The organism is Microbacterium sp. FW305-3-2-15-F-LB2, assembly GCF_058787255.1.
On the sequence record NZ_JBYSZO010000001.1, the window covers coordinates 2,641,759 to 2,697,961 of the forward strand.

Below are 56,203 nucleotides of genomic sequence, written 5' to 3' on the forward strand. Positions count from 1 at the left end.
TCGGCTCCGCCCAGAGCCGGGTCCGACAGCTTCCAGAGGAGGGCGTCGGCCACGAGCCCGCCGAGCGCGGACGGCTTGGAGCGGTCATCCCGCTTCCCGCCGGCGTACACACCGTCGACGTATCCACCCTCCTGGAAGGCGGTGGTGATGTCGGCCGTGACCGACCCGACGGGCACCCGGCCGACGACATCCGCTTCCGCGCGCGCCGCGGTGACGATGTCGTTGACCTCCTTCACCCGGGGGTAGGTCGCGATCAGGCGCGCGTCGAGTTCGGCGCTCGTCTCGGGCTTGACCGCGGCCAGGCGCGGCACGTTGCGAACCGTGTAGTCGACGACGTCACCGGCCTCGTCCACCTTCAGCACGATCTGCCCGATGTTCTCGCCGTAGCTGCCCGTCTGCAGGATCGGGCGCGTACGCTCCGCACCCGGGACAGGGGCTTCCCACGCGTACTTCGCATGCGTGTGCCCGGTGAAGATGGCATCCACCGCCGGATCGGTGTCGTTCACGATCCTCGCGAACACCCCGCCGTCGGCGACGGCCTGCTCGAGCGTCGCGTTCGCGTCGCCCAGCTCGGTGCCCTCGTGGTACTGCGCCACGATCACGTCGACCTGGTCGTCGATCTCGGCCACGACGCGGTTCACCTCGGCGACGGGGTCACGGAACTCGATGCCGACGATCCCGCTCTGCGTCACCAGGGTGGGGGTCTGCTGGGTGACGGCACCCACGACACCCACGCGGACGCCGTCGACCTCGAAGATCGCGTAGCCCGGCAGGATCGGCTGACCGTCCTTGAAGACGTTCGCGGCGAGGTAGGGGAAGTCCGCAAGGTCGGAGACCCGACCGGTGAGGTCGTCAGCACCCTTGTCGAACTCGTGGTTGCCGGTGCCCGACGCGGCCAGGCCGAGCGCGTTCAACACGTCGATGGTCGGCTTGTCGCCGAACTCCGACGAGGCGAACACCGAGGCGCCGATGTTGTCACCGTTGGAGAGGAAGAGCGAGTTGTCGTCACCGTACTCGTCGCGCAGCTGCTCGATCGTGCCGGCGAACTTCACCGTGTTGGCATCGAGGCGGCCATGGAAGTCGTTGATGCCGAGAAGGTTGATGTCGGTCGTCGACGACAGGTCCAGACCCACGATCACCGGGTCGTGGTCACTGGAGCGGTAGGGCGAGGTGTCGTAGAAGTTCAGCGCGTTGTAGTTGTAGCGGCTGTACTCCAGGGCGAGCGCCTCGACGGCGTTGATGTTCCAGATGTCGGTTCCGGTGACCAGCTCGCGCGCCGAGGGCGACGCCAGGATGTGGTCGAGCGAGCCGGATTGCCCGTCGTACGAGTACGAGTACTTGCCGGTCCCCGCCTCGAGCGGCTCGAAGCCGAACGAGCGGAGCTTCTCGATCGGGTCTTCCTTCGTGTAGGCGTTGAAGTCGCCGAGGAGGAACACGTCGTCCGTACCGACCGCGGCCGACCGCTCCTTCGCGAAGTTGCCGAGGGCGTCCGCCTGGCGAACGCGATCGCCGTTGAAGGCGCCTTGCATTCCGTCATCGGCGTTGTCACCGGTCGCGTCGTCGCTCGACCCCTTCGACTTGAAGTGGTTCACGATCGCGAGGATCTTGGCATCCGGGTCGCCGACCGGGGCGAACGCCTGCGCGAGCGGCTGACGCGCGTTGGCGAACGCGGGGTCGTCCAGGATGACGCTGTCGCCGACCGGTGCCACCACCGCCTTCTTGTAGATGAAGGCGGTGCGGATGACGTCCTCGGACGCGGGCCGGGCTGCGGGCGAAGGCACGAAGGCCCACTGCTCCGCACCGAGAGCCGCGTTGAGCGCACCGACGAGGGTCGACAGCGCCGCGTCGCGGTCCTTGCCGAACTGCGCCGAGTTCTCGATCTCTTCGAGCGAGACGACGTCGGCGCCGAGGCCGTTGATGGCCGCGACGATCTTCGCCTGCTGCCGCTGGAGGTTCTCGTCGTTCGCCGCGCCTCGCGGACCGTTGTTCGGGCACGTGTCCGCGGTGATCGGGTTGCCCGCGCGGTCTTCGTAGGTCGAGGTGCAGCCGACGCTCTCGGCGGTCGTGGTGAAGTAATTCAGCACGTTGAAGCTCGAGATCTTGACGTTGCCGCCGACAGCCTCGGGCGCGCTCGTCCGCGTGTTCTCGAACGATGCGGGCTGGACGGTACCGGCGTTGGCGACGGTGAGCTGCTCGGTGGGCTGGAACGTCCACACTTTGTTGCGGAACTCCAGGATCACCGGGGTTTGGAACGTCACGGCCGCGCCGACGCGCACCGGATTCTCGAGCGACACGTACGGCAGCGGGTCGTTCTTACCCGTGGTGAGGTAGTTCACGGAGGCGCCATCGTCGAGGATCACGCCACGGGCCGCGTTCTCGGCTACCGCGGTGTCGTACTCCTCCGTCCCCGGGCGCGCGACGTCCGTCGGGGTCCGCAGCGGCGTCGTACCAGCGGCGAGCCCCAGGATGGCGAACCGGTTGGTGTCGTAGTTGTCCGTGACGGTGAAGTCGCCCGTCGGAGCGAGGAGCATGCCCTCGAACTTCTCGCGCTCGTCTTCGGTGGCGGGCCAGGCGATCGCGGCGGGCTGGACGGCCTCAACGAGCTCGTCGAGCACACGCACTCCGTCCGCCGCCGCGGAGATCTCGGTCAGGGAGTTGTACTCGGACACCTTGCCCGTGACCTCGACGTAGTCGCCCTTGTTCACCGTGGCCGTCGCGGCCGATCCGAAGACGAAGAGGGCGTCGGACGCGGTGTGCGTGGCCAGGTCGATGTTCCCGCCGGTCCCGGGCGTCTGGATGTAGAAGCCGTTGTATCCGCCCGTCGGGTAGGCCGCGGTGACGACGCCCCGCGTCGTGACCGTGCTGCCTGCCAGCGGTGACGACGCACCCGTGCCCTGGATGTCGCGAATCGGCACGACCGTGCCGGGGGTCGTCGGCTCGTCGGTCGGAGGATCGGTGGGCTCGGGGTCCGTCGGCTCGGGGTCCGTCGGCTCGGGCGCGGGCGTCGTGCCCGAGGCCTGCGGCGTGACCGTCGTGGCATTGGTGAAGTCGGCGGAGTTGTCGTCGGTGTCGGCGAAGCCCGTTCGCACGAGCGAGTTCGGAGTCGTGGTCGACCCGTCCACCACAGCCGGAGCCGTTTCGAAGGACACGCCGGCGCCGTATCCGAGGAAGTCCACGACGCGGGAGTCGTCCACGTCCCCCGCGGGCAGGGCGAGCGATTCGGCGACGTTGGCGAGGAACAGCTGCCCGGTCGTACCCGACGGGTTCAGTCCCGTGCTCGTGAGGTCGGGGGTGGGCAGCTCGGCACCGTTCGTCCCGTTGCCGGGGAGCCCGATGAGGTAGTACCCGCCGGGCGCGATCGATCCGCTCAGCGGCTGCGTGTTCGCGCCGTTCGGGGCGGCGACGTTCGCTGCGGAGCGGTACTGCAGCGACCACCCGGTCAGGTCCTGGGCGGTGTCGCCGGCGTTGTAGAGCTCGACGAACTTCTTCGTGAACGGCGCGCCGGCGCTCCCGCCCTTCAGGTAGGCCTCGTTGATCACCACCCGGGGGCCGTCGGCGGCGAACGCGGGAGCAGGGACCAGAGCGGATCCGAGCAATGCGGCGCCGAGGACGGCGCTGAGGGTCGTGGTGAAACGGCGCGCGGGCGCGCGGGAGGGTGCGTGATGCATGGGTCTCCAAGGACCGACGCGCGACAGAGCGACGTCGGGTGGGGGGATCGACGGGGGGTCCCTTCGACCGTAAACGAAGACATATCGATTTCCCAGACTCGGATGTTTCGAGTCGGTGAACATCGGCCTCGCCGTCGCCCCCGGAGACGAACGAAGGCCCGGATGCCAGTGGCATCCGGGCCTTCGTCTCCGCGAAGTGCGGGGAATTACTTGAGGGTCACCGTGGCGCCGGCAGCCTCGAGGGCTTCCTTCGCCTTGTCGGCGGTCTCCTTGTTCGCGCCCTCGAGCACGGCCTTGGGGGCACCGTCGACGACGGCCTTGGCCTCGCCGAGGCCGAGCGAGGTGAGCTCGCGGACGACCTTGATGACCTGGATCTTCTTGTCGCCGGCGGCCTCGAGGACGACGTCGAACGAGTCCTTCTCCTCGACCTCTTCGGCGGGGGCAGCGCCACCGGCGGCGGGGCCGGCCACGGCCACGGGGGCGGCGGCGGTGACGTCGAACGTCTCCTCGAACGCCTTGACGAACTCGGAGAGCTCGATGAGGGTGAGCTCCTTGAACGCGTCGAGCAGCTCTTCGGTGCTGAGCTTAGCCATTGTGTTTCTCCTTGATCGGGATTGTCATCCGGGCCGGGTCAGGCCGCGGTGTCCTGCTTCTCGCGCAACGCGTCGACCGTGCGAACGGCCTTCGACGGAAGCGCCTGGAAGACGTATGCCGCCTTGGTCATCGTCGCCTTCATCGCACCGGCGAGCTTCGCCAGCAGGACTTCACGGCTCTCGAGATCGGCGAGCTTGTTGACCTCATCCGCGGTCAGAGCGGCGCCATCGAAGTAGCCGCCCTTCACCACGAGCTGAGGGTTAGCCTTGGCGAAGGCACGCAGGCCCTTCGCGACGGCGACGGGGTCGCCGTGCACGAACGCGATGGCAGACGGGCCCTTGAGCTCGTCGTCCAGTCCCGTGACCCCCGCGTTGGCAGCGGCGATCTTGGTCAGCGTGTTCTTCACCACGGCGTACTCCGCGTCCTGACGGATGTCGTTGCGCAGCTGCTTGAGCTGGGCAACCGTCAGACCGCGGTACTCGGTCAGCAGAACGGCAGTCGAGTTCTCGAAGTGCTTCGTGAGCTCGGCGACCGATGCGTCCTTCTGCGCCATGGCCACTCCTTGTGTGTACGAGGCGCTCCGCGGAAGCGGGGCGCCGGCCAAGACACCGGGCGACGGCAAAAAAGAAGAGCTCCGGCGCAGGCGCACGGAGCTCGGAATCCCGATCGGGACGAGTTACGTATACCTGCGCAGGTCCTCTGCCTTTCGGCAGACGCTTCGATCTTCGTGCACGCACGACGATGACCGGCGGTCTTTGGCTTGCCCCCACTGTACCCGGCATCCCCGCCCCCGCCAAATCCGCCGCGCCCCGCCGCCGGCCCGCCGCGCCCCTCCGCGCCCCTCCGCGCCCCTCCGCGCCCCTCCGCGCCCCGACCCGGCGCACGCCACCCCAGATCGCCCTTGTTTCGCGAGATGGCCTACATTTCGCCCGAGTCTCGAGTCCTCTCGACAAACGGGAGTCATCTCGACGCGCGCTTGGCGCCGGTCAGCACGCCGAACGCCCCGAGGCGCTCGGCGAGCGCCTCGGGGGTTGCGACGTCGGAGAAATTGCCGCGGCACACACGCCACTGAGTCAGGCCGCGGATCCAGTCCTCTCGCCTCTTCTCGTCGATCAGGACCTGCTCGAGCGAACGACCGCCGCGCATCGACGGGTCTCGGTACTTCACCTCACCGTCGAACTCCCAGAACGTGCGGATCTCCGGCAAGCCGATGTCGACGAAGTAGTCCGCGCCCTTCGGCCCCGGCACCGGGACCTGCAGGTGGAAGTCGCGGAAGCCGAGGCGAAACAACTGCAGCCGGCTGACACTCTCCCCGGGCAACTCAGCTCTCCCGTCCGCGAACTCGATGACCCAGCGAGCCCGCCGTATGCCCCGCACCCCCGGTCTTCGCGCAGCTCTCTCGCGCAGGCGTTCACGCCACGCTTCCTGGGCTACGGCATCGAAGCGTCGCGCGACCATCGATTCGCGTCGGAGTGCCGCGTCCGCGCACGCGACCGACGTCTCCAGAGGCATCGTCCGCGCGACATCGAAGACCGTGCGGTCAAGAGTCGTGCACGGAATGCCGTCGACCGACGTGACGTCCTCCCGGTCGATGAGGTCGAGATGACGACGGAGCCCCGGTCTACTGGTCGCCCCGACCTGGGCGGCCACCGTCACTTCCACCGGCCGGTCCGCGAAACGGTACTGCGGGAGCCCGTGTAGGACGCTGGCGGACAGGTGCGAGACCACCGCGGAGCCGTCGCGCGTGCGCCGCATTGCCGCGAGGATGAGCATTCGGTGCTGGTCGGCCGACCTCAGTCCGAGGTACGCGGCGCGATCGACGTAGACACCGGACTGGAGCCGAAGCCATCGGCCTCCACCCGTGGATTGCGCGAGTTCCGCGTCGGTCACGTCCCGTGAGATCAGGTCTTGCCGCGTGAACAAGTCCAACGTTGAACTGTCCCCCACCGCGCCTCCGTGCATCCCCCGATCGTGCCGCGCGCCTCCTCTCACGGCCCCGCGTCCTCCGGCATCCGTGGAGATTCTTCGCATTCCACCACCTGTGCAGGACCACTCTCAACGGTGCCGAGATGACCTCCGTTCCCCGAGAAGACCCGCAAACCCGGTTCACCTCGGGTCCATTCGGCATACACGGGTCATCTCGCCGCCGCGCGCTCAGCCACCACCGCCGCCGCCCCCGCCCCCGGGCCGAGCCCGCGGCACGCCGAGGCACCGGGCGGGACCCCGGGCGCCGCGGGGTTAGGGTCGAACGCATGTCCCCCGAGCTCGTCGCCTCCCGCAGCGCCGACCTCGAGGCGCGGATCGTCGCGGATTCCCGTGACCGGGTCGCGTGGATCCGGGCGCGTTCGCGCGGCATCACGGCGACCGACGTCGCGACCCTCACCAGCGCCAACGCGATCGCGCGGGCGGCGGATGCCAAGCTCCTCGGGTCGAACTTCTCCGGCAACGCCTATACGGCTCACGGCCGTCGGCGCGAACCCGAGATCGCCGCGTGGGTCGCGGCCACGCACGGCATCCAGCCCTCGTCGGCGCTGTATCACGCGGTCGTGGAGAAGCGTCACCTGGCGACCCCGGACGGGGTGGTCGTGGATGCCGAGGGGCGCATCGTCCTGGCAGAGATCAAGACGACGAACAAGTCGTGGCGGTCGATCCCCCGCACGTACCTGCGGCAGGTGTGGTGGCAGCAGCACGTGCTGGGCGCGGAGCGCACTCTGGTCGCGTGGGAGCAGCACGACGGATTCGTCCCCGTCGACGACGAGCCCCGATGCCAGTGGGTCGACCGCGATGAGAAGGAGATCGCCGCGCTCGTACGGCTGGCCACCTCGCTCATCGACGAGCTGTACCGCCGCACCACGGCGGGCCGCGCACCGGCACCGCGCCCCGAACCCACGGAGAGGTATCGCGCTCTCGCACTCCTCGAGGGATAGTTGACGCAAATCAAACATCCGGCGTATAGTTGATCTTCGTCAACTAACGCGCCGACGACGTCGCGGCATCCTTCTTCCTCCCCTGGAGAGCTCCGCATGACCTCATCCGTCCCCGAGACCGCCGCGCCGCGGCGTGTGCTCCCCGCCCTCATTGGACTGCTGCTCGGCATGTTCGTGTCGATGCTGGCCTCGACCGTCGTCTCGACGTCGCTGCCGGTGATCGTCCACGACCTGTCGGGCGATCAGAACGCCTACACGTGGGTCATCACCGCGACCCTGCTGACGACCGCGATCTCCACGCCCATCTGGGGCAAGCTCGCCGACCTGTTCAACCGCAAGGTCCTCATCCAGGTCGCGATCGCGATCTTCGTCCTCGCGACCGCCGCCGCCGGCTTCTCGCAGAACACCGACATGCTCATCGCGTTCCGCGCCGTTCAGGGCCTCGGAGCGGGCGGTCTCGCCGCGCTCAGCCAAGTGATCATGGCCGACATCATCAGCCCGCGCGAGCGCGGTCGCTACATGGGCCTCTTCGGTGCCGTGATGGCCGTCGCCACCGTCGGCGGACCGCTTCTCGGCGGCGTCATCACGGATGCCTTCGGCTGGCGCTTCAACTTCTTCGTCGCCCTGCCCTTCGCGGTGGCGGCGCTGCTCATCCAGCAGCGGACCCTGCACCTCCCGGCTCGGGCCAAGCGCAAGGTCAAGATCGACTACCTCGGCATCGTCCTCCTCTCCACCGCCGTGTCGCTTCTGCTGATCTGGGTGACCAACGCGGGCCGCACGTTCGACTGGGCCAGCACCGAGACCCTGCTCATGGTCGGCGGCGCCGTACTCGCCGCGATCCTGTTCATCGTCGTCGAGTTGCGCTCGTCCGAGCCGCTCGTGCCGCTGACGCTCTTCCGCGACGCCACGTTCACTCTCGCCACGATCGCGTCGATCGCCACGGGTCTGGCGATGTTCGGCACCTCGGTGTTCCTCAGTCAGTACATGCAGATGGCGCGGGGCGCCACGCCCACGCAGGCCGGCGTCATGACGATCCCGATGATCGCGGGCCTGCTCCTGGCATCCGTCATCGTCGGTGCGCTCATCACACGCCTGGGCCACTGGAAGCCGTTCCTCATCGCCGGTGGCGCGCTGTTGATCGCGGGCACCTATCTGCTCTCCACGATCCACTACGACACGAACTTCGCCCTGGTCTCGGTGTACATGTTCCTGCTCGGGGCGGGTGTCGGCATGACGATGCAGAACCTCGTCCTCATCGTGCAGAACACCGCCGACCCGGCGCGCATGGGCGCCGCGAGCTCGGGCGTGACGTTCTTCCGCAGCCTGGGCGGCACCATCGGCGTCTCCGTCATGGGCGCGGTGCTCGCCAGCACGGCGACGACCCTGTTCACCGACCGCGCCGCCGATCTGCAGGCCGCGATCGTGGGCCTCGGCTCGGCGGGAGCGCCGGTCGCGCAGGCGCTGCAGTCCGGCACGATCCCGCAGGTGTCGAGCCTGCCCGACACGGTGCGCGTGATCGTCGAGGACATCTACGCCCAGTCCATCGCGCATTCCTTCCTCATCGCGGTGCCGGTGGCGATCGTGAGCCTCATCGCCATCCTGTTCCTGCCGAACCGCCCGCTCACGCGCATGACGACGTCCGAACGGGTCGCCGCCAGCGAAGCCGACCTTGCGACCGTGTCCGTCCCGGAGGGGATGGCCGTGCTCGCCACGACCGGAACCGTCTCGACGGCGGATGCCACTTCCCGTCGCGACACCCGTTCGAACGCCCCGATGGGGGAGGATGGGTGACGTGACCAACGAAGACGACGCCGAGCGGCAGGCGGCCGTGAACGCGCTCGAATCGTCGTTCTCGGAGCTCATGACCACGTTCCGCCGCTACGTCGCCGAGGCGGCGGAACGGGTCAGCCCGGGGATGCTCCCGGCGACCTTCAAGACGCTGTCGGTCGTGAGCCGGTTCGGACCGATCACGCTCTCGGCTCTGGCCGAACGACTCGCCACCGACAAGGGATTCCTCAGCCGTTCGATCAGCGACCTCGAGGCTGCCGGTCTGGTCACGCGCACTCTTGACCCGAACGATCGGCGTTCGCGGCTCATCGCCGTCACCGAGATCGGGCACGAGCGTCTCCGCGACGCCCGCGCCCCGCACGAGAGTCGCCTCTATGAGGCACTGGCCGATTGGTCGGTCGACGAGATCGGGAACCTGTCGACGATGCTGCATGCGCTGGCCGTGGGCGGAGTGCCCGATCGCGCGTGAGCGCCCCGGAGATGCTCGGTGCAGCGACGCGACACGGTGATCGAGCGGTAACACCGTCGAGACAATGTGACGCTTGACTGAGGGGGTCGAGGCGGAGTCGCCATCGACGTGACCCCCGAGAAGGAGCGCCCGATGAGATTCCGATCGACGCGTCCCGAGGCCAGCGTCGAGGCGCCGGGCCCCACCCATCCCGAGACCATGCGCGCCGTGGTCCTGGACGCCCCCGGCGATCCCGACGCGCTGCACGCAGCGACCGTGCCGGTCCCGACGCCCATCATGAGCGAGGTGCTCGTGCGGATCGTCGCCGCCGGCATCAACCCCATCGACGCGAAGACCCGCGCGGGTCGCGGCGCGAGTGGCGCGATCGCCGCATGGCCGGCGACACTCGGCTACGACTTCAGCGGCGTCGTGGTCGCCACCCCGTACGAATCGCATCCGTTCCCGCCCGGCACCGAGGTGTTCGGCATGACACCGACGCCGCGCACACCGGGCACCTACGCCGAATACGCGGTGGTCCCCTCGCTCTCGCTCGCCCGCAAGCCCACCTCGCTCTCGCACGTCGAGGCGGCGGGTGTGCCCCTGGCCGCTCTGACGGCGTGGGGAGTCGTCGTCGAGACGGCGCTGGCGCACGCGAACCAACGCGTCCTCATCCACGCCGGCAGCGGCGGCGTCGGCCACTTCGCGGTGCAGTTCGCCGCGTACTTCGGCGCGCACGTCATCGCCACCGGCTCACCGCGCAACCTCGAGTGGCTGCGCGAACTGGGCGCGGCGGAGGTGATCGACCACACCTCAGTGCGGTTCGAGGATGCCGTCGCCCCCGTCGATGTGGTCGTCGACCTGATCGGCAACACGATCGACGACACCGGGACGCGCTCGCTGGAGGTCCTGCGTCCCGGCGGACTCCTGATCGAGGTGCCGACGGGCGCATGGCCGGGTTTCCGCGACGCCGCCTCGGCGCGCGGCATCCGCTCCACCGGCTACAAGGTCGTCCCGGACGGCAGCGCGCTCGCCACGATCGCGCGACTGCTGGACTCGGGCGCGGTCCGCGTCTTCGTCGACCGCGTCTTCGATCTCGAGGATGCCGCCGACGCCCACCGCGAGCTGGAGGTCGGTCACACGCGCGGCAAGATCGTCCTGCGCGTCAGCGACGACTGACCCCCGCGGCAGCGAGCACACGCCGCCCCTCGGCGACGACCTCGTCGGCGACGTCGTCGAGGAGCGGAGAGGTGAGGTTCCACTGCTGCCAGTACAGGGGCACGTCGACGGGATCACCGCCCAGACGCTCGAGGGTGCCGTCGGCGAGCCCGCCAGCCGACTGGAAATCGGGCAGGAGCCCCCACCCGAGGCCCAACGACACCGCGGAGGCGAAGTCCTGCGATGCCGGCACCCGGTGACGCGGCGGCCCTCCTACGGGCACCCCGCGCGCGGCGAGCCACTGCGTCTGCAGATCGTCGCGCCGATCGAAGTCTACGACCGGCGCCGCCGCGAGGGCAGCGGTGTCGACGCCTTCGGGAAACCACCGCGCGGCGAATCCGGCCGAGGCCACCGCTTCGTAGCGCAGTACCCCGAGGCTCCGTACGCGGCAGCCGGCCACCGGCGCCTCGCGTGACGTGACCGCCGCCATGACGACCCCCGACTCGAGCAGCCCCGCCGTGAAGTCCTGATCGTCGCGGTGGAGGTCGAACACGACCGGACGACGCTCCGCGACGCGCTGCAACGGCGGCAGGAACCACGTCGCGAGCGAATCGGCGTTCACGGCGAGCGGGACGGATGCCACGGCACCGCCTTCCGCTCCGATGGCGGCCAGGGTGTCGTGCTCGAGCAGCGCGATCTGTCTCGCCAGACGGACCACGGCGTCCCCGGCCGCGGTGGTCCGCACGGGCTTCGATCGCACGAGCACGACCCGACCGAGCTGATCCTCGAGCGCGCGCAGGCGCTGGCTGACCGCCGACGGGGTGATGTGGAGTCGCCGGGCCGCGGCATCCAGGGTCCCCTCGTCGACGACGGCCGCCAGGGTGCGGGCGAGGTCCGAGGGGATCGACATGTAGCGATGCTAATGGTTCGTGAGAATCCTGAACTGTCCTTGATGCTCGGGGACCCGTAGCGTCGAACCGTGTTCTCCTCTTTCGCCGCGGGTTTCGGGCTCGGCCTCTCGCTCATCGTGGCCATCGGCGCGCAGAACCTCTTCGTGCTGCGCCAGGGTGTGCGCCGCGAGCACGTGCTCGCCGTCGTGGCGGTGTGCGCCGTGTCCGACGCCGTTCTCATCGCCCTCGGTGTCTCGGGAATCGGCGCTGTCGTGACGGCGGTGCCGTGGCTGCTGGACATCGTCCGGTGGGCCGGCGCGGCGTTCCTCGTGGGATACGGCGTCGTCGCCGCGCGGCGGGCGCTGAAGCCCTCCGGTGCCGCACTCCACGTCGACCGCACGGCGAGCGCTGCAGGTTCGTCGTCCGGCCCGACACGCACCGCGACGACCACCCGCACGTCGGTCGTGCTCACGTGCCTCGCGCTGACCTGGCTGAACCCGCACGTGTATCTCGACACGGTGTTCCTGCTCGGATCCGTTGCCGCGACGCACGGCGATGAACGCGGCGTGTTCGGGCTGGGCGCCGCAGCCGCGAGCGTGCTGTGGTTCGCGGCGCTCGGATTCGGTGCGCGCTTCCTCGGACGCTGGCTCGACTCGCCCCGCGCGTGGCGCGTGCTCGACGGAGCCATCGCGCTGGTGATGTGGGCCCTCGCCCTGTCGCTCGTCCTCCCCGTGTTCACCGACTGAGGTCACAATGGAGGCATGGCCACCGTCGAGATCACCGTCCGCGGGCATGTGCAGGGCGTCGGGTTCCGCTGGGCCCTCCGCGCCGAGGCCGAACGCGTGGGCGCGAGCGGCTGGGTGCGCAATCGCCGTGACGGCACCGTCGAGGCCCGCGTGAGCGGCACGCCCGCCGCCGTCGACGCCCTCGTGGCCTGGGCACACCACGGTCCGCCCCTCTCCCACGTCGAGCGGGTCGACGTGATCGACGTCCCGGATGCCGGGCCCGACGCAGGGTTCGAGATTCGCGCGTCCGCCTAACCGCGGTCCACGGGCAGTCCGGCGCGCAGCTCGGCGAGCACGTCTGCGGCGTCCTCGAAGCGGGCGAGGCTCGCCGCCTGACCCGCCCACAGCGACAACAGGTCACCCTCCCCCGCCGCCGCGGCTGCCGACCGGAAGACACCGGTGAGCCAGTTCTGCGCCGGGAACGGCGCGATCGCTCCCGCCGCCTCGATCTCGCGCACGGCGCGGTTCGGGATGCCACGGGCCCACCTCCCGCTCATGGCCCGTGTGAGCACGGTGTCGGTGTCGCCGGCGGCGGTGATCGCCGCGCGGTGTGCTGCCGTCGCCGCCGACTGGCGAGTGCGCAGGAAGGCCGTGCCGACCTGGACCCCCTCGGCACCGAGGGCGAAGGCGGCGGCGACACCCCGCCGGTCCGCGACACCTCCCGCAGCGATCACCGGCACCGCCACGGCGTCGACGACCTGCGGGACGAGCGCGAACGTCCCCACGAGCGACTCCGCGGGATCGCGGAGGAACGACACCCGGTGCCCCGCCGCCTCCATCCCGGTGGCCACGATGGCATCCACGCCCGCCGCCTCGAGGGCGATCGCCTCGGCGACGGAGGTGGCGGTGCCGACGACCCGGATGCCGTGCTCTTGCGCCCGCGCGACGGTCGCGGCATCCGGAACCCCGTACACGACGCTCAGCACATCGATTCCCGCGGCGAAGACGGCGTCGACCTGCTCCGCGATGTCGGGGAGGAACGCCGCGGGCGGTACTGGCCGCGGGGCTCCCGCAGCCTCGAACAGGGACGCCGTGGCATCCAGGACCGGTTCGAGATCGACGTCGCCGGGTGTGACCTCGTCGCCGCGCGGCCACCAGAGGTTGACCGCCACGGGGCGGTCGGTCGCCGCCCGGAGACCCCGGATCGTCTCGGCGATGCGGTCGGGCGTGTACCCGTAGAGGCCGAAGGAGCCGAGACCGCCTCCCGCGCTCACCGCCGAGGTCAGCTCGATCGAGGACAGACCGCCGAACGGGCCGAGGACGATCGGGACGTCGATCCCGAAGAGCTCCGTCAGCCGCGACACGATCAGTCCAGTGGCCGGAGGAGCCGGTCGAGGAAGCGGCGGGTGCGCTCCTTCTTCGGCGCGGTGAAGAGTTCGGCGGGCACGCCGCGTTCGACGATCACGCCCTCGTCGAAGAACAGCACCTCGTCGGCGACCTCGCGGGCGAAGCCGAGTTCGTGCGTGACGATGACCATCGTCCAGCCCTCGTCGGCGAGACCGCGCAACACCTTGAGCACCTCGCCCACGAGCTCCGGATCCAAGGCACTGGTCGGCTCGTCGAAGAGCAGCAGGTCGGGCTTCAGCGCCAGGACGCGGACGATCCCCACGCGCTGCTGCTGCCCGCCGGAGAGCTCGAACGGGTAGGCGTCGCGTTTCTCGGCGAGTCCGACGCGGTCGAGCAGCGCCTCGGCCCGCGCGACCGCATCGATTCTCGGGACGCCGTGGGCGTGCACCGGACCCTCGATGACGTTCTGCAGGACCGTGAGGTGAGGGAAGAGATTGTGATGCTGGAAGACCATCGCCGACCGGTCGCGCAGGGCTGACCGATCGCCCTTCGTCGGTTTCGCGGCGAAGTCGATCGTGGGGCCGCCGTCGAACTGCACGACTCCCGCTTCGGGTGTCTCCAAGCCGTTGAGGCTCCGCAGCACCGTGGTCTTGCCCGATCCGGACGGACCGATGAGCACCAGCACCTCGCCGCGGCGGACCTCGAGGTCGACACCGTCGAGCACGCGGTTGTCACCGAAGCTCTTCTGCAGCCCGCGGACCTGCAGAAGGGGCGCCGCCGGGGCACCGGCGGGCGGGGTCAGGGCGTCGTCAGCGTGCGACATGGCGATCGAGCCTCCTCTCGAGAACTCCCTGCCCCGCCGACAGCACGAGGCAGAACAGCCAGTAGATCAGGGCCGCTTCGAGGTAGATCGCCATGAACTCGTAGGAGAACGCGGCGATGTTCTGAGCCTGCCGGAACAGCTCGGTGACCAGGATGAGGGATGCCAGCGAGCTGTCCTTCACGAGCGAGATGAACGTGTTCGACAGTGGGGGCACCGACACGCGCGCCGCCTGCGGCAAAATGATGCGCGTCAGCGTCTTGCTCGGGGACAACCCGACGACGTGCGCGGCCTCCCACTGCCCGCGGGGGACGGAGAGGATCGCGGCGCGGATCACCTCGGCGGCGTATCCGCCGACGTTCAGCGAGAAGGCGATGACCGCCGCGGGGAACGGATCGATGACGATCCCGACCGCGGGCAGCCCGTAGAAGATCACGAACAGCTGGACCAGCAGCGGAGTGCCCCGGATCACCGAGATGTAGAACCGGGCGATCCCGCGCAGTAGGGCCGTGCGCGAGAGGCGCAGCAGCGCCATCCCGAGGGCGATGACGAGTCCGATGGCGAACGATGCCAGCGACAGCGGGATCGTTCCCCGCAGCCCCGCCAGCACCATGGGCCAGAACGAATCGAGCAGCAGCGTCCAGATGTCGTTCACTCGGCCTCCTTCCTGTCGCGAACGCGGCACGCCCGCCCTCTCACGCTAGGCGGGAGGTGCGGGCGTGCCCCGGGGGTTTACTTCGTGACGTCGGCGCCGAAGTACTTCTGGCTGATCTCGTTCAGGGTGCCGTCGGCGCGAAGCTCTTCGAGCGCGCCGTCGATGGCATCCACCAGGGCCTGCTTGTCTTTCGTGGTCGCGAACGCGCTCTCCGACGTGTCGTCGGTCTCGGCGGCGATCTTCAGACCGGTCGGGCTGTTGGTCTTCTCGTAGTCGAGGTAGGTCAGCTGGTCGTTGATCGTGGCATCGACACGACCCTGCTGCAGGAGGGCGACGGCCTGGGCCCAGCCCTCGACGGCCTCGACCTGCGCACCGCTCTCGGTGGCCAGCTCGTACCAGTTGCTCGTGAGCGACTGCGCGGTGGTCTTGCCCGACAGATCGGCGAAGCTCGAGATGGACGAGTCGTCATCGGTGGTCACCACGACGCCGCGCGACACGGTGTACGGCGAGCTGAAGAGGTACTTCTCCTGGCGTTCGGGGTTGATCGAGACCTGGTTGCCGATGACGTCGAAGCGGCCCGCCTCGAGGCCCGCGAAAATGGCATCCCACTGGGTCTCCTGGAAGCGGACCTTCAGACCCAGCTTCTCGGCGACGGCCTGGGCGATCTCGACGTCGTAACCGGTGAGCGTGCCCGACTCGTCGTGGAACGAGAACGGGCGGTACGTGCCCTCGGTGGCCACGGTGAGCGTGCCGCCGGAGACGAGACCGAGGTCATCGCCCTGCTCGGCCGAGCCGGACGTGGAGCCGCCGCTGCAGGCGGTGAGGGCGAGGGCGAGGGCGCCGATGGCGGCGGCGAAGACGGGGAGACGACGGGGCATAGCTGTTCCTTGCGTGTGGTGCGGAGGGATTTGCGGGGGGCTGTGGATGCCGGGAGGTCGGGGGGCGGCCGGCGGCGCCGGGGCAGGGGCCCGGGCTTACCTCCAGCTCAACACGGATCGGCGTGGCATCCTTCCGGGATGACGCCGTGTTGCACGTCCGTGCACCCGACCGGTGCGTGCGGCAGGTGCGTGCGGCAACGCGAAAGCCCCGCCGGCACGAGGCGCGACGGGGCTTTCGGCGTGGTGCGTCAGGCGAAGACGTTGACGTCCAGCGGGATGCCGGGACCGAAGGTGGTCGAGACGGCGCCCTTCTGGATGTAGCGGCCCTTCGAGCTGGACGGCTTGAGGCGGATGATCTCCTCGAGCGCGGCCTTGAGGTTCTCGTCGAGCTGCTCGGCCGAGAACGAGGCCTTGCCGACGACGAAGTGCACGTTGGCGTGCTTGTCGACGCGGAACTCGATCTTTCCGCCCTTGATCTCCTCGACGGCCTTGGCCGGGTTGGGGGTCACGGTGCCGGTCTTGGGGTTCGGCATGAGACCGCGGGGGCCCAGGACCTTACCCAGACGACCGACCTGGCCCATGAGCTCGGGCGTGGCGACCGCCGCGTCGAACGACGTGTAACCGCCGGCGACCTTCTCGATGAGCTCGGCGCCGCCGACCTCGTCGGCACCGGCGGCGAGGGCCGCCTCGGCCGCGGGACCGTTGGCGAAGACGATGACGCGAGCGGTCTTACCCGTGCCGTGGGGCAGGATGACCGTGCCGCGGACCATCTGGTCTGCCTTGCGCGGGTCGACCGAGAGCTTCAGCGCGACCTCGACGGTCGAGTCGAACTTCTTCGAGCCGGTCTCCTTCGCCAGGGCGACGGCCTCGGTGGGGGTGTAGAACGTGTCGGGCGCGACCTTCTCGGCGGCGGCCCGGTATGCCTTGGACTTGGTAGCCATGATTATCTCCCTCAGTCCTCGACCGTGATGCCCATGGAACGGGCGGTACCGGCGATGATCTTGGCCGCGGCCTCGATGTCGTTCGCGTTCAGGTCGGGCTGCTTGGTCGTCGCGATCTCGCGAACCTGCTCCTTGGTGAGCTTGCCCACCTTGGTGGTGTGCGGCGTCGGCGAGCCCTTGGCCAGGCCGGCGGCCTTCTTGATGAGCTCTGCGGCCGGGGGCGTCTTCAGGATGAACGTGAAGCTGCGGTCCTCGTAGACCGTGATCTCGACGGGGATGACGTTGCCGCGCTGGGCTTCGGTCGCCGCGTTGTAGGCCTTGCAGAACTCCATGATGTTGACGCCGTGCTGACCGAGCGCCGGACCGATCGGCGGCGCGGGGTTGGCCGCACCCGCCTTGATCTGGAGCTTGATCAGGCCGGTCACCTTCTTCTTGGGTGCCATATCCTTTTCCTTTCCCGAGCGGCTGCCTTGCGGCAACCTCTCTCCCGCATGCCCGGCCGTTCCGGGTAGCGGTTGCGCTCGCACAGACGCACGAGCAACCTCCCCATCATACGCGATGTCCCGGCATCCGCGCCGCACCCGGTCTCGCCGCCCGCCGCGCGCCGCCCGCCGCCCGCCGCCGTCGCGACAAACGCGCTCTGCACTGAGAAACGCTCGCTGCGAGCGCGTCTCGGTGCAGCAGGCGTTTATCGCGACGCATGGCGCGATCCGCGTGGGCAGCGGGCAGAGGGATGCCATCCGGCACGGCTTCTCCCCATGGCGCCGTGATCGCGAGTTGTCCCCGGATCGGCATCGCACGCCACCGGCGGCTCCGCACGACAGGCACGATCCGTGCATGCACTCGACGCCCGGCATCCGCCCCTGCCCCGCTCCCCTCGTTCACGCGCGAGATGCCCGGGAAGCGGGAATGCACCTGGATCTGCGCGACACGGCCGTCCGCGTCCGCCGCGGGGTCTACACCTCGCGGATGCGGTGGGAGTCGCTCGCCGAATGGGATCGCTATCTGGTCCGCGTGCACGCGTTCGCCCTCACCCGGCCGGAGGCGGTGTTTTCGCATGAATCGGCGGCAGCGCTCTGGGGCCTCCCGCTCTTCGGTCACCCGCGCGACATCCATATCTTCGACGCACGCCGCGCGCGGTCGCTGCGGTATGGCGATGTCGTCGCTCATACGAGCGTCGACACCCGCTCGTCCAGGATGGTCGACGGCATCCGCACGACGACGATCACCGACACGGCGCTCGACCTGATCCGGTGTCTGCCGCCCGCCTTCGCCCTCGCGGTCACCGACGCCGCTCTCCGCTCGCATCCCCACGACGTCTCCCTGGAGGCGCTGCGCTCGATCGCCGCCGACCAGAAGAACGCCCGCGGACGAGCACGCATCCCGTGGGTCTTGGATCGTGCCGATGGGCGGTCGGAGTCCGTCGGGGAATCGGTCAGCCGCGCCGTCATCGAGTGGTGCGGATTCCCCGCCCCCGAACTCCAGCAGTCTCACGTCGTGGGAGGCCGGACGTACCGGAGCGACTTCTCGTGGCCGGATGCCCAGCTGATCGGCGAATCCGACGGCTGGGCGAAGTACGGCGAGGAGGTCGGTGAGGCGACCCGCGCCATCCGCGCGGAGAAGGCGCGCGAGAATGCGCTCCGCAGGGCGGGGTGGACGCTCGTACGGTGGGACCTCGCCGCCGCGCTGCGGGGGTCGGATCTTCGGGACGCCCTGGCCGGGGCGGGCCTTCGCCCCGTCCGCCGCCCCGACACCGCCCGCCTGCATGCCATCGGCCACAACCCCCGCTCGCGCTGACCCTGAGAGATGGCGTGAGAAACGCTCGCTGCACTGGGAAACGCTCGCAGCGAGAGTTTCCCAGTGCAGGAAGCGTTTATCGCGGAAGACCGGCAACGCACCGCGCGCCCGAGCGCGCCGCACGCACCCCGACGCGCCGCACCCCGACGCGCCGCACCCCGACGCGACGCACCCCGACGCGACGCCCACCCAAACGCGGAACGCCCCGCGCGGCACAGGCCGGACGGGGCGTTCGCGCGGACGCGCAGGGCGTCAGATCATCTTGGTGACCTGGTCGAACGACAGCTCGACCGGGGTCTCGCGCTCGAAGAGCGACACCAGCACGGTGAGCTTGCCGCTCTCGGGCTTGATCTCGCTGATCGTGCCGGGCAGGCCCGCGAAGGAGCCTTCCTTGATCGTGATGGTCTCGCCGGTCTCGAAGTCGACCTCGGCGGGGATGACGCGCTGGGCCACCGGGGCGCCCTTGGCTCCACCGCCCTTGACGGGTGCGGACTCCTTCACCTCGACGAGGCTCTTGAGCATGTTGAACGCCTCGTCGAAGCGCAGCGGCGTCGGGTTGTGGGCGTTGCCCACGAAGCCCGTGACGCCGGGGGTGTGACGCACGACCGACCAGGTGTCTTCGTTGAGGTCCATGCGCACGAGCACGTAGCCCGGGATCCGCACGCGCGTGACCATCTTGCGCTGGCCGTTCTTGATCTCGACGACGTCCTCCATGGGGACCTCGACCTGGTAGATGTCGTCCTCGACCTCGAGCGTCGACTTGCGCTGCTCGATGTTGGCCTTCACCTTGCGCTCGAAGCCGGCGTACGAGTGGATGACGTACCACTTGCCCGGCAGCGAACGCAGCTCGACGCGGAACGCCTCGTACGGGTCGAGGTCTTCGTCGTCGGCGGAGTCCTCGTCGACCGGTGCCTCGGCGGCGTCGGCGGGAGAGACGGATGCCTCGGCCTCGTCGACGACGCTGGCCGCGCCCGCGACCTCGTCGACGAAGTCCTCGTCGAGCACGGGCTCGTCGGGCTCGCCGTTGATGTCGGGGCCGTCGTAGGGGGTGACCTCGTCCGCGGCCTCGGCCGCCTCTTCGGCAGCCTCCTCGGCGAGCGAATCGTTGAGGACCTCGGCCGCAGCCTCGGCCTCGCTGGCCTCGTCGATCTCGAGTGCGTCGTTCACGATGGCGTCCGCCTCCGGGTCGGTGATGTCGATGTCGCCGAGGTCATCGGCGTCGTCGTCGTTCTCGTCGTCGACGATGTGGATGGCGGTGTGCTCGGCCGCGTCGGAGGCGTGCTCCTGGGAGGCCAGGATGTCGCCCTCCTGCGCCTCGTCGTCCTCGCTGGACTGCTCGGCCGTGGGCGCCCAATCGGCGTCGTCGACATATCTTTCAGACACTGGTGATCTCTTCCGTTCTGGAGCGGCCGCTCGTGGGGCCGCGCGTCCGCCGAAGCGCCGGTCAGGCGCCGGCAGCGCCCGGGATGCCGAACACGGCGCTGGTCAGCCACACGAACAGCACGTCGAGGCCGTAGACGAGCGCCATCATCACGACGACGAACCCGAGGACCACGGCGGTGAACTTGACCAGTTCCTGCCGCGTGGGCGTAACGACCTTGCGCAGTTCCGCGATGACCTGACGGATGAAAAGAGCGATCCGCGCGAAGAAGTTGAGCTTCTTCTCGCGGGGCGCGCCGCGTTCAGCGACGATCTCGCCTCTCGCCTCGTCCTGCGTCATCGAACCACCTAGGTCGCTTCTCGTTGCCAGCGTGCGCTGTGCGCAGGGCGGACAGGAATCGAACCTGCAACCTGCGGTTTTGGAGACCGCTGCTCTGCCAATTGAGCTACCGCCCTAAGACCCGCGGGGGGTCCGGGATGGTGAAACCTACACGCTTTCGCCAGGAATCTCTCGGGGAGGGATGCCGCCTGTGCGCGGGGCACGGCGAAAGAATGCAGATTTCTCCTGCACGTCCCAGTCTATGTCATGTCCCCCGGCGTGGCGAACCGCGCCGGGGGACACGGCGATTCAGGCAGTGCGGATGAGCTTCTTGTTGACGAACTCGTCGGCAGCGAGAAGCCCCATCTCGCGAGCGGTGCCGCTGCGCTTGACTCCACCGAACGGCAGCTCGGGCGAGTCGGCGAGGACGAGGTTCACATAGACCATTCCGGCCTCGATCCGCTCCGCGATGCGCTCGGCCTGGGCGGCATCCGTGGTGAAGACATACGAGCCGAGACCGAAGCCGGTGTCGTTCGCGATGGCGACCGCCTCGTCCTCCCCCGACACGCGATACACCGTCGCGACCGGTCCGAAGAACTCTTCGCCGTAGGCATCCATGTCGCTCGTGACCCCCGTGAGGACCGTGCCGGGGTAGTACGCGCCGTCGCGCGTTCCACCGACCTCGAGCGTCGCGCCCTGAGCCACGGCGCGCTGGACCTGCTCGTCGAGGCGCTCGGCGGCGGCGAGGGACGAGAGAGGGCCGAGCACCGTGTCCTCGGCGAACGGGTCGCCGACCTTCGCTTCGCCCAGCGCCGCGCTGAACTTGGCGAGGAACGCGTCGTAGAGGTCGTCGACGACGAGGAACCGCTTCGCGCCATTGCAGGACTGGCCGTTGTTGTCCAGGCGTGCGTCGACCGCGGCCTGCACGGCGGCGTCGAGGTCGTCGGTGGAAAGCAGGATGAACGGGTCGGAGCCGCCGAGCTCCAGGGCGACCTTCTTGAGGTTGCGACCGGCGATCTCGGCGACGGCGGCGCCGGCGCGCTCGGAGCCGGTGACCGAGACACCCTGCACACGGGGGTCGGCGATGATCGTGGCGGCCTGGTCGTTCGTGACGCGGATGTTGACGTAGGCGCCCTCGGGGAGCCCGGCGTCGCGGTAGATCAGCTGCAGGGCCTCGGCCGACTCGGGGCACTGCGGCGCGTGCTTGAGGAGGATGCTGTTCCCCACCGCGAGGTTCGGGGCGGCGAAGCGGGCGACCTGGTAGTACGGGAAGTTCCACGGCATGATGCCCAGCAGCGGGCCCAGGGGCGAGCGCCGGATGACCGCGGTGCCCTCGCCCAGGATGTCGATGGGGGTGTCGCCGACGATCTTGTCGATGTTGTCGGCGTAGTACTCGGTGATGTCGGCGGCGAAGTCGACCTCGCCGAGCGCGGCCTCCAGCGGCTTCCCCATCTCGCGCACGATGATCGCGGCGAGGTCGTCGCGGCGGTCACGGTGCAGTTGGGCGACGCGCCGGAGGGCCTCGGCGCGCTGAGCCGGTGCCGTGCGGGACCAGACGCGGTATCCGTCGCGAGCGGCGGAGATGGCGGCCTCGACGCCCGCGTCGGACAGGGTGTCGTATTCGGCGAGGGTCTCCCCCGTGGCGGGGTTGACGACGGCGTAGTCACTCATGAAGGCTCCCGTGTTGGTGTCGTGGTCGAAGGTCACTGGGCGAGGCGGCGGGCGCGGCGGGCGCTCGGCGGGGCGTCGATCGCGAGGGTCTCCCCGCGGAAGAACGCCGGTCGGCGGAAGTACTGCACGACCATGATGACCGCCCCGAGCAGGATGATGGTGACGCCGAGGACGAACACCAGGCCCACCCCGCCGATCTCGGAGCCGCTGCCGTACTCGGGGTTCATGCTGTCGATCAGGGTCGTGATGAAGATGACCGCGAGGATCACACCGCCCACGAGCGGGAACAGCAGCGTGAAGAAGACGTTCCGCGCGGAGTCGAACCACTGCTTGCGGAAGTACCAGACGCACGCGATTGCGGTGAGGCCGTAGTAGAAGCAGATCATGATGCCGAGGGTCAGGATCGTGTCCGAGAGCACGTTGACGCTCACCACCCGCATCACGGCGTAGAAGCCGGCGGCGACGATCGCGGACACGATCGTGGCGTATCCGGGGGTGAAGAACCGCGGGCTGACGGTGGCGAACTTCGGCGGCAGGGCGCCGTAGTGCCCCATGGCCAGCAGGGTGCGCGCCGGACCGACGAACGTCGACTGGAGCGAGGATGCCGAGCTGGTCAGCACCGCGAGCGACACGAACGCGGCGAAGGGCCCGAGGATCGGCCCCGCCAGCGCGAAGAACGCGTTGTCCTGGATCTCGGGGTTGCCCAGTCCGAACTCGCCGTCGCCGATGCCGGCGAACATGATCATGGCTACCGCCAGCAGCAGGTACAGCGACACGATCGTGACGACCGTGATCGTCGCCGCGCGACCGGGGGTCCTCTCGGGGTCCTTCGTCTCCTCGTTCATCGTGAGGGTGACGTCCCACCCCCAGAAGATGAAGATCGACAGCGACACGCCCGCGGCGAACGCGCTGAAGGACGACACCGCGAACGGGTTGAACCACGCCCAGTCGAACGGCGTCGGGTCGAAGGCATCCCCGCCCACGACGTGCGCGATCGCGACGATCGCGAACACGACGAGCACGATCACCTGGAAGCCCACGAGCACGTACTGCAGCTTCTGCGTCGTCTGCATGTCGCGGTACGACACCACCGTCGCCCCGAGGACGAACAGCAGGCACACGATGATGTTGATCGGCAGATTGGATGCCAGATCCGCCACGCCGGGCTGCCCGGTGAGCTGCGAGATGAGCAGGAAGAGGAAGTCGACGGCGATCCCGGCGAGGTTGGACAGCACGATCACGGTGGCGGCGATGAGGCCCCACCCGGCCATCCAGCCGATCCACGGGCCGAAAGCGCGCGCCGCCCACGTGAACGACGTGCCCGAGTCGGGCATCCGGTTGTTGAGTTCGCGATAGCCGAAGGCGACGAGCAGCATCGGGATGAACCCGACCAGGATGATGGCCGGCACCTGCACGCCGACGGCGCCGACGGTGGGGCCGATCGCGGCGGTGAAGGTGTACGCCGGGGCGATGCAGGAGATGCCGATGACGACGGCGCCGAGCAGGCCGATCGTGCCGGCGCTCAAGCCCTTCTTCGACAGGCCGCCGGCGTCACTGCCGGTGGCGGGGGCGGGAGCGGTCATGGCCGCGATCCTTCCGGGGACGAGGCGTCGGCACGACTGCGTGGCACGACGACGAGGGGGACGGGCAGCTCGTGCAGCATCTTCGCCGCGGTCGAGCCGAGGAACAGGCGCCGCGGCTGCGCGAGACGGCTGCTGCCGACCATCACGAGCTCGGCGGGATCCCAGGGCAGCTCGCGCACGGCTTCTTCGATGCTGTCGCCCTCGGCGACCACCACCTCGGCCGCGAGGTCGGTGGGCAGCTCGACGCGGGCCTGGGACAGCACCTCTTCGGCGTGCGCGGCACCGGCGATGCGAATCGCACCGGTGGCCAGCCCCGGCGGCAGGTCGACGGTGACCAGCGACAGCAGGCGCAGGGGAACGGATGCCGCGGCGGCGAGCGCGATGCTCTCGTCCCGCAGCACGTCCGCGCCGGGTCGGCTGCCGATCGCGGTGGTGATCCGGCTGATGCCGACGGCGGGGTCCACGCGCCGCGATCCCTCGGGCGCGAGCACCACCGGCACGTCCGAGGAGTGCAGGAGCTCGGACGCGACCGTCCCGAGCCGGTGTCGTCCGCGCAGACCGCCGTTGGCGGCGCCCACCACGATGTACCCGGCGCGGATCTCGTCGGCGAACGCCACGAGACCCTCGGCGAACGAGTCGGCGAGACGGACGTGCTCGCGGTGCGGCACGGCATCCCGGATCGTCGCCGCGGCCTCCCCCAGCCACCGCTCGGCCTGATCGGCCACGAGCCGCGCGTACGCGGCATCCGGAGGGGTGATGACGCTGCGGGTGTCGTCGGGCAGCACGAGGACCACCTCGAGCGGCGCCCCGATCGCCCGGGCCAGCCGGATGCCGAGCGCGAGGGCGTCGGCGCCGGTGTCGGTCGCGGTGTATCCCACGACCACCGGGGCGGTCATCCGCGTGCCCGTTCCAGGATCTCGTCGGCGGCGCGGTGTCCTTGGCGGATCGCGCCGTCGACGTGCTGATAGCCGGCGCCGGCCATGTCGCTGCACGCGAGGTGGATCGGGCCGACCGGTTCGCGCAGGTCGGCGCCGTAGCGGTTCAGGCCGCCCAGGTCGAAGCTCGCGGCGTAGGCGCCACGCGTCCACTCCTCGGTGCCCCAGTCGCTCTCGTAGTAGACGATCGGGTCCTTGGCCTCGGGTCCGTAGTAGTGCGACAGCGACTCGAGGATGCGCTCCTTGCGTTCCTCGGCGCTCAGGCGGAAGAGGTCGTCGGCGTTCTGGTCCGACACGAAGCCCACCAGGGTGCCGCGCTCGTCGCCGTGGTTGGTGTTGTCGTACGCCTCGTGCGACAGCTCGTACGGGCTGAACGCGGTGCCCGACAGGCCCTGCTCGCGCCAGAACGGGCGGTCGTACACGGCGTGCACCTTGATGACGAACCCCATCGAGATGTGCTGGTGCATCTGGTGCTGCAGGCGCGGCAGCGGCGGCTCGAACGAGATGCGCGTGTAGAGCACAGGGGCCAGGGCCAGGATCGCGAAGCGCGCGCGGACGGTGACGCCGTCGGCGATCGCGGTGACACCCTCGTCGCCCCACTGCAGGGTGCGGACCGGCTGGTTCAGGAGCACGTCGTCGCCCAGGCGCTCGGCGAGGTGCTCGGGCACCTGCTGCAGGCCGCCGACGACCCGCTTGTCGAGGATGAAGTCGGCGTCGACGAGGTGCGAATACGACCCCGCGGATGCCGCCATGAGCAGCGACTGCAGAAGCGAGAACGTGTGGGTCGGCTTGGTGAGCATCGCCGAGCCCGTGGCGAACGCGAGGTTGCGAACGGCTTCGTCGTCGTCGGTCTGCTGACGCAGCCACGCGTCCCACGAGATCTTGTCCCACTCGGCGGCGTTCGGGTGCTCCCACGGCTTGTCGGGGTCGATCTCGGCGACCATGGCATCCAGGCGGGCGGTGATCTCGTCGATGACCTTCTCGGTCTCGGGAGCCACCGGGAACATCTCGCCCGTGAAACGCTTCGCGACCCCGTCGGGGCCGACGTACACGCTGTCGCCCTCGCGGTAGCGGCTGTAGGTGGACAGCCCCAGGTCGGCGACGGTGTCGATGAGCGCCTGCTGATCGGGCGAGACCCATTGGCCGCCGAGCTCGAGCATGGCGCCGTCGATCACGTCGGTCCACAGGCGCCCGCCGACGCGGTCGCGCGCCTCGAGCACGACGACCGACAGACCGGCCTTGCGCAGGTCGTTCGCGGCGGTGAGGCCCGCGGCCCCCGCCCCGATGACGACGACGTCGCGCGTGATCTCGTCCATGAAATCTTCTCTCTCTGCGTCGGTGACCCGGGATGGTGCGGCGAAGGGGGCGGCGCGTTCGGGTCGGATGCCGCCCCCTCGGGTCTTTCGCTCAGTGGCGCGCGAGCACTCCGGCCACGACGTCGATTCCCTCGTTCAGGAGATCGTCGCCGATCGACAGCGGCGGAAGGAAGCGGATGACGTTGCCGTAGGTGCCGCACGTGAGCACGATCACGCCCTCCGCGATCGCCGCCTTGGCCACGGCCCCGGTGAGCGCGGCATCCGGGGCACCGGTGGCGGGGTCGACGAACTCGGCCGCGATCATGGCTCCGTGGCCACGGACGTCGCCGATGCGCGGGTCGTCCTGCTGCAGCGCGCGCAGGCGGGAGAGGAGGATCTCCCCGATTTCGCGCGCGCGCTCGATGAGGCCGTCGTTCTCGAACGCGTCGATCGCGGCGAGCGCGGCCGCGCACGCGATCGGGTTGCCGCCGTAGGTTCCGCCGAGGCCACCGGTGTGGGTGGCATCCATCATCTCGGCGCGCCCCGTGACGGCCGCGAGCGGCAGACCGCCGGCGATGCCCTTGGCGGTCGTGACGAGGTCGGGGACGATGCCGAAGATCTCGGAGGCGAACATCGCACCGGTGCGGGCGAAGCCGGACTGGACTTCGTCGGCGATGAAGACCACGCCGTTCGCGCGGCACCAGTCGACGACGGCCGGGAGGAAACCGTCCGCGGGGACGATGAAGCCGCCCTCGCCCTGGATGGGTTCGATGATGACGGCCGCGAGGTTCTCGGCGCCGACCTGCTTCTCGATGAGCGAGATCGCCTTGGCCGCAGCCTCGGGGCCGGACAGCCCGTCGCGGAAGGGGTAGGACAGCGGAGCGCGGTAGACCTCGCCCGCGAAGGGACCGAAGCCGCTCTTGTACGGCATATTCTTCGCCGTGAGCGCCATCGTGAGGTTCGTGCGGCCGTGGTACGCGTGGTCGAACGCGACGACGGCCTGGCGTCCGGTGTGCTTGCGGGCGATCTTGATCGCGTTCTCGACCGCCTCGGCGCCGGAGTTGAAGAGCGCGCTCTTCTTCGCGTGGTCGCCGGGGGTGAGTCGGTTGAGGGCTTCGGCCACCGAGACGTAGGACTCGTACGGCGAGACCATGAAGCACGTGTGGGTGAACGCGGCCACCTGCTCCTGCACCGCCGCGACGACCGCCGGGTGGGAGTTGCCGACGGAGGTCACCGCGATGCCCGACCCGAGGTCGATGAGCGAGTTGCCGTCGGCGTCGACGACGACTCCCCCGCCGGCGGCGACGGCATGGATGGGGGCGGTGTGGCCGACACCGGCCGAGACCGCGGCGGCCTTACGGTCCAGGAGCTCCTGCGAGCGAGGTCCGGGGATGCTGGTGACCAGGCGGCGCTCCTGCGGGAGGGAGGGGCCGCCGATGGGGGGCGCGGTGACGGTGTGCGGTGCGGTCATGTTCGGGAGCGTAGGCAACGCCGCCGGACCCCGGCACCTGCCATCCTGTACATTCTGGTTACCCCGCTGTACGAGCCGTACAGCGAATTCCGCGGGAGCCCCATGGATGCCACCGACACCCCCACGCTCGGCGCACTGCTGCGCCGCCGCGATCTGCACCTGCGCCTCGAGACCGGTGAGCCCGAGGCGCTCGCACGCCCCGTGCGGTGGGTGCACAGCAGCGATCTCGTCGACCCCACCCCGTTCCTCTCGGACGGACAGGTGCTCCTGACCACGGGCACCCAGTTCCAGGGCCCGGTCGGCGCGTCCGCGGCCGACTACGTGCAACGGCTGACGGCGCGGGGGGTCGCGGGCCTGGGCTTCGGCACGGAGGTCGTGCGCGACGGCATCCCGCCCGAGCTCGCAGCCGCGTGCCGCGACGCCGGCCTCCCGCTCTTCGAGGTCCCCTACCGCACGCCGTTCATCGCCGTCGCCCGCGCCAACGCCGAGGCGATCGCCGCCGAAGCCTATGCGCGCCGCACGTGGGCGCTGTCGGCGCAGCGCGCCATCGCCCTCGCCGCGCTCCGCCCGGACGGGCTCGGCGCGACCCTCGCCGAACTCGCCCGCCAGCTGGGCACGTGGGTGGGCCTGTACGACGCGGCCGGCGAGCTCACGCGCGAGCACCCGGGCGGAGACCTGGATGCCGAGACCGCGGGCGCTCTGAGCGACGAGGTCGCGGCGGTGCTGCGGCGAGGCGCGCGGGCGGCCTCGGCGCTGCGCATCGCGGGACGCCCGTTCACGCTGCAGACCCTCGGGAGGGGCGGGCACTTGCGCGGTGTCATCGCCATCGCGGCCGGCGAACTCGACCAGGAGGGGCGCGGTGTCGTCACGGCCGTCATCGCGATGGCCGGCCTCGCGTTCGAGCAGCACCAGGGTCTCAGCCGGGCCCGGGGAGCGCTGCGCGCGGGTCTCGTGCAGTCGCTGCTGACCGACGACGCCACGCTCGCGCGACGCATCGCGCGCGACGCGTGGGGGCCGCTGCCGACCGCGCCCGTGGTCGTCGCGCTCACCGACGCCGCCGCCGGGCACAGCGGGGGGCTCGCGGAACTGCTCGAGCTGCGGGCGGAGGAGCGCCGGGGAGCGGTGTTCTTCGGCCGCGCGGACGACGGCATGGTCATCGTCGTCCCCGCCGATGAGCGTCAGGCGATCAACGAGGCCGCCGAGCGCTTCGGCGCGCGGATCGGGGTGTCCGACGCGACCGGGTACGACCGGTTCGCGGCCGCTGTCGAGCAAGCCCGCGTGGCCCGCGATCGCGGGCGGGAAACGGTGACGACGTTCGCCGAGGTCGCGGCATCCGGTGTCCTCTCGGCACTCGGCCCCGACGCCGCAGCCCTCGCCGCCGCCGAGCTCGCGCCGCTCACCTCTCACGATGGCGCCGAGGGCTCCCGCCTCGTGGAGACGCTGCGCGCGTGGCTCGACAACGACTGCTCCCACGAGCTGACCGCCCAGGCGCTCGGCGTCCACCGGCATACCGTGCGCACGCGCCTGGCCCTGGCCGAACGCCTGCTCGGTCGCGACCTGTCGTCGTTCGCGACCCGCGCCGAGCTCTGGGCGGCACTGCGGGTGCAGGCGGCCTGAGGCTCAGCCGACGAGGTACGCCTCGGCGACCCGGGCGAGCGCGTGCAGATCGGTGACACCGGCGAGCTCGCGTGCCGAGTGCATCGACAGGATCGGGATGCCGACGTCGACCGTGCGGATGCCGAGGCGCGTCGCCGTCAGCGGCCCGATGGTCGATCCGCACGGGACGGAGTTGTTCGACACGAACTCCTGCGCGACGATTCCGGCAGCGGCGCACCACCCGTGCCACGCGGCCGCGCCGACACCGTCGGTCGCGTACCGCTGGTTGGCGTTGATCTTCAGGATCGGTCCCGACCCCAGCCGCGGTTGCACGACCGGATCGTGCTTCTCGGGGTAATTGGGGTGCACGGCATGACCCACGTCGCTCGACACGCACCAGCTGCGCGAGAGGGCTCGATGTTGAGCGTCACGATCCATGTCGAGCGAGAGATGGATCCGCTCGATCACGTCGGCGAGGAACGGACCGGATGCTCCGGACCGCGTGGCCGAGCCCACCTCTTCGTGGTCGAAGACGGCGAGCATCGCGATGTCGGCTCCATCGAATCCGTCGGACGCGTGCTCGAGGGCGACGACACCCGCGTGCACGGACGCCAGATCGTCGAGCCGCCCCGCGGCGAAGAACGCGTCATCGGCCCCGAACACCACTCCGCGGGCCGCGTCGGCCATAACGAGGTCGTAGCCACGGATGCGGGAAGCATCCACACCCGCCGTCCGCGCAATCTCGCCGAGGAGATCCGCCGACTCCGTCTCACCAAGACCCCAGACCGGCTGCGTGTGCGACTGCTTGTCGAGTGTGAGGGCGTCGTTGGCGGAACGGTCGAGGTGGATCGCGAGCTGCGGGAGACGGAGGAGCGGCCCCGTCGCGGCCAGCACCTGCGTGCCGTCCTCGAGCACGAGTCGTCCGGCCAGACGCAGCTCCCGGTCGAGCCACGAGTTCACGAGCGGGCCGCCGTACACCTCGACCCCGGCCTGCAGCCAGCCCAGGCGACCGGTCGTCGGTTTCGGCTTGAGCGCGAACCCCGGCGAGTCGCTGTGCGCACCGAAGACGCGCACGGCCGTTGCCCGTGTGGCCGATCCCGGCACGATCCAGGCGATCACGGCACCATCGCGCACGACGACGAAGCGACCGCCCGGCTGGGCGGGCCACTCCTCACCCTCACGCAGGGTCGTGAATCCGGCATCCGTCAAGCGCCGTGCCACTTCCGCGGCAGCGTGGAAGCTCGACGGCGACGCCGCGACGAAGTCGGCGAGATCCTCGGCGTGGGCGAGTGCGGCGGGTGCGGGCACGAACGGACCTCCGGGTTGGGAACCGTTCGATCGTAGTTCGGGTACCGTCCCGCGGAGCCCGTGCCCGACACGCCGGCCCGTAGCCCCGCGGCCGGGCGCGCCGCCCACGAACTCCGCGCGACGGCGAAGTGGATGCCGCTGTCAGACGCCGCCGTCAGCAGCCGCAGCTCGCCCGGACGACCAGCCGCGGCTCGAACACCACGTCGAAGGGACGGTCGGCGGGGCCGGCGACCCCGGCGAGGATGCGCGCCGCCGCACGGCCCATCGCCTCCATCGGCTGCCGGACGGTCGTCAACGGCGGGGAACTCAACCGCGCCGCGAGCGTGCCGTCGAAACCGGTCACGACGACGTCCTCCGGTACCCGCAGCCCCTCGGCGGCGAGCGCGTCGAGCACGGCGAACGCGTGCTGGTCGGTCGCGCAGACCAGCGCCTGGGGCAACCGCCCGTCGGCGATGAGCCCGCGCAGTTGCGGCACGAGCTCGTCCTCGCCGCGGACCGTGGCGTCGATGACCTGCGGCCGTAGCAAAAGCCCGAGGTCGGCGAGACCGTCCTGCAGCCCAGTCAGACGCTCCGCCGTGTCGGAGGCCTCGGGACGTCCGACGAAGGCGATGTCGCGGATGCCATGCTCCCGCACGAGATGGGCGGCGAGGGCGCGCATCCCGCGGGCGTTGTCGACGCGTACCCGGTGGTGGTGATCGTCACCGGGGGGCGCGCTGAACAGCACGATCGGGATCGTCGGAGCGTACCGCGCCAGAGCGGGGGCGGTCTGGGGCGAGGGGAAGATCGCCAGCCCGTCCACGCGGCCCGCGGTGTCGGCGACGGAGACGTCGGTGCCGGCGCCGCTACTGAGCATCACGGGGCGCCCGAGCGCCCAGCACTCCAGTTCGAACCCGCGCTGCACCTCGTCGACATAGAGCGGGAACGCCCGGGGGTCGGCCAGCACGTCGTCATCGGTCTGCGCCCAGGGGATCACGCCGTCGACGTCGAGCCCGGGCATCGCGAGCCCCGTCATCGACGGCGTCTGCGTGAGAGGGTCGGCCCGCTCCAGCAGCAGGTCGAACGCGTGCAGGCCGAGAGTGCCCGTCCGACCGTGCGCCAGACCCCGCGCCGCGGCGCTGGGAGCGTACCCCAGACGTCGTGCGGCGGCGAGGACCCGATCCCGGGTGGCCTCACTGAGCTTGTCGGGGCGGCGGAACGCGAACGACACCGACGCGATCGAGACGTTCGCCTCCTGCGCGACGTCGTAGACGGTCGGTCGACGTGTCGCGTCCGCTTCGCTCATCGGTGCGCGTACCCCCTCATCGGCCCCGGCGCGTCCCCCACACCCGAAATCTCCAGCCCGAAGTGCACGGGGAAGACAGGATCACCGGTGTCCGACGGTACATCCTCGCGCGACGCGCGGACGGCATCCATCGACCGGGGGATCTCGATCGGCAGGCGCCCCTGAGGTGCCACGCGCCCGGTCAGGGCGTCCAGGACGGCACGTGCGGAACTGCCGAAATCGGCGACGATGGCCGCCGCGTGCCCGACGAACGGGGTGAGGATCGCGGGGCGGTCGAGGTTCACGACGAGGACCAGGGGGCAGGATGCCGCGATCTGCCGCAGCCGGTACACCAGGCCCGGCGCGAACTCGAGGGAGCCCTGGTGGAACCACGCCTCGAGGAAGAGATCGTCGCGCGGGTCGAAGGGGGCTCCGATGCGCACGAGGGCGAGGTCGGCGTCGGCCGGGTCGGCCACGACGCGCCCGAGCTCGTGCACGTCACCGGGCCGGAAGCCCTCGGCGTACACGGCGCCGACGGGGCGAAGGGGCAGCGTCGATCCCTCGTTCACCAGCACCGTGAGCGAGCGCGCCTGCGCCCGCTCCCCCAGGGCACGGAAGTCGGCGTTGCCGACGATCCGCTCGGCCTCCTCGACGTCGACGAAGGGATCGTCGAACAGCCCGAGGGCGAACTTCACCCGCAGAAGGCGCCGCGCCGAGGCGTCGATCCGCTCCTCGGACACGCGACCCGAGCGGACGAGGTCGACGAGCATGTCGACGCACTCCTCGCCGCCGAACTGGTCGGCACCGGCATCCAGGATCTTCTCCATGCGCTCGCGCGCCGTGAGCTCTTCGACGCCCCACGCGCGGGCCGGCAGCACCTGGTCGCCGACGTGGTTGTCGTTCACGAGCTCCCAGTCGGTGACGACGACGCCGTCGTAGCCCAGCTCCTCGCGCAACAGGCCCGTGACGATCTGCTTGTTGTACCCGAAACCGACCTCCTCGACCGAGTGCCCGTCGAGCTCGAGCCCGACCGGCATGCCGTAGTACGGCATCATGCCGGCGGTGCCGCAGCGGATCGCCTCGCGGAACGGCTCGAGGTGGTAGTCGAACATGCCACCGGGGTAGACCTGCTCGCGGCCGTACGGGAAGTGGGCGTCCTCGCCACCCTGCTGCGGCCCGCCGCCGGGGAAGTGCTTCGTCGTACACGCGACGCTGTCGGGCCCGAGCTGCTCGCCCTGGAATCCGCGGAGGTACGCGGCGGTGAACTCCGCGACGCGTGCGGAGTCCTGCCCCAGGGTCTGCGCCTGGCGACCCCACCGCGGCTCGGTGGCGAGGTCGATCTGCGGGTGCAACGCGGCGCGGATTCCGACGGCGACGTACTCGCGGCGGGCCACCTCGGCGAACTCGCGCACGGTCTCGACGTCGTCGAGGGCCGCGAGCCCCAGCCCCTCGGGCCACTGCGAGAACGGCCCCGCGGCGAAACCGACCCCCGTGTTCTCGACGAACGCGTGGCGCGGGTCGGTGCTGATGGTGACCGGGATGCCATGGGGCGTCGACTCGGCGAGAGCCTGCAGCGCGTTGTTCCAGGTCGCCGCCTGCCGGGCCGTGCGGATCGCGTGAACGTTGAAGTGTGTCATGTTCTTGCCGAGCACGACGGTGGTCGTCGGCGACTTCGAGATCCGACCGGGAGCCTCCAGCAGCTCGCCGTCCTCGCCCACCTCGATGACGGTCTGGAACATCAGACCGCACTTCTCCTCGAGGCTGAGCCGCCCGAGGAGATCCTCGGTGCGCTCGTCGACGCTGCGGCGCGGGTCTTCGTACGGGTCCATCACCCCGTTGCCGTTGAGATCACGGAAGCGCGTGCCGTCGGGCGCGGTGAGGAATCGGGGGGAGGTCATGGCATCCTTTCGGATCGGTCGCGGGTCACTTCAGTCCGGTGGCGGCGATGCCCTGGATGAAGTACCGCTGCAGGAAGACGAACAGCAGGATGATCGGCGCGATCACGAGCACCGAACCGGCCAGCAGCAGGCCGTAGTCGGTGGCGTTCTGCCCCGTGGAGTAGAGCGACAGGGCGACCGGGAGCGTGTACTTCCCCTCGGTCTGCGCCGCGACGAGGGGCCAGAGGAAGTTGTTCCACGACGCCAGGAACGTCAGGATCCCGAGCGTCGCGAGCGGCGGCCCGCACAGGGGCATCACGATGCGGGCGAAGATCCGCAGCTCCCCCGCTCCGTCGATGCGCGCGGCCTCGAGGAGGGGATCGGGGATGCCGAGCATGAACTGCCGCATGAGGAACACGCCCAGCGGGGTCGTGACGAACGGCAGGATCAGCGCCGCGTACGTGTCGACCAGGCCGAGTGACGACACCATCACGAACAGCGGGACGAACGTGACGACCCCGGGCACCATGAGCGTCACCATGACGACGACGAACAGGGCCTTCTTGCCGGGGAAGTCCATCTTCGCCAGCGCGTAGCCGACCATCGAGCAGAACACGAGGTTGCCGGCCACGGTGACCAGTGCCACGAACACGCTGTTGCCGAAGAACTGGCCGAAGTTGAGCTGTCCGAACCACGCGGCGAAGTTCTCCCACGTGAACTGCTGCGGCCACCACGTCGGCGGGCGCTGCAGGATCTCGCGTTGGGTCTTCACCGATCCGAGCAGCATCCAGGCGAAGGGCAGCATCCACACCAGGACCCCGACGACGAGCACGGTGAGGGTGAGAGCGCGGCCCGGGCCGAGGCGGTTCTCGGAGCGACGGCGTCGGCGCGGAGGCTCCGCGGTTTCGGTGACGACGGCCGGAGCCGCGGGGGACGTGAGTGTCATGGCATCCTCCCTCAATCCTTCGAGCGCAGCAGACGGAACTGCAGCAGGCTGAGCAGCGCGATCGCGAGGAACAGCAGGTAGCTGGCGGCGGATGCCGTGCCGTACTGCCCGAAGCCGAACTGCTTGAACGTGTAATAGGCCACCGAGAGGGTGGAGTTGAGGGGGCCGCCCTGCGTCATCACGAACGCCTCCTCGAAGAACTGCAGGAACCCGACCGAGATCAGCACGGCTCCGAGCAGCAGCGTGGGACGCAGCAGCGGCAGCGTGACCGAGGTCAGACGTCGCCACGACGAGGCGCCGTCCATCAGGGCGGCTTCCTTGACGTCGGTGGGGATCGCCTGGAGCCCCGCGAGGAAGATCACCATGAGCGTGCCGACGTTGCGCCAGACCGCCATTGCGATGAGCGACGGGAGCGCCGTCGAGGTGTCGTTGAGCCAGTCCGGCCCCTGGATGCCGATGACCGCCAGCGCCGAGTTCAACAGCCCCTCGGGCTGCAGGATGTAGCGCCACACCACCGCGACCGCCACGATGCTCGTCACGACAGGGGCGTAGAAGCCCACGCGCAGGATGGACACGAGACGTCCGCCGCTGGAGTTCAGCGCCAGCGCGAGGGCGAGGGCGACGGCCATGGTGACCGGGATGCCGACGACCACGAATGTCGCGGTCACCCCGAGCGACGTGAGGAACACCGGATCGCCCAGCACCGAGAGGTACTGGTCGAGCCCGATGAAGTTCACCGCGAACGGCGAGCGGATGTCGCGCGCCGTGAAGTCGGTGAACGACATCGCGAAGGAGCCCACGATCGGCACGACCATGAACGCCGCGAAGACCGCGACGAACGGCAGGGCGAAGCCCCACGCGACCCATCCCTGACGCCGGCGGCGGCTCGACGCCCCGCCGGCGCGGGCGCGACCGGGGGCCGGAGCCCGTCCGGTCGCGCCCACGACTGCCTGCGTCATGGCCTCAGCCCAGACCCAGCTGGTCGGCGGTGGCCTGGAGTTCCTTCAGGCCGTCGGAGGGACTCTGCTGCCCGAGGCGGATCTTCTCCAGCATCGCGTCGCCGGCCGCGGCGACCTGCACCCAGGTGGTGACGGCGGGCACCGACTTGGCGGTCTCGAGCTGCGTACCGAAGGCGGCGAGGGTCGTGGACGACGCCAGGGCGTCGGACTTCCAGGCATCCTGCACAGCCGGAAGGTCACCGGTCGCCTCGTACCAGGCGGCCTGGGTGTCGGGCTGGGTCAGCCACTGCACGAGCTTCCACGCGCTGGCGGCGTTGTCGGAGTTGTCGAACACGGCCAGGTTCGCCCCGCCGCTGAACGAGGTGGACGACTCCTTCGCGGGCAGCACGGCGGTCGAGATCTTGTCGCTGAAGCCCTCGCCGCCGAGGTCGTTGAGCAGACCGATGAACGCCGGTCCGTCGATGAACATGGGCGTGTCGCCCGAGACGAAGTCCGCCTCCTGGGCCCCGGCCGAGCGATCGGCGGCGGGGTTGGCGATGCCGTCGGTGTAGAAGCTCTGGTAGTACTCGAGCGCCTCGACGGTCTCGGGGGTGTCGAGGGTCCAGGTCGAGCCGTCCTCCAGCTCAGCGCCGTTGGACCACGGCATCCACAGGTTGCCCTGGAACGAGTCGTTGCCGGCGGGGAGACGAATGCCGAAGTCGGCGCCGCCCTTCGACTGCATGTCGGCGGCCATCTGCTTCAGCTCGTCCCACGTGGTGGGCGCCGTGCTCCAGCCGGCCTGAGCGGCGATGTCGGTGCGGTAGTAGAGCACGCGCGTGTCGACGTACCACGGCACGCCGGTCGCGCGGTCGTCGATCATCGTCGAGTCGATCGCGCCGGGGAAGATGCCGTCGGTGGAGAGATCGGTGGGCACGGTCTGCAGCGCGTCACCGAAGTCCGCCATCCAAGTCGAGCCGACCATCGCGAGGTCGGGGGTGTTGCCGCCGGCGATGGCGGTCTGGAACTTGCTATACGCGGCATCCCACGGAACCGGCGTGACCTCGACGGTGACGCCGGGGTTGGCCTCTTCGAACGTCTTCACGAACTCGGGCAGTGCCTCACCTTCGGCCCCCATCGCCCACATCGTGAGCGTGCCCTCGGCCTTGGCGTCGCCGATCGTCGTGGCGTCGGCGGCACCGGGGCCGGAATCGGAGGTGCGTCCGCACCCGGTCAGCGCGATCGCGGCCGCCGCGACGACGGCGACGGCGCCCCATCGGGTCATTCTCATCGTGTTCCTCCTCGAACGGGCGCCCCACATCGGGCGCGGTGTCCCGGTCAGTTTAAGCGCATAACTTCCCCGTCGGCAACCCGTCGCCCGCCGAAGGCACACGATCGGGCCGAGCGCACACGACGCGGCCGACCCGAACGGGCGCGCTCGACCCGTTCGTGTGCGATCGACGTTCACGAACGCCCGAGCGGCACGGGACCGGATGCCGGGACGTCAGGCCGGGGGCTGGAGGTACCCGCGGATGAACTCGGCGAAGTGCGCAGACATGTCGACCGAGTCGTCGAGGAGCCACTGCTGCTGCAGGCCGTCCATCACGGCGCTGAGGAGCCGGGCGGCCCGGTCGGGGTCGATGTCGCGGCGCACCTCCCCGGCGGCCTGTCCCGCGCGCAGCAGCTCGGCGGCGCGCACGGCACTGTCGCGGTAGCGGGCAGCGAACGCGGCGTGCGAGGGATGCTCGGGGTCGCTCGCCTCGGCGACGACCACCGTGTAAAGCGCAGTGAGCCCGCGGGCCGTGGCGTTGTGGGCGACGACTTTGCCCATCTGCTCCACGAGGGTATGTGCGGCGGGGTCGCCGGCGGCCGCGCGGACGCTCTCGTCGCGCTGACGCAGAACCTCGGCGAACAGCTCCTCCTTCGTCGCGAAGTGATGCAGAAGCCCCGCCGGTGTGAGCCCGACACGCTTGGCGACCTCGCGCAGCGATCCGCTGGTCACCCCCGACCGCGCGAAGACGACCATGGCCTCGTCGACGATGCGCTGGCGCCGCTGGAGGCCCTTCGGGTAGCTCCCGCGTGGGGCGCGCGGCATCCCCTCGTCCGTCATCCGTCTCCTTCCGCACGCACCGATGCCCGGTCCCGCGAGGGTACCGGGCATCGGCTGGACGGATGGTCAGGGGTGTCGCGCGCCCCAGGACGAACCGAACACCTGTTGCTCCATCGCGGGACGCAGCCGCTGCTCGAGCTCGTCGTCGACGAAGTAATCCTTGAGGGTGTCCCGGGTCAGGGCGTTGCCGATCGCCGCCATGATCATCGACTGATCGAGCGAAAGGTAGCGCTTCGCGACCGTGTCGCTCTTCACCGCGACGGCATCGTAGAAACCGCCCGGGCCGTAGGCGCCGAGTTTCTTCTCGATGCCGCGGAGGTTCTTCAGCACGCCCGGGCGGTCGTACGGCAAGGCCAGGAAAGAGGCGTGCGGCGTCACGACGCCGTCGCCGAAGGTCGGGTCGGGGTTCGTTCCGGTCGTGCAGCCGGGGCGGTCGGTGTCGACGTCGGTCTTCTCGGCATCCGAGGTGTACCCGTCAGAACGGATGCCGGCGATGTCGACGCCGTACTCGCTGTAGCCGCCGAAAGGGCTGCTGGCGGGAGAGAAGCCCCAGTAGCCGTAGCCGGCCTCGTCCAGGCCGTGGCGCTTCTGCACCTCGACGGTGATCGGGTGATTGAGCGCCCACGAGTGCGGTCCCCAGGCGGTCTCGGGAACGAGCAGATCGGGCATGAGCGCTTCGAACATGCTGCCGCCCCAGCTCGGCACGAACGACCTGCCCTCGTACGCGTACACGCCCTCGTACACGTCGACGCCGTCGTAGGTGCGCGTCTCGCCGGTCGGCAGCTGCTCCTGCCACGCCCAGTCGCAGCCGGCGGGCATCGTGCGATGAGTGCCGGAGAGGGCGGTGGCCGGGATGCCACCCTGCGCGATGCCGAGGTACGTCGCGATGCGACTCTCGCTCACGGTGGTGTCGTAGTGGTGGCAGGTATAGAAGGCCTCCTCACCGCTGCCGTTGTACATGGGGGCCGGGACCGCACAGCCGTCGCCCGGAGGCTCCTCCCAGAAGCCACCACGGTTGGTGCCGGCGGGCAGCCCGGGCGCTCCGGCGGAGTCGAAGAACGCCGAGAAGTCCATCGACTCGTACAGCGCGCCGGCGCGGTCGGCGAGCGTCGGCTCGGCCTCGCGGACGATGCGGAGCGCCGCGGCGAGCCAGCCGTTGTCGACGGTGCTGAGGAACGGGTGGATGACCTCGCCCGAGGTGGGGAAGATGTCGAGCTTCGCGCCGGTCTCGGGCGCGTACCAGTTGTAGTACATGCCGCTGCCGTCGTTGCGCTCCATGCGCTCGAGGGTCGACACCGTGGCGGTGAGGCGCTCGCGCGCCTCGTCGGCGCCGATGATGCCGAGGTCGCGCGCGGTCACGGTCGACCACAGGTAGCCGCCGATGTTCGTGGGCGAGGTGTAGCCGGACGCCGTCGCCGGGTCCAGGTCTCCCCCGATGTTGTCATCCGGGAGGCCCGTCGCCGGGTGGGCCATCGCGGCCATCGAGGCCCAGGTGTCCTCGGCGTAGCGCTGGAGATCGCGCGCACCGGGCCCGGCCTGAGCGGGCGGTCCCGCGTGCGGGGGCGGCGACGCCGGCCCGGGCGGCGCGGCAGCGGCGGGCGACGCGACGGCGAGTCCGCCGACGACGAGTCCGACGATCGCGACGGTTGTTGAGCGGGTGTGCTTCATGTCGGCTCTCCTCATCGAAAGCGCTCCGGGGGGACGGAGTCGGTGTCAAAACCTTACATGTGTGAGGTTTTTTCGCAACCCATCGCCCCATCCCGTCCCGACGCGCTCCTCGCACCCCGCGAGTGCACACGTTCGGGTCGAGCACACACGTTCCGGGCGTCCCGTTCGTGTGCGCTCGACCCGAACGTGTGCACTGGGCGCGGCCGCGACGCCGAACGGCGCGCGTCACTGCGGCGCGTGCGCCTGCAGGAACTCGTACATCTCGGTGGTGTCCACGCCGGGGAAGGCGCCCGTCGGCAGGGTCGCGAGCAGCGTCCTCGGGGTCCGCACGTTGGGCCACGCCTGCCCGCGCCACGCCGCTTCGAGGTCGGCGGGCGCGCGTCGGCAGCACGTCTCGACCGCGTGGCGGGAGACCCCGCGGTTGGGGGTGTCGCGACCGCGGAACCACTTCGTGTCGTCGAACCGCACGCCGACGCTCACCGAGTGCGCTCCCTCGCTGGACTGCTCCACCCGCGCGGTGCACCAGTACGTGCCGTTTCCGGTGTCGGTGTACTGGTAGTACGGGTTGAAAAGGTCGTCCTCGTCGAAGACGACGCGGCTCGTCCACCGCCGGCAGCACATCTGCCCCTCGATCGATCCGAGCCGATCGGTGGGGAAGTTCACGTCGTCGTTCTCGTAGGCCTTGGTGATCGTGCCGGACTCGTGCACCTTGAGGAAGTGCACCGGGATGCCGAGGTGCACGGTGGCGAGGTTGGTGAAGCGGTGCGCGGCGGTCTCGTACGACACCGAGTACGCGTCGCGCAGGTCTTCGATGCTGATCGTGCGCCGCTCCTTCGCCTCGCGGAGCGCCGACACGACGTGCGACTCGGGCATGAGCAGCGCCCCGGTGAGGTAGTTCGTCTCGACCCGCTGGCGCAGGAACTCGTCGTAGCTGGTCGGCTCGCCGTGCCCCAGGATCCGGCTCGACAGCGCCTGCAGCACCGCCGCACGGGGATCGCCCTTGGCGACCTTCGTCGACAGGTAGAGCCGCCCGTTCTTGGCATCCGCGATGCTGCGGGTCGACGGTGGCAGGTCGGGAACGTAGTGCAGCGAGAAGCCGAGGTGCGCGGCGATGTCGCTCGCCCCGCGCTGGGTCAGCGGGCCGCCGGGGTGGGCGATCGCGGCGAGCATCTCGGATGCCACCTTCTCCAGCTCCGGGAAGTGGTTGTCCTGCGTGCGCATCAGGCGTCGCAGCGCCACGTTCGCGCGCCGCGCCTCCTCGGGCGTGGCCGAACGCTCTTCACGGAGGCGTTCGATCTCGGCCTGCAGCGCGAGCATTGCCGCGAGCGCCTCGTCGGGCACCGCGCGTCCCACCCGGAACGGCGCGATGCCGAGCGCTTGGAAGGTCTGCCCGCGCATGGCCCGCTCCACCGACAGCTCGAGGGTCGATCGGGCGTCGAGGGGCTCGGCATCCAGGATCTGGTCGAGTTTGCAGCCCAGCGCGCGGGCGATCGCCTGAAGCAGCGTGAGCTTCGCTTCGCGCCGCCCGTTCTCGATCATCGACATCTGGCTCGGCGCACGACCCACCGCCGCGGCGAGGTCGTCGAGCGTCATGCCGCGGGCCGTGCGCAACTGCCGGATGCGTTTGCCGATCGTGAGAGTGTCCACACCCTCATCGTCGGATGCCGCGCCCGCGGCGGTGAGGGAGACTCCGGTGTCCATGTCGGGATGATCTCACCCGAACAGAAGAACGGGCAATCTTCACAGCCGAATTCTTCCGATGGACCGCGCTTCTTCGCCCACAGTGGTCACCACGGGCACCGAAGCCCCGCACCCGAAGGAGGACGACATGACGATCCAGGCCACCCCCGCCCAGCCGCCCCTGCGCCCCGGCGACCAGACCGAGACCGCCGATGAGATCCGCGCCGCGTGGGAGAACGACCCCCGCTGGGACGGCATCGAGCGCACCTACTCGGCCGAGGACGTCGTCCGGCTCCGCGGCAGCGTCCGCGAGGAGTCCACGCTCGCCCGCCGTGGTGCGGAGAACCTCTGGAACCTCCTCCACACCGAGGAGTACGTCCGCGCCCTCGGCGCCTACACCGGCGGCCAGGCCGTGCAGCAGGTGCGGGCGGGCCTCAAGGCCATCTACCTCTCGGGCTGGCAGGTCGCGGCCGATGGCAACCTCGCCGGGCAGACCTACCCCGACCAGAGCCTCTACCCCGCCAACTCGGTGCCGGCGGTCGTACGCCGCATCAACAACGCGCTGCTCCGTCAGGACCAGATCGAGCGCGCCGAGGGCGAGATCACGCGGGACTGGCTCGCCCCGATCGTCGCCGACGCCGAGGCCGGCTTCGGCGGTCCGCTCAACGCCTATGAGCTCGCGCAGTCGCTCATCCAGGCGGGGGCGGCCGGCATCCACTGGGAGGACCAGCTCGCCAGCGAGAAGAAGTGCGGCCACCTCGGCGGCAAGGTTCTCGTGCCGACGCAGCAGCACATCCGCACGCTCAACGCGGCGCGGCTCGCCGCCGACGTCGCGGGCGTGCCGACGGTCATCATCGCCCGCACCGACGCGCTCGCCGCCGACCTGCTCACCAGCGACGTCGACCCGCGCGACGCGGAGTTCCTCACCGGCGAGCGCACGAGCGAGGGCTTCTACCGGGTGCGTCCGGGCCTGGATGCCGTCATCTCGCGCGGTCTCGCCTTCGCCCCCTACGCCGACCTCATCTGGGTCGAGACGGGAGAGCCCGACATCGAGCTCGCCCGCGCCTTCGCCGAGGCCATCCATGCCCGTTACCCGGGCAAGCTCCTCGCGTACAACTGCTCCCCGAGCTTCAACTGGAAGCGTCATCTCGACGACGCGCAGATCGCGACGTTCCAGGCCGACCTGGCCGCGATGGGATATGCGTTCCAGTTCATCACCCTCGCGGGCTTCCACGCCGTGAACCACTCGATGTTCGACCTCGCCCGCGGCTACGCCGAACGCGCCATGAGCGCGTACGTCGAGCTGCAGGAGGCCGAGTTCGCCGCCGAAGCGAACGGGTACACCGCGACGCGCCACCAGCGCGAGGCGGGCACCGGCTACTTCGACGTCGTCTCCACCGCGCTCAACCCCGACAGCGCCACGCTCGCCCTCGCCGGCTCCACCGAGACCGCGCAGTTCCACTGACCCCTCGCCTTGCGAGCCTCGTCCCACTTATCGCAGACCATGTCCCACTTGTGGCCACTTCAGCCCCGCCTGAGTGACCACTTTCGGGACATGCCTCCCCGCGCGGTTCGCGACACCGACAGAAAGACCTCATCATGACCCTCATCGAACCCCCGCCCACCACCGACCGACGCAGCCCCGAGCCCTCGGCATCCACTCCCGCTCCGCACCTGCGGATCGAGCGTCCCCTCGAGGGCCGCGACCGGGAGATCCTCACCCCCGCCGCGCTCGCCTTCCTCACCGAGCTGCACGACCGTTTCGGCCGCCGCCGCAACGACCGCCTCGCCGCCCGCCTGCGCGGACGCTTCGAGATCGGCAACGGCGACGACCCGCACTTCCGCTCCGAGACCGCGCACATCCGCGACGACCCGTCGTGGCGCGTGGCCGGCGCCGGTCCCGGCCTCGAGGACCGCCGCGTCGAGATCACGGGCCCCACCGACCCGAAGATGACCATCAACGCGCTGAACTCCGGCGCGCGGGTCTGGCTGGCCGACCAGGAGGATGCCACCTCCCCCACGTGGCGCAACGTCATCGGCGGCCAGCTCTCGCTGTTCGACGCGATCCGCGGGCAGCTGAGCTACACGAGCCCCGAGGGCAAGGAGTACCGCGTCACCGCCGAGCGCACGCCGACGATCGTGATGCGTCCGCGCGGGTGGCACCTGCCCGAGAAGCACATCACCGTGATCGATCGCGCGGGCCGGGAGCTGCCGGCATCCGGGTCGCTCGTGGACTACGGGCTCTACGTCTTCCACAACGCCCACGCGCTGATCGCGGCGGGCAGCGGACCGTACTTCTACCTGCCGAAGATCGAATCGGCCGATGAGGCACGACTGTGGGATGACGTGTTCTCGTTCACGGAGGAGCGCCTGGGCCTGCCGCACGGCACGATCCGCGCGACGGTGCTCATCGAGACGCTCCCGGCGGCGTTCGAGATGGAGGAGATCCTCTTCGCCCTCCGCGACCACTGCGCGGGGCTGAACGCCGGTCGGTGGGACTACATCTTCTCGATCATCAAGACGTACCGCGGTCGCGGCGCCCGGTTCGTTCTACCCGACCGCAGTGAAGTGACCATGACGGTGCCGTTCATGCGGGCCTACACCGAGCTGCTCGTGCGCACGTGCCACAAGCGCGGCGCCTACGCGATCGGCGGCATGAGCGCCTTCATCCCCAACCGGCGCAAGCCCGAGGTGACCGAGGCCGCGTTCGAGAAGGTCGCGGCCGACAAGCGCCGCGAGGCCGGCGACGGCTTCGACGGCACGTGGGTGGCCCACCCCGACCTGATCCCGGTGGCGCGCGCCGAGTTCGACGCGGTGTTCGGCGACGGCATCAACCAGCTCGACCGGCTGCGCGAGGACGTCGAGGTGCGCCCCGAGCAACTGCTCGACCTGCGGATCGGACTGCCGATCACCGCGGGCGGGGTGCGCGGCAACGTCGCGGTGGCGATCCGGTACATCGAGGCGTGGCTGCGGGGCCTCGGGGCCGTCGCGATCGACGACCTCATGGAGGACGCGGCCACCGCCGAGATCTCGCGCTCGCAGATCTGGCAGTGGATCCACCAGGACCGCTCCACCGACGACGGCACCCGCATCACCCGCGAGTACGTCGAGGGGCTGCTGCGCGACGTGCTCGCCGGGGCGACCCGCTTCGACGGCGATCGCTTCGACGACGCCGCCGAGGTGTTCCGCGAGGTCGCGCTGCGCGAGGAGTTCCCGGCGTTCCTGACGCTCCCGGCGTACGCGAAGTACCTCGACTGACCGGGGCGAAGGGTCGGGGCCGTGTCGCCCCGACCCTTCGTCACGCCCGGACGCTGCCTCCGGCTCGACGCGCCGTCACTCCCGCCCGGGATCGCGCGGCGCGAACCGGCGCAGGCTCGCGCGCGAGGTCAACCGCGCTGCGGCGAGTGACCCGGCGACGGCGAGGAAGATCGGCAGCAGGAGGTCGAACCCCGTGTTCGTGAACTCGATCACGAGCACGATCGCCGTGAATGGCGCGCGCATGTTCGACGCGAGGAACGCCGCCGCGGCCACGATCGCGAGGCCCGTGGCATCCGCTCCCGGCCAGACGAACGCCCAGCCCGCGGCGGCCGCGGCGCCGAGGCTCGCGCCGATCGCGACCGAGGGCTGCAGCGTCCCGCCGACGGCACCCGAGCCGAGCGAGACGGCGGTGGCCACGTACTTCAGCGCCGCGAGGGCGAGGAGGAGCAAAGCCGGCTGCGTGAGGTCGAACCCGGCCGTCGCGAGCGCACGGCCGTTGCCGAGGATCAGCGGGAAGACGGTGCCCAGCGCGCCGACGGCGGCGAATGTCAGTGGCAGCGCGACCAGCAGCTTCCACCCCGTCGGTCGGACTTTCGCCAGGAGCGACGTGGCGGCCGAGAAGCTCGTCGCGCCCCACCCCATGAGGGGTCCGATGAGGATGGCCGCCACGATGAGCGACGCGTTCACGTCGACGGATGCCACGTGGTAGAGCGAGTCGTCGCCGACGAGCGGGCGCGCGACGATGGTCGCGATGGCGCTCACCGAGAGCGCGACGACCGCGGCCCCGACGCTGAACTGCGCGAGGAGGATCTCAATCGCGAACAGCGCTCCCCCGAGCGGCACGTTGTAGACCGCGGCGAGACCGGCGCCCGCGGCGGCGGCGATGAGGATGCGACCCCACCGCGCGTCGAGGCGGAACCACCGCACGATCTTCGACCCGGCCATGGCGGAGAGCTCCCGCGGAGCGACCTCCTTGCCGATCGAGGCGCCCAGGGCGACGGACGTCACCTGGATCACGGTGTCGGCGAGCGTCTCCCACCACGGCATGGGGGCGCCCGCGACGCCCTGCTCCACCGTCGCGATCCGACGGCCGAAGCGGCGTAGCAGGTACCAGCCGACCGCCGCGACGACACCGGCCCCGCCGACGGTCGCGATCGGCAGCCACCACACCGACGGGGAGGCGAGTCCATCGAGGAACGGCCCCTCCTCGTGCCCCCACACGAGGTGCTCGACGGTGTGGACGATCCACACGAGCAGCAGCACGGCGAGACCGGTGGACACCCCGACGATCGCGGTCGCGAGCCCCAGCCGAAGCAGGATGCGGAGCCCCCGACGATGTACACGCGTCCGTTCCGGGGCCCCTACTGTCACGACGCCACGCTAACGCACCGACGACAGGCCGCCCGCCACGCGCTACCGTGACCGCATGGCCTCTGTCTCCCCGGCCGGTCGGCGCGCGAGCGACGGCTTCGGCATCGTCGCGATCATCCTGGCGGCGTTCATCCTTCTGCCGGCGCTCATGATCTTCCTCATCGGGCTCGCCCCGGGCATGAATGCGATCTGGTGGCTCGGAATCGTCCTGTTGCCGATCATGGCGTTCCTCGGTCTCGTCGCCGCGACCGTGGGGGCGATCGGCATCGTCCTGCGCGTCCGCGCCGGCCGCCGACCCGTTCTCTCCATCATCGGTCTCTCCCTCGGCATCCTGCTCATCCTGCCGAGCCTCTGGGTGCTCTTCTCCTCGAGCGTGTGACCCCCGCGGTCGCGCCGCGACCCGTGGCATCCCGGGCGCGCCGAGTAGGCTCGGTGCCGTGACCGACCGCGCACCGCTCTCCCGCAAGCTCTCCGCCATCGCCGAATCCGCGACCCTCAAGGTCGACGCCAAGGCCAAGGCCCTCAAGGCCGCCGGCCGCCCCGTCATCTCCTATGCGGCTGGCGAGCCGGACTTCGCCACCCCGCAGTTCGTCGTGGATGCCGCGGCCGAAGCGCTGCACAACCCGGCCAACTTCCGCTACACCCCCGCCGCCGGGCTCCCCGTGCTGCGCGAGGCGATCGCCGCGAAGACGCTGCGCGACTCGGGCCTGGAGGTCGCACCGTCGCAGATCATCGTGACCAACGGCGGTAAGCAGGCGGTGTACCAGGCCTTCCAGACCGTGGTGAACCCCGGCGACGAGGTGCTCCTGCCCGCGCCGTACTGGACGACCTACCCCGAGGCGATCGCCCTCGCCGAGGGAGTGCCCGTGGAGGTGTTCGCCGGTGCCGACCAGGACTACAAGGTCACCGTCGCGCAGCTCGAGGCCGCCCGCACCGACAAGACCACCGTCCTGGTCTTCGTGTCGCCTTCGAACCCCACCGGTTCGGTCTACACGCCCGAAGAGACCGCCGAGATCGGCCGCTGGGCCCTCGAGCACGGCATCTGGGTGATCACCGACGAGATCTACCAGAACCTCACTTACGAGGGCGCCCGCGCGGTCTCGATCGTCGAGGCCGTGCCCGAGCTGGCCGGCCAGACGCTGCTCGTGAACGGCGTCGCCAAGACGTACGCGATGACCGGCTGGCGCGTGGGCTGGATGATCGGACCGGCGGATGCCATCAAGCTCGCCGGCAACCTGCAGTCGCACCTGTCGAGCAACGTCAACAACGTCGCTCAGATCGCCGCCGCGGCGGCGCTGAACGGTCCTCAAGACGAGGCCGAGCAGTTCCGCGAAGCTTTCGACCGCCGCCGCCGCCTGATCGTGTCGGAGCTGGCGAAGATCGACGGCGTCGAGGTGCCCAACCCGCTCGGCGCGTTCTACGTCTACCCCGACGTCCGAGGACTCTTGAACCGCGAGTGGGACGGCGTCACGCCGACGACCTCGCTCGAGCTCGCCGACCTCATCCTCGAAAAGGCCGAGGTCGCGGTGGTGCCGGGCGAGGCGTTCGGTCCGAGCGGCTACCTGCGTCTGTCGTACGCCCTCGGCGACGCCGAGCTGCTGGAGGGCGTCCAGCGCCTCCAGCGCTTGTTCTCCTAGCTCCCGCGCTCCCGCACTCCCACGCTCCCGCGCGCTCCCGCGCGTGAGCGTGGGCTAGAGCTCGACGTTCACCAAGACGGGCTCGGGCTGCAGCACGAGACCGAACTCGGACTGGACGCGCTGCTGCACGAAACGCGCGAGCTCTGCGATCTCCGCGGCCGTCGAGCCCCCGCGGTTGGTGAGTGCCAGCGTGTGCTTGGTCGAGAGCCCGGCGCGCGAGCGCGGGAAGCGGAAGCCGCGTGACAGCCCCGCGTGCTCGATGAGCCATGCCGAGCTCACCTTCACCTCGCGACGCTCGGCGACGGGCGCGGGGACCACACCGTCGAAGGCCGCGAGCGGGATCACGGTCACCGGATCCAGCACGGGCGACATCGGCCAGCGCGGGCACTCGTCGGGCAGCGTCCGAGCGAACGCCTCGGAGACGATCGCGTTCTGGAAGAACGACCCCGCGCTCCACGTGTCGGGGTCCTCGTCGTCGAGCACCATGCCCTTACGGGCCCGCGTGGCGAGCACGTGCTCGCGGATCCAGCGCAGCGAGACGGTCGCATCGGCTTCGAGCCCCAGGGCGCCGCGCAGCTGCGCGCCGGCGATCGGCCGCTCCCCGTCACCGACTCGCTCGAGCTCGAGCGTGACCGAAACGATGACGGCCGGGCGTTCGGCGACCGAGCCGTAGTGCTGCTTCAGCACCGAGGTGCGGAAGCCGAGCCCCAGATCGGATGCCGGGACCGTGGACAGCTCGCCGGTGGCCTCGTCGAGCAGCTCGACCTCGACGAGGGTCTGCACGATCTCCTGACCGTAGGCCCCGATGTTCTGCACGGGCGCGGCGCCGACGGTTCCGGGGATCCCCGACATCGCCTCGATACCCGCGAGCCCGCGGGCGACGGTCTCGGCGACGAGAGCGTCCCAGTCGTGGCCGGCCTGCACCCGCAGCCGGACCCTGTCGGGCCCCGAGCCGGGGAACTCCTCGATTCCGGCGGTTCGCACGAGGACGACGGTTCCCTCGAACGGCTCATCCCCCACGAACATGTTCGACCCGCCGCCCACGACGAGCCACGGCTCGCCCGCGTCCCACAGGTCGCGGAGCACGGAGACGAACTCGTCGGCCGTCCGGGCCTCGATCGTGCGCTCGGGAAGACCGCCCGTGCGCAACGTCGTGAGCTCGGAGAGCGGGATGGGGCTGACGTGCGGCATCAGGACAGCCGCACCCGCACCTGCGCCTTGCCGAGCACCGTCGTCCCCGCGTGCGTCACGGTGAGGTCGATGCGGGCGGACTCGTCATCGACGGCGCCCACCTTCGCGCTGACGTGCAGGTCGGCGCCTTCCGTGGGGTCGACGACCACCGGCCGGGTGAAGCGCACGCCGTACTCGAGGATGCGGCCGGTGTCGCCGAGAGCCTCGGCGATCGTGCCGACGGCGACGCCCATCGTGAGCATGCCGTGGGCGAGGACGCCCGGCAGTCCGACCTCGGCGGCGACATCGTCGCGGTAGTGGATGGGGTTGAAGTCGCCGGACGCGCCGGCATACCGCACGAGCGACTCGCGGGTCAGGTGGACGGAACGTTCGGCGATGACATCTCCGACGGTGAACGCGCTCATGCGTCGGCCTCCCCGGCCAGCAGGACGCTGGTCGTCGTCACGACGTGGGCGCCCTCGGCATCCACGATCTCGGCTTCGCTCGTGATCATCGCGTTGCCCCCGAGAGTCCGGATGCCGGTCACGGCCAGGGTCGCCGTGAGCTCGTCTCCGGCGACGATCGGCCGGGAGTAGCGGAAACGCTGCTCGGCGTGGACGAGCCGCGACAGCTCGATGCCCGAGTCCGGGTCGCCGAGCAGCTGCTGGAGCGTCAGATCTTGCACGACCATGGCGAAGGTCGGCGGGGCGACGACGTCGGCGTAGCCGAGCGCGCGGCCGGCCTCGGGGTCGGAATGCTCAGGGGCGTCGGCGAAGACGGCACGGGCGAACTCCCGAACCTTCTCGCGGCCGACGAGGTACGGAGCGGTCGGCGGGAAGACACGTCCGACCAGTTCGGGGTTCACGGGCACCGGTCAAGTCTACCGACCGCCCCGCCGCCGGCTCAGCGCTGGTGGCGGCCGCGAACCGCCTTCACGGCCATCTGCGCGGCGATGAAGACGAGGAAGATGGAGAACAGGACGTTGCCGACGAACGGGTCGACGAGCTTCGCGAGCGACGCCCCGAGCGCGGTCGTCGTGCAGGCGGCGATGCCGACGCACGCGGCGGCACGGAGGTCGACGTTCGACCGGCGGAGGTTGCCGACGGTTCCGGAGATCGCGGTCGGGATCATCATGAGCAGCGAGGTTCCGCGCGCGATGAGGTCGCTCGTACCGAAGAGGAGCAAGAGCGCGGGGACCACGATGATCCCCCCGCCGACACCGAGGAGACCGGCCAGGATGCCGGTGACGACGCCGAGCACGAGGAGGCCGGGGCCCGTGATCCACGTGAGTTCGAGTTCGGCGTCGCGCGAGGGGATCACGAAGTACAGGCTGATGATGACGGCGACCAGAAACGCCACGAACGCCCACCGGAGCGCCGTCTGCGACAGCTTGGGCAGCAGCCACGTGCCGATCTGAGCGCCACCGACCGCACCCGCGGCGAGGATCAGCGCCGGAATCCAGGCCACGTGGCCGTCGACGGCGTAGGTGATGACGCCGACCGAGGCCGTGGGAACGATCGCCGCCAGCGACGTCCCCGCGGCGAAGCGCTGGTCGAACCCGAGCAGGAGCACGAGGAGGGGGACGATGACCGTGCCACCGCCGACCCCGAACAGACCGGACATGAGACCGGCGAGGAGACCCACGCCGATGCAGACGGCGTAGAAGCGGGCGGAGCGGGGCGGGCGGGTCTGTTCGATCACGGAGGCGGAGTCCTTGCGGTGGGGTCGCGGCGGGCCGACACCCACCGACGGATCAGTCTTCCACTCCCCCGGCCGTGTCCCGGCAGCACCCTCGCCGGAAAAGAAAGCGGCCCCCGGTGGTCCGAAGCCGCGTCCACCGGGGGCCGTCGCCCTCACAGGTCAAGCGGAACGGTGACCCGAACACCGGTCTGCGACCACAATCGCGAGGGTGCGACAAGGAGAAGTTATCCCCCATGCCCTCAGCCTAGCTTGCTCTTGACAGTGATATCTAGGGATGCTAACTAACTAACTCATTTCTTCTACCTTTGTCGGAATGCGTCCTCGTCCCCCGTCGTTGGCGTGGGCATGACCACTGTGGGAATCATCGGAGCAGGAAACATCGGCCAGGCCCTCGCGCGGGGTTTCGTGGATCACGGGTACGACGTCGTGATCGCGAACTCACGCGGGCCGGAGACGCTCGCCGACTTCGTTGCGACGCTCGGCGACCGGGCGCGCGCCGCAACGGCGCAGGACGCCGCCGAGGCAGCGGACATCGCGGTCGTGACCGTGCCCCTCAAGGCCTACCGCGACATTCCGGTGGAGCCGCTGCGGGGTAAGACCGTCCTCGACACCAACAACTACTACTGGGAGCGCGACGGGCACATCGCCGAGCTCGACGAGAAGCGCACCACCACCGCGCAGATGCTGCAGGACCACCTTCCGGACAGCACCGTGGTGAAGGCGTTCAACCACATCGGTGCCGCCGAGATCCTGACGACCGGCTCCCCCGCAGGCACCCCGGGACGCCGGGCGCTGGCGACGGCGAGCGACTCGGACAAGGGCGTCGCACTGATCACCCGCATCTACGACGAGTTCGGCTTCGACACCGTGAACATCGGTCCGCTGACCGACAGTTGGCGCATCGAACGCGACACCCCGGGATACGGCATCCCCCAAGACCGCGACGAGCTCGAGCGGAACCTCGCCCGCGCGGAGCGCTGAGCCCACTCCCCACCCCGCGATAAACGCGATCTGCACCGAGACACGCCCTCAGCGCGCGTTTCTCGGTGCAGATCGCGTTTATGGATGCCAGGACCCGGCGCTACCCCGCTCCGCGGTGGAGCGACTGGCCACCGGTGCAGCGTGGGGACGCCGGGTCAGAGCGAAGCGAGGGCCTGGTCGACGTCGGCCACGAGGTCGTCCGCCGTCTCGATGCCGACCGACAGGCGCACGATCGTGTCGGGAACGGCCAGCTCGGTCCCGCGCACGGAGGCGTGCGTCATGGCATCCGGGTAGTTCACGAGCGACTCCACACCGCCGAGCGACTCGGCCAGCGTGAACAGGCGCGTCGACTCGGCGAAGCGACGCGCGGTGGCGCCGTCGGCGAGCTCGAGCGAGACGATGCCGCCGAATGCGCTCATCTGGGATGCCGCGAGCGCATGCCCCGGGTGCGACGGGAGGCCCGGGTAGTAGACCTTCGCGACGCGGTCGTGCCCGGCGAGGTGCTCGGCGACGGCCTGCGCGTTGGCGCTGTGGCGCTGCATGCGGATGCCGAGCGTCTTGATGCCGCGCGTGGTCAGGTACGCGTCGAACGGACCGGACACGGCTCCGGCCGCGAACTGCAGGAACTGCGTCTTCTCGCCGAGGTCGGCATCCGCGAACGCGAGGGCGCCGCCGACGACGTCGGAGTGGCCGCCGAGGTACTTCGTGGCCGAGTGCACCACGACGTCAGCGCCCAGCGAGATCGGGCGCTGCAGCGCCGGCGAGGCGAACGTGTTGTCCACGACGACGATCGCTCCGGCGTCGTGACCGAGGCGCGCGAGACCCGCGATGTCGGTGATGCGCAGCATCGGGTTGCTGGGCGTCTCGACCCAGACCATGCGCGGCGCGCGCTCCTGGATCGCCGCGGCCACGGCATCCAGGTCGCTCATGTCGACCACGCGGAGCTTGACGCCCCACGGGCCGAGTACCCGCGCGAGCAGACGGTAGGTGCCGCCGTACACGTCGTTGCCGAGCAGCACCTCGTCGCCCGGGACGAGGGCGGCGCGCAGCAGCGCGTCCTCGGCGGCGAGGCCGGACGCGAACGACAGCGCGCGGGCGCCGCCCTCGAGCGCGGCGATCTGCGTCTCGAGCGCCGCGCGCGTCGGGTTGCCGCTCCGGCCGTACTCGTAACCGCCGCGGAGGCCGCCGATGCCGTCCTGCGCGTAGGTCGTGGACAGGTGCACGGGCGGAATCACCGCGCCGGTCGTGGGATCGAAGGCCTGCCCTGCGTGGACGGCGAGGCTGTCGAAGCCGCGGGCGGCGTCGTGGGTGCTCATGCGGAGTGCTCCTGAGAGGTCGGGTCGGGAAGGACGGATGCCACGGGCTCGACGTCGTAGCCGCGCTCCGTCATCCACTGGTCGTCGAAGATCTTGCTGAGGTATCCGCGCCCGTGGTCGGGCAGGAGGACCACGACGACGGCGTCGGCGGGGAGGTCGCGCGCGACCCGCAGGGCCCCCACGACGGCCATGCCGCTGGAGCCGCCGACGAGCAGGCCCTCTTCGCGAGCGAGGCGACGCGTCATCGCGAAGGACTCGGCATCCGAGACCCGCTCGTACGCGTCGACGACCGTGGGGTCGAACGCGGGCGGCCAGAAGTCCTCACCCACGCCCTCGACGTCGTAGCCGTGGATGTCGTCGCCCGAGTAGATCGAGCCGACGGGGTCTACGCCGACGATGCGCACGGACGACCCCGCGACCTCGCGCAGGTAGCGTCCGGTGCCGCTGATCGTCCCGCCCGTGCCGACACCGGTGACGAAGTGCGTGAGCGCTCCGTCGGTGTCGCGCCAGATCTCGGGACCCGTGGTCTCGTAATGGCTGCGCGGGCCGTTGGGGTTGGCGTACTGGTTCGGCTTGAACGCGCCCGGGATCTCGCGCACGAGGCGGTCGGAAACGCTGTAGTACGAGTTCGGGTCGTCGGGCTCGACGTTGGTGGGGGTCACCACGACCTCGGCGCCGTACGCGCGGAGAACCGCGCGCTTGTCCTCGGCGACCTTGTCGGGCACGACGAACACGCAGCGGTAGCCGCGCTGCTGAGCGACGAGCGCGAGACCGACACCGGTGTTGCCGCTGGTCGGCTCGACGATGGTGCCGCCGGAGCGCAGCAGGCCGTCACGTTCGGCCGCGTCGATGATGTTCCGCGCGATGCGGTCCTTGGCGGAGCCGCCGGGGTTGAAGTACTCGATCTTGGCGAGGACCGTGGCGGCGATGCCATCGGTCACCCGGTTCAGACGGACGAGGGGGGTGTTGCCGACGAGGTCGGCGACGCTCTGGGCGTAACGCACGATGGAGTCCTGGGGGTCGATGCGCCCGGGGGCGCGGCTGACGGGGTCGTCGAAGAAGAACGCGGGGCCGTTCAGCGACAACAGCGACAGGTCAGCACGCGGTCAGCATACCCGACGATGTGGCGACTCGGTGACGCACCGCTCAAGCGACGGCGCCGAGGAACTCGTCGAACGTCTGGGCCGGGCGGCCCGTGATCGCTTCGACGTCGCCGGAGACCCGCGCCATGTCGCCGCTGGCGATCGCGGTGTAGGTGCTCACCCACGCGTCGACCTGCCAGCTCGGCGCCCCGTACACGGCGCGCGAGGCGTACGCCTCGTCGAGGGTCTCGTCGACGTAGCGCACGGGGCGTCCGCGCACCGCCGAGATCTTCTGGGCCACGTCCTCCATCGACAGCGCCTCGGGGCCGGTGAGGTCGTACGTCGTGTCGGCGTGCGCCGCCGGGTCGAGGAGCACCGCGACGGCCGTGGCGGCCACGTCCGACCGCGACACGAGCGAGCAGCGGCCGTCGCCCGCGGGTCCGCGGATGACACCGTCGTCGCCGGCGAACAGCTCCATCATGTCCATGTAGAAGTTGTCGCGAAGGAACGTCCACGACATACCCGAGGCGCGGATGACATCTTCGGTGACGGCGTGATCGCGGGCGAGCGTGAACACCGCATCAGGTGCGGCGCCCAGGAACGACGTGTACACGATCGACCGGACCCCCGCGCGCGCGGCGGCATCCACGAACGTCCGGTGGTGCTCCACCCGGTCGGCGGACTCGGACGCCGACACCATGAACAGCGTCTCGACACCCGCGAGCGCGCTGGTGGCGGCCTCCGCGTCCGAGTAACCGGCGACGTGCACCTCCGCACCCTCGAGTTCGGGCGCCCGAGCGGCGTCGCGGACGAGGAGGCGCTGCGGGATGCCGCGGGCCGCGAGGTCGCGTGCCACGCGTCCCCCTACGGCTCCGGTCGATCCGGTCACGGCGATCACGGGGTGCACGGGCATACGTCCTCCGAGGAGCGAGAGTCGGTGCTCTCAGCGTATTGCGCCGCCGCGGGGAGGAGGCCGAGAGACCCCTCAGGATCGGGGGGCGACCAAGCGGGCGACCCGGACCCGCACGGTGTCGTTGGCGGCATCCGCGCCCGCTCGGCGCACCGCTTCCGCGACGGCGGATGCCACCACGGCGCTGTCCTCGTCGACCGAGACGCCGATGCAGACGGTGACGGCACGCTCCCCTGCCTTCTCTTCAACCGCCGCGAGCGATCCCTCCACCTCCGCCATGCGCTCATACGCGCGGGCGACGACGGGACGCGCGGAGTAGGACTCGCGTACGCCTGCCACGGCGGTCACGGCCAGATCGATGCGCGGAGCCAGCTCCGCCGCGGTATCCGTCATCACTCGTCCTCCACATCGACGTGCACATCGCCCACGGTGACATCCACACGGCCCACTCGCAGGTCGCCATGGCGTTCGATCGCCGCGCGGACTCCCTCCCGCATGCGGTCCACGGTTTCCTTCATCGGGTACCCGAACAGCACGCTCACGGTCACCCGGACATCGAGGGGGGCGTCCGGCTCGGGCTGATCGATGCGCACGCGTCCCACGAGGACGCCCTTGATGCCATCGCCGACAGTGCGGATGAGTTCGTAGAGCGCACCCTCGGTGACCACCAACTCGGTCCCGTCGGCCGTGCGGGCCAGCGGAATGTCGCGGCCCGCACGGAACTCGCGCATCACCTCGCGCATGATCTCGTCGTACCAGGACTCCGCCAACGGCTCGGCGGACTGCTCGTCGATGATTTCGCGCGAGAGGCGTCCCATCCGTTCCATGGATGCCAGGAGCGCCTGACATTCGGCATTGCGCTCGATCGCGGGGATCCGAGGAGTACGTCCTCGATCGAGATAGGCGGAGAGATCCTCGAGCGAGTATCCCGAGCCGCCCACGTCATCCACGTCCTCACTCATGCGATCACCTCCACTCCTGCATACGTTCCAACACCGTCTTGCGCGCCCGGGCGAGGCGGCCGCGGACGGTGGCCGCCGTCTCACCGACCTCGGTGGCGATCTCGTCGTAGCTGTGGCCACCGATCTCGCGCAGCACCCACACGACGCGCAGTTCCTCAGGAAGCTCGGCCAAGACCTTCTTCAACGCGTCCATCTGCGACGATGCCACAACCGAGCGCTCCGGGTCATCACCGACGGAGACCATCTCTTCGTCGATCTGCTCCGAGAACTTCCGCGCCCGCATCCGATCGGTGACCTTGCGGGAGACGATCGTGGTCAACCAGCTGCGCACCTTCGCCGGATCGGTGAGGTCGGGGAGCCGCCGCCACGCGGTGATCAGGGCCTCTTGCACGCAGTCGTCGGCATCGGCGCGCGAACCGGTGAGCTTGGTGGCGAAGGCGACGAGGAACGGAGCGTGGCGGCGCACCAGTACCCCGAAGGCGATCTGGTCGCCGTCAGCCGCGCGTGCCGCGAGGAACGCGTCGGTCGCGGAGGACAAAGAGGTCATGCCCGTTCCTGTCAGCAGATGGAGTCGCCGTTCTGTGACGAATCACGAACCCGGCGCGTCCACATAGCGAAACACCCCGTTCGATCCGGCGGAGGGCTCTTGACGAAACACCGGAGTCATGCCATTTCACGCCGCCATGGCCTCCACGCTCGCACGGCCCCGTCGCCGCATGGCGGCGGTAACGTCATGCGCATACCCCCGACCGAAGGACGCTCATGCGCATCGCACTCACCGGCTCGTCCGGAAAACTCGGCACCGTCGTCGCGCGGGAGCTCCGCGCGGCCGGACACGAGGTGATCGGCCTCGACGTCCGCGGTGAGCGCGGACCGGGTTTCGTCCAGGTGGAACTCACCGACTACGGCCAGGTCATCGACGCGCTGGCGGGCGTGAACGACCAGCACGACGGCATCGACGCCCTCGTGCACCTCGGCGCGATCCCCGCGCCCGGCATCCGGTCCGACGTCGCGACCTTCCACAACAACATGGTCAGCACGTTCAACGTGTTCTGGGCCGCCGTGCGTCTGGGCATCGACCGCATCGTCTACGCCTCGAGCGAGACGGTGCTGGGCCTGCCGTTCGACATCGACCCGCCCTACATCC

At 70.2% G+C, this 56,203-nt stretch carries 52 protein-coding genes and 1 tRNA gene (2 of these 53 running past the window's edge); 14 read left to right on the plus strand and 39 right to left on the minus strand.

Annotated features, from left to right (window positions below):
- The 4 genes from AC3WLZ_RS12800 to AC3WLZ_RS12815 all read right to left on the minus strand — a co-directional run.
- Window positions 1–3,668: the 5' portion of an ExeM/NucH family extracellular endonuclease gene (locus AC3WLZ_RS12800; protein ID WP_492470282.1), read on the minus strand. It extends 901 nt beyond the left edge of the window; 3,668 of the gene's 4,569 nt are visible here — the first part of the coding sequence; the start codon lies at window positions 3,666–3,668; its stop codon lies beyond the left edge, outside the window.
- Between the two features lie 206 nt (window positions 3,669–3,874).
- A complete protein-coding gene (gene rplL, locus AC3WLZ_RS12805; protein WP_058232706.1) occupies window positions 3,875–4,261 on the minus strand; it encodes a 50S ribosomal protein L7/L12 in 387 nt (128 codons plus the stop codon).
- A 38-nt stretch (window positions 4,262–4,299) separates the two neighbouring features.
- Window positions 4,300–4,815: a 50S ribosomal protein L10 gene (gene rplJ, locus AC3WLZ_RS12810; RefSeq protein ID WP_138177968.1), complete on the minus strand. Its 516-nt coding sequence runs from the start codon at window positions 4,813–4,815 to the stop codon at window positions 4,300–4,302.
- A 407-nt stretch (window positions 4,816–5,222) separates the two neighbouring features.
- Window positions 5,223–6,191, minus strand: a complete 969-nt coding sequence (locus AC3WLZ_RS12815; RefSeq protein WP_492470283.1) for a hypothetical protein — start codon at window positions 6,189–6,191, stop codon at window positions 5,223–5,225.
- 323 nt (window positions 6,192–6,514) lie between these two features.
- Here AC3WLZ_RS12815 and AC3WLZ_RS12820 point away from each other — a divergent pair, with 323 nt between their 5' ends.
- The 4 genes from AC3WLZ_RS12820 (at window position 6,515) to AC3WLZ_RS12835 (ending at window position 10,601) form a co-directional block, all read left to right on the plus strand.
- Window positions 6,515–7,189 (plus strand): YqaJ viral recombinase family protein, encoded by a 675-nt coding sequence (locus AC3WLZ_RS12820; RefSeq protein ID WP_492470284.1) that lies wholly within the window; start codon window positions 6,515–6,517, stop codon window positions 7,187–7,189.
- A gap of 96 nt (window positions 7,190–7,285) precedes the next feature.
- Window positions 7,286–8,980: an MDR family MFS transporter gene (locus tag AC3WLZ_RS12825; RefSeq protein WP_412925300.1), complete on the plus strand. Its 1,695-nt coding sequence runs from the start codon at window positions 7,286–7,288 to the stop codon at window positions 8,978–8,980.
- A 1-nt stretch (window position 8,981) separates the two neighbouring features.
- Window positions 8,982–9,446, plus strand: coding sequence for a MarR family winged helix-turn-helix transcriptional regulator (locus AC3WLZ_RS12830; protein ID WP_412925301.1), 465 nt, complete (start codon window positions 8,982–8,984; stop codon window positions 9,444–9,446).
- A gap of 132 nt (window positions 9,447–9,578) precedes the next feature.
- A complete protein-coding gene (locus tag AC3WLZ_RS12835) occupies window positions 9,579–10,601 on the plus strand; it encodes an NADP-dependent oxidoreductase (RefSeq protein ID WP_492470285.1) in 1,023 nt (340 codons plus the stop codon).
- Here the strand turns inward: AC3WLZ_RS12835 and AC3WLZ_RS12840 are convergent.
- Complete coding sequence (locus tag AC3WLZ_RS12840; RefSeq protein WP_492470286.1) at window positions 10,588–11,490, minus strand: LysR family transcriptional regulator ArgP; 903 nt, start codon at window positions 11,488–11,490, stop codon at window positions 10,588–10,590. The genes AC3WLZ_RS12835 and AC3WLZ_RS12840 overlap by 14 nt on opposite strands.
- A 69-nt stretch (window positions 11,491–11,559) precedes the next feature.
- Between AC3WLZ_RS12840 and AC3WLZ_RS12845 the strand changes: the two genes are divergently transcribed.
- Window positions 11,560–12,216, plus strand: a complete 657-nt coding sequence (locus AC3WLZ_RS12845; RefSeq protein ID WP_492470287.1) for a LysE/ArgO family amino acid transporter — start codon at window positions 11,560–11,562, stop codon at window positions 12,214–12,216.
- Between the two features lie 15 nt (window positions 12,217–12,231).
- Complete coding sequence (locus AC3WLZ_RS12850; protein WP_492470288.1) at window positions 12,232–12,510, plus strand: acylphosphatase; 279 nt, start codon at window positions 12,232–12,234, stop codon at window positions 12,508–12,510.
- On the opposite strand, the gene AC3WLZ_RS12855 is transcribed toward AC3WLZ_RS12850, so the two are convergent.
- The 6 genes from AC3WLZ_RS12855 to rplK form a co-directional block, all read right to left on the minus strand.
- Window positions 12,507–13,562, minus strand: coding sequence for an NAD(P)H-dependent flavin oxidoreductase (locus AC3WLZ_RS12855; RefSeq protein ID WP_492470988.1), 1,056 nt, complete (start codon window positions 13,560–13,562; stop codon window positions 12,507–12,509). The two genes, AC3WLZ_RS12850 and AC3WLZ_RS12855, sit on opposite strands and share 4 nt — an antisense overlap.
- Window positions 13,562–14,365 (minus strand): amino acid ABC transporter ATP-binding protein, encoded by an 804-nt coding sequence (locus AC3WLZ_RS12860; RefSeq protein ID WP_492470289.1) that lies wholly within the window; start codon window positions 14,363–14,365, stop codon window positions 13,562–13,564. The genes AC3WLZ_RS12855 and AC3WLZ_RS12860 overlap by 1 nt, the downstream gene beginning before the upstream one ends.
- Window positions 14,352–14,975, minus strand: coding sequence for an amino acid ABC transporter permease (locus tag AC3WLZ_RS12865; RefSeq protein ID WP_492470989.1), 624 nt, complete (start codon window positions 14,973–14,975; stop codon window positions 14,352–14,354). Before AC3WLZ_RS12865 ends, AC3WLZ_RS12860 begins: the two co-directional genes overlap by 14 nt.
- Window positions 14,976–15,094: 119 nt before the next feature.
- Complete coding sequence (locus AC3WLZ_RS12870) at window positions 15,095–15,895, minus strand: amino acid ABC transporter substrate-binding protein (protein ID WP_492470290.1); 801 nt, start codon at window positions 15,893–15,895, stop codon at window positions 15,095–15,097.
- Between the two features lie 248 nt (window positions 15,896–16,143).
- The gene (gene rplA, locus AC3WLZ_RS12875; protein WP_134128556.1) at window positions 16,144–16,836 is read right to left on the minus strand and encodes a 50S ribosomal protein L1; all 693 of its coding nucleotides are present in this window, start codon (window positions 16,834–16,836) and stop codon (window positions 16,144–16,146) included.
- A gap of 11 nt (window positions 16,837–16,847) precedes the next feature.
- Window positions 16,848–17,279 (minus strand): 50S ribosomal protein L11, encoded by a 432-nt coding sequence (rplK, locus tag AC3WLZ_RS12880; protein WP_022880012.1) that lies wholly within the window; start codon window positions 17,277–17,279, stop codon window positions 16,848–16,850.
- A gap of 394 nt (window positions 17,280–17,673) precedes the next feature.
- Between rplK and AC3WLZ_RS12885 the strand changes: the two genes are divergently transcribed.
- Window positions 17,674–18,633 carry a type IV toxin-antitoxin system AbiEi family antitoxin gene (locus AC3WLZ_RS12885; protein ID WP_492470291.1) on the plus strand — a complete coding sequence of 320 codons (960 nt, stop codon included), beginning with the start codon at window positions 17,674–17,676 and terminating at the stop codon, window positions 18,631–18,633.
- A 252-nt stretch (window positions 18,634–18,885) separates the two neighbouring features.
- Here the strand turns inward: AC3WLZ_RS12885 and nusG are convergent, their stop codons facing one another.
- The 8 genes from nusG to gabT all read right to left on the minus strand — a co-directional run bounded on the left by nusG (window position 18,886) and on the right by gabT (window position 27,287).
- Window positions 18,886–20,016 carry a transcription termination/antitermination protein NusG gene (gene nusG, locus AC3WLZ_RS12890; protein ID WP_492470293.1) on the minus strand — a complete coding sequence of 377 codons (1,131 nt, stop codon included), beginning with the start codon at window positions 20,014–20,016 and terminating at the stop codon, window positions 18,886–18,888.
- Window positions 20,017–20,077: 61 nt separating this feature from the next.
- Window positions 20,078–20,353: a preprotein translocase subunit SecE gene (secE, locus tag AC3WLZ_RS12895; RefSeq protein WP_412925312.1), complete on the minus strand. Its 276-nt coding sequence runs from the start codon at window positions 20,351–20,353 to the stop codon at window positions 20,078–20,080.
- Between the two features lie 43 nt (window positions 20,354–20,396).
- Window positions 20,397–20,469: transfer RNA gene (locus AC3WLZ_RS12900), tRNA-Trp, on the minus strand.
- A gap of 172 nt (window positions 20,470–20,641) precedes the next feature.
- Complete coding sequence (locus tag AC3WLZ_RS12905) at window positions 20,642–22,003, minus strand: NAD-dependent succinate-semialdehyde dehydrogenase (protein ID WP_492470294.1); 1,362 nt, start codon at window positions 22,001–22,003, stop codon at window positions 20,642–20,644.
- Between the two features lie 32 nt (window positions 22,004–22,035).
- On the minus strand, window positions 22,036–23,586 hold the full coding sequence (locus tag AC3WLZ_RS12910; RefSeq protein WP_492470295.1) for an APC family permease: 1,551 nt from the start codon (window positions 23,584–23,586) through the stop codon (window positions 22,036–22,038).
- Window positions 23,583–24,482 carry a universal stress protein gene (locus tag AC3WLZ_RS12915; RefSeq protein WP_492470296.1) on the minus strand — a complete coding sequence of 300 codons (900 nt, stop codon included), beginning with the start codon at window positions 24,480–24,482 and terminating at the stop codon, window positions 23,583–23,585. Before AC3WLZ_RS12915 ends, AC3WLZ_RS12910 begins: the two co-directional genes overlap by 4 nt.
- On the minus strand, window positions 24,479–25,906 hold the full coding sequence (locus AC3WLZ_RS12920; protein ID WP_492470990.1) for a flavin monoamine oxidase family protein: 1,428 nt from the start codon (window positions 25,904–25,906) through the stop codon (window positions 24,479–24,481). Before AC3WLZ_RS12920 ends, AC3WLZ_RS12915 begins: the two co-directional genes overlap by 4 nt.
- A gap of 22 nt (window positions 25,907–25,928) precedes the next feature.
- Window positions 25,929–27,287, minus strand: a complete 1,359-nt coding sequence (gene gabT / locus AC3WLZ_RS12925) for a 4-aminobutyrate--2-oxoglutarate transaminase (protein WP_492470297.1) — start codon at window positions 27,285–27,287, stop codon at window positions 25,929–25,931.
- A gap of 102 nt (window positions 27,288–27,389) precedes the next feature.
- Between gabT and AC3WLZ_RS12930 the strand changes: the two genes are divergently transcribed.
- The gene (locus tag AC3WLZ_RS12930) at window positions 27,390–28,904 is read left to right on the plus strand and encodes a PucR family transcriptional regulator (protein WP_492470298.1); all 1,515 of its coding nucleotides are present in this window, start codon (window positions 27,390–27,392) and stop codon (window positions 28,902–28,904) included.
- A 3-nt stretch (window positions 28,905–28,907) separates the two neighbouring features.
- Here the strand turns inward: AC3WLZ_RS12930 and AC3WLZ_RS12935 are convergent, their stop codons facing one another.
- The 9 genes from AC3WLZ_RS12935 to AC3WLZ_RS12975 all read right to left on the minus strand — a co-directional run bounded on the left by AC3WLZ_RS12935 (window position 28,908) and on the right by AC3WLZ_RS12975 (window position 40,689).
- Window positions 28,908–30,191 (minus strand): M18 family aminopeptidase, encoded by a 1,284-nt coding sequence (locus AC3WLZ_RS12935; RefSeq protein ID WP_492470299.1) that lies wholly within the window; start codon window positions 30,189–30,191, stop codon window positions 28,908–28,910.
- Window positions 30,192–30,345: 154 nt separating this feature from the next.
- Window positions 30,346–31,473, minus strand: a complete 1,128-nt coding sequence (locus AC3WLZ_RS12940) for a LacI family DNA-binding transcriptional regulator (RefSeq protein ID WP_492470300.1) — start codon at window positions 31,471–31,473, stop codon at window positions 30,346–30,348.
- A complete protein-coding gene (locus AC3WLZ_RS12945) occupies window positions 31,470–33,350 on the minus strand; it encodes a glycoside hydrolase family 3 protein (RefSeq protein WP_492470301.1) in 1,881 nt (626 codons plus the stop codon). The genes AC3WLZ_RS12940 and AC3WLZ_RS12945 overlap by 4 nt, the downstream gene beginning before the upstream one ends.
- Before the next feature lie 25 nt (window positions 33,351–33,375).
- A complete protein-coding gene (locus tag AC3WLZ_RS12950; RefSeq protein WP_412925321.1) occupies window positions 33,376–34,275 on the minus strand; it encodes a carbohydrate ABC transporter permease in 900 nt (299 codons plus the stop codon).
- Window positions 34,276–34,286: 11 nt separating this feature from the next.
- Window positions 34,287–35,234 carry a carbohydrate ABC transporter permease gene (locus AC3WLZ_RS12955; protein ID WP_492470302.1) on the minus strand — a complete coding sequence of 316 codons (948 nt, stop codon included), beginning with the start codon at window positions 35,232–35,234 and terminating at the stop codon, window positions 34,287–34,289.
- 4 nt (window positions 35,235–35,238) lie between these two features.
- Window positions 35,239–36,501, minus strand: coding sequence for an extracellular solute-binding protein (locus AC3WLZ_RS12960; RefSeq protein ID WP_492470303.1), 1,263 nt, complete (start codon window positions 36,499–36,501; stop codon window positions 35,239–35,241).
- A gap of 213 nt (window positions 36,502–36,714) precedes the next feature.
- On the minus strand, window positions 36,715–37,320 hold the full coding sequence (locus AC3WLZ_RS12965) for a TetR/AcrR family transcriptional regulator (protein WP_492470304.1): 606 nt from the start codon (window positions 37,318–37,320) through the stop codon (window positions 36,715–36,717).
- A gap of 66 nt (window positions 37,321–37,386) precedes the next feature.
- The gene (locus AC3WLZ_RS12970) at window positions 37,387–38,988 is read right to left on the minus strand and encodes a glucoamylase family protein (RefSeq protein WP_492470305.1); all 1,602 of its coding nucleotides are present in this window, start codon (window positions 38,986–38,988) and stop codon (window positions 37,387–37,389) included.
- 225 nt (window positions 38,989–39,213) lie between these two features.
- Window positions 39,214–40,689: a helix-turn-helix domain-containing protein gene (locus tag AC3WLZ_RS12975; RefSeq protein ID WP_492470306.1), complete on the minus strand. Its 1,476-nt coding sequence runs from the start codon at window positions 40,687–40,689 to the stop codon at window positions 39,214–39,216.
- Window positions 40,690–40,816: 127 nt separating this feature from the next.
- Between AC3WLZ_RS12975 and aceA the strand changes: the two genes are divergently transcribed.
- Together aceA and aceB are read left to right on the plus strand one after the other, a co-directional pair.
- The gene (gene aceA, locus AC3WLZ_RS12980; protein WP_492470307.1) at window positions 40,817–42,133 is read left to right on the plus strand and encodes an isocitrate lyase; all 1,317 of its coding nucleotides are present in this window, start codon (window positions 40,817–40,819) and stop codon (window positions 42,131–42,133) included.
- Window positions 42,134–42,267: 134 nt separating this feature from the next.
- Window positions 42,268–43,926, plus strand: coding sequence for a malate synthase A (gene aceB, locus AC3WLZ_RS12985; protein WP_492470308.1), 1,659 nt, complete (start codon window positions 42,268–42,270; stop codon window positions 43,924–43,926).
- A gap of 75 nt (window positions 43,927–44,001) precedes the next feature.
- Here the strand turns inward: aceB and AC3WLZ_RS12990 are convergent, their stop codons facing one another.
- On the minus strand, window positions 44,002–45,297 hold the full coding sequence (locus AC3WLZ_RS12990) for a chloride channel protein (protein WP_492470309.1): 1,296 nt from the start codon (window positions 45,295–45,297) through the stop codon (window positions 44,002–44,004).
- Window positions 45,298–45,352: 55 nt separating this feature from the next.
- Here AC3WLZ_RS12990 and AC3WLZ_RS12995 point away from each other — a divergent pair, with 55 nt between their 5' ends.
- Window positions 45,353–45,676 (plus strand): hypothetical protein, encoded by a 324-nt coding sequence (locus tag AC3WLZ_RS12995; protein WP_412925331.1) that lies wholly within the window; start codon window positions 45,353–45,355, stop codon window positions 45,674–45,676.
- 58 nt (window positions 45,677–45,734) lie between these two features.
- The gene (locus AC3WLZ_RS13000; protein ID WP_492470310.1) at window positions 45,735–46,934 is read left to right on the plus strand and encodes a pyridoxal phosphate-dependent aminotransferase; all 1,200 of its coding nucleotides are present in this window, start codon (window positions 45,735–45,737) and stop codon (window positions 46,932–46,934) included.
- A 54-nt stretch (window positions 46,935–46,988) separates the two neighbouring features.
- On the opposite strand, the gene AC3WLZ_RS13005 is transcribed toward AC3WLZ_RS13000, so the two are convergent.
- Genes AC3WLZ_RS13005 through AC3WLZ_RS13020 form a run of 4 tightly spaced genes read right to left on the minus strand, consistent with a single transcriptional unit; the run spans window position 46,989 to window position 49,805 of the window.
- Entirely contained in the window at window positions 46,989–48,125 is a 1,137-nt protein-coding gene (locus tag AC3WLZ_RS13005) for a UDP-N-acetylmuramate dehydrogenase (RefSeq protein ID WP_492470311.1), read from the minus strand.
- Window positions 48,125–48,529, minus strand: a complete 405-nt coding sequence (locus tag AC3WLZ_RS13010; RefSeq protein WP_412925334.1) for a MaoC/PaaZ C-terminal domain-containing protein — start codon at window positions 48,527–48,529, stop codon at window positions 48,125–48,127. Before AC3WLZ_RS13010 ends, AC3WLZ_RS13005 begins: the two co-directional genes overlap by 1 nt.
- The gene (locus AC3WLZ_RS13015; RefSeq protein WP_492470312.1) at window positions 48,526–48,975 is read right to left on the minus strand and encodes an FAS1-like dehydratase domain-containing protein; all 450 of its coding nucleotides are present in this window, start codon (window positions 48,973–48,975) and stop codon (window positions 48,526–48,528) included. Before AC3WLZ_RS13015 ends, AC3WLZ_RS13010 begins: the two co-directional genes overlap by 4 nt.
- 32 nt (window positions 48,976–49,007) lie before the next feature.
- Entirely contained in the window at window positions 49,008–49,805 is a 798-nt protein-coding gene (locus AC3WLZ_RS13020; protein ID WP_412925336.1) for a sulfite exporter TauE/SafE family protein, read from the minus strand.
- 345 nt (window positions 49,806–50,150) lie between these two features.
- On the opposite strand from AC3WLZ_RS13020, the gene AC3WLZ_RS13025 reads away from it, so the two are divergent.
- Window positions 50,151–50,786 (plus strand): NADPH-dependent F420 reductase, encoded by a 636-nt coding sequence (locus tag AC3WLZ_RS13025; RefSeq protein ID WP_492470313.1) that lies wholly within the window; start codon window positions 50,151–50,153, stop codon window positions 50,784–50,786.
- A 155-nt stretch (window positions 50,787–50,941) separates the two neighbouring features.
- Here the strand turns inward: AC3WLZ_RS13025 and AC3WLZ_RS13030 are convergent, their stop codons facing one another.
- From AC3WLZ_RS13030 to AC3WLZ_RS13055, 6 genes are all read right to left on the minus strand, one after another.
- A complete protein-coding gene (locus AC3WLZ_RS13030) occupies window positions 50,942–52,102 on the minus strand; it encodes a cystathionine gamma-synthase (protein WP_492470314.1) in 1,161 nt (386 codons plus the stop codon).
- A complete protein-coding gene (locus AC3WLZ_RS13035) occupies window positions 52,099–53,187 on the minus strand; it encodes a pyridoxal-phosphate dependent enzyme (protein ID WP_492470315.1) in 1,089 nt (362 codons plus the stop codon). The genes AC3WLZ_RS13030 and AC3WLZ_RS13035 overlap by 4 nt, the downstream gene beginning before the upstream one ends.
- Before the next feature lie 61 nt (window positions 53,188–53,248).
- The gene (locus AC3WLZ_RS13040; RefSeq protein WP_412925340.1) at window positions 53,249–54,097 is read right to left on the minus strand and encodes an SDR family oxidoreductase; all 849 of its coding nucleotides are present in this window, start codon (window positions 54,095–54,097) and stop codon (window positions 53,249–53,251) included.
- Between the two features lie 72 nt (window positions 54,098–54,169).
- Window positions 54,170–54,487: a hypothetical protein gene (locus tag AC3WLZ_RS13045; RefSeq protein ID WP_412925341.1), complete on the minus strand. Its 318-nt coding sequence runs from the start codon at window positions 54,485–54,487 to the stop codon at window positions 54,170–54,172.
- On the minus strand, window positions 54,487–55,056 hold the full coding sequence (locus tag AC3WLZ_RS13050; RefSeq protein ID WP_492470316.1) for an Asp23/Gls24 family envelope stress response protein: 570 nt from the start codon (window positions 55,054–55,056) through the stop codon (window positions 54,487–54,489). The genes AC3WLZ_RS13045 and AC3WLZ_RS13050 overlap by 1 nt, the downstream gene beginning before the upstream one ends.
- 4 nt (window positions 55,057–55,060) lie before the next feature.
- The gene (locus AC3WLZ_RS13055; RefSeq protein ID WP_412925343.1) at window positions 55,061–55,603 is read right to left on the minus strand and encodes an RNA polymerase sigma factor; all 543 of its coding nucleotides are present in this window, start codon (window positions 55,601–55,603) and stop codon (window positions 55,061–55,063) included.
- Between the two features lie 215 nt (window positions 55,604–55,818).
- Between AC3WLZ_RS13055 and AC3WLZ_RS13060 the strand changes: the two genes are divergently transcribed.
- On the plus strand, window positions 55,819–56,203 hold the 5' end (the start) of the coding sequence (locus AC3WLZ_RS13060) for an NAD-dependent epimerase/dehydratase family protein (RefSeq protein ID WP_492470317.1). The gene runs 458 nt beyond the window's last position; only the first 385 of its 843 coding nucleotides appear in the window; it begins with the start codon at window positions 55,819–55,821; the stop codon falls past the right edge of the window.

Bases quoted from the DNA above. Each gene is read 5' to 3' on its own strand.
- rplA (WP_134128556.1), bottom strand. From the start codon at position 16,836: ATGGCTACCAAGTCCAAGGCATACCGGGCCGCCGCCGAGAAGGTCGCG.
- AC3WLZ_RS12885 (WP_492470291.1), top strand. From the start codon at position 17,674: ATGCACTCGACGCCCGGCATCCGCCCCTGCCCCGCTCCCCTCGTTCAC.
- AC3WLZ_RS13005 (WP_492470311.1), bottom strand. From the start codon at position 48,125: ATGCCGCACGTCAGCCCCATCCCGCTCTCCGAGCTCACGACGTTGCGC.
- AC3WLZ_RS12905 (WP_492470294.1), bottom strand. From the start codon at position 22,003: ATGAGTGACTACGCCGTCGTCAACCCCGCCACGGGGGAGACCCTCGCC.
- AC3WLZ_RS12975 (WP_492470306.1), bottom strand. From the start codon at position 40,689: ATGGACACCGGAGTCTCCCTCACCGCCGCGGGCGCGGCATCCGACGAT.
- AC3WLZ_RS12950 (WP_412925321.1), bottom strand. From the start codon at position 34,275: ATGACACTCACGTCCCCCGCGGCTCCGGCCGTCGTCACCGAAACCGCG.
- AC3WLZ_RS12825 (WP_412925300.1), top strand. From the start codon at position 7,286: ATGACCTCATCCGTCCCCGAGACCGCCGCGCCGCGGCGTGTGCTCCCC.
- AC3WLZ_RS12870 (WP_492470290.1), bottom strand. From the start codon at position 15,895: ATGCCCCGTCGTCTCCCCGTCTTCGCCGCCGCCATCGGCGCCCTCGCC.
- AC3WLZ_RS12945 (WP_492470301.1), bottom strand. From the start codon at position 33,350: ATGACCTCCCCCCGATTCCTCACCGCGCCCGACGGCACGCGCTTCCGT.
- AC3WLZ_RS13010 (WP_412925334.1), bottom strand. From the start codon at position 48,529: ATGAGCGCGTTCACCGTCGGAGATGTCATCGCCGAACGTTCCGTCCAC.
- AC3WLZ_RS13030 (WP_492470314.1), bottom strand. From the start codon at position 52,102: ATGAGCACCCACGACGCCGCCCGCGGCTTCGACAGCCTCGCCGTCCAC.
- gabT (WP_492470297.1), bottom strand. From the start codon at position 27,287: ATGACCGCACCGCACACCGTCACCGCGCCCCCCATCGGCGGCCCCTCC.
- rplJ (WP_138177968.1), bottom strand. From the start codon at position 4,815: ATGGCGCAGAAGGACGCATCGGTCGCCGAGCTCACGAAGCACTTCGAG.
- AC3WLZ_RS12915 (WP_492470296.1), bottom strand. From the start codon at position 24,482: ATGACCGCCCCGGTGGTCGTGGGATACACCGCGACCGACACCGGCGCC.
- AC3WLZ_RS12850 (WP_492470288.1), top strand. From the start codon at position 12,232: ATGGCCACCGTCGAGATCACCGTCCGCGGGCATGTGCAGGGCGTCGGG.
- AC3WLZ_RS13055 (WP_412925343.1), bottom strand. From the start codon at position 55,603: ATGACCTCTTTGTCCTCCGCGACCGACGCGTTCCTCGCGGCACGCGCG.
- AC3WLZ_RS12835 (WP_492470285.1), top strand. From the start codon at position 9,579: ATGAGATTCCGATCGACGCGTCCCGAGGCCAGCGTCGAGGCGCCGGGC.
- AC3WLZ_RS12860 (WP_492470289.1), bottom strand. From the start codon at position 14,365: ATGTCGCACGCTGACGACGCCCTGACCCCGCCCGCCGGTGCCCCGGCG.
- aceB (WP_492470308.1), top strand. From the start codon at position 42,268: ATGACCCTCATCGAACCCCCGCCCACCACCGACCGACGCAGCCCCGAG.
- AC3WLZ_RS13040 (WP_412925340.1), bottom strand. From the start codon at position 54,097: ATGCCCGTGCACCCCGTGATCGCCGTGACCGGATCGACCGGAGCCGTA.
- AC3WLZ_RS13045 (WP_412925341.1), bottom strand. From the start codon at position 54,487: ATGACGGATACCGCGGCGGAGCTGGCTCCGCGCATCGATCTGGCCGTG.
- AC3WLZ_RS12955 (WP_492470302.1), bottom strand. From the start codon at position 35,234: ATGACGCAGGCAGTCGTGGGCGCGACCGGACGGGCTCCGGCCCCCGGT.
- AC3WLZ_RS12840 (WP_492470286.1), bottom strand. From the start codon at position 11,490: ATGTCGATCCCCTCGGACCTCGCCCGCACCCTGGCGGCCGTCGTCGAC.
- AC3WLZ_RS13025 (WP_492470313.1), top strand. From the start codon at position 50,151: ATGACCACTGTGGGAATCATCGGAGCAGGAAACATCGGCCAGGCCCTC.
- aceA (WP_492470307.1), top strand. From the start codon at position 40,817: ATGACGATCCAGGCCACCCCCGCCCAGCCGCCCCTGCGCCCCGGCGAC.
- secE (WP_412925312.1), bottom strand. From the start codon at position 20,353: ATGACGCAGGACGAGGCGAGAGGCGAGATCGTCGCTGAACGCGGCGCG.
- rplK (WP_022880012.1), bottom strand. From the start codon at position 17,279: ATGGCACCCAAGAAGAAGGTGACCGGCCTGATCAAGCTCCAGATCAAG.
- AC3WLZ_RS12910 (WP_492470295.1), bottom strand. From the start codon at position 23,586: ATGACCGCTCCCGCCCCCGCCACCGGCAGTGACGCCGGCGGCCTGTCG.
- AC3WLZ_RS12970 (WP_492470305.1), bottom strand. From the start codon at position 38,988: ATGAAGCACACCCGCTCAACAACCGTCGCGATCGTCGGACTCGTCGTC.
- AC3WLZ_RS12965 (WP_492470304.1), bottom strand. From the start codon at position 37,320: ATGACGGACGAGGGGATGCCGCGCGCCCCACGCGGGAGCTACCCGAAG.
- AC3WLZ_RS12940 (WP_492470300.1), bottom strand. From the start codon at position 31,473: ATGAGCGAAGCGGACGCGACACGTCGACCGACCGTCTACGACGTCGCG.
- rplL (WP_058232706.1), bottom strand. From the start codon at position 4,261: ATGGCTAAGCTCAGCACCGAAGAGCTGCTCGACGCGTTCAAGGAGCTC.
- AC3WLZ_RS12930 (WP_492470298.1), top strand. From the start codon at position 27,390: ATGGATGCCACCGACACCCCCACGCTCGGCGCACTGCTGCGCCGCCGC.
- AC3WLZ_RS12820 (WP_492470284.1), top strand. From the start codon at position 6,515: ATGTCCCCCGAGCTCGTCGCCTCCCGCAGCGCCGACCTCGAGGCGCGG.
- AC3WLZ_RS12960 (WP_492470303.1), bottom strand. From the start codon at position 36,501: ATGAGAATGACCCGATGGGGCGCCGTCGCCGTCGTCGCGGCGGCCGCG.
- AC3WLZ_RS12995 (WP_412925331.1), top strand. From the start codon at position 45,353: ATGGCCTCTGTCTCCCCGGCCGGTCGGCGCGCGAGCGACGGCTTCGGC.
- AC3WLZ_RS12865 (WP_492470989.1), bottom strand. From the start codon at position 14,975: ATGGTGCTGGCGGGGCTGCGGGGAACGATCCCGCTGTCGCTGGCATCG.
- AC3WLZ_RS13050 (WP_492470316.1), bottom strand. From the start codon at position 55,056: ATGAGTGAGGACGTGGATGACGTGGGCGGCTCGGGATACTCGCTCGAG.